The organism is Pseudomonas sp. Xaverov 259, assembly GCF_019352915.1.
Taxonomy (GTDB): domain Bacteria; phylum Pseudomonadota; class Gammaproteobacteria; order Pseudomonadales; family Pseudomonadaceae; genus Aquipseudomonas.
Window position 1 is genome coordinate 63,306 of sequence record NZ_JAAAFV010000040.1, and the last position, 57,671, is coordinate 120,976.

General features: G+C 52.5%; 45 protein-coding genes and 3 pseudogenes (1 of these 48 only partly in view). 37 read left to right on the top strand and 11 right to left on the bottom strand.

Annotated elements, in window-relative coordinates:
- Nucleotides 1–222 precede the first annotated feature (222 nt).
- The 3 genes from K0H48_RS17380 (at nucleotide 223) to K0H48_RS17390 (ending at nucleotide 2,947) form a co-directional block, all read left to right on the top strand.
- Entirely contained in the window at nucleotides 223–1,938 is a 1,716-nt protein-coding gene (locus tag K0H48_RS17380; RefSeq protein WP_219268419.1) for an integrase arm-type DNA-binding domain-containing protein, read from the top strand.
- Between the two features lie 119 nt (nucleotides 1,939–2,057).
- A complete protein-coding gene (locus K0H48_RS17385) occupies nucleotides 2,058–2,504 on the top strand; it encodes an antitoxin Xre/MbcA/ParS toxin-binding domain-containing protein (RefSeq protein WP_219268420.1) in 447 nt (148 codons plus the stop codon).
- Entirely contained in the window at nucleotides 2,504–2,947 is a 444-nt protein-coding gene (locus K0H48_RS17390) for an RES family NAD+ phosphorylase (RefSeq protein ID WP_219268421.1), read from the top strand. Before K0H48_RS17385 ends, K0H48_RS17390 begins: the two co-directional genes overlap by 1 nt.
- 272 nt (nucleotides 2,948–3,219) lie before the next feature.
- Here the strand turns inward: K0H48_RS17390 and K0H48_RS17395 are convergent, their stop codons facing one another.
- Nucleotides 3,220–4,086: an AraC family transcriptional regulator gene (locus tag K0H48_RS17395; protein ID WP_219268422.1), complete on the bottom strand. Its 867-nt coding sequence runs from the start codon at nucleotides 4,084–4,086 to the stop codon at nucleotides 3,220–3,222.
- 161 nt (nucleotides 4,087–4,247) lie between these two features.
- Between K0H48_RS17395 and K0H48_RS17400 the strand changes: the two genes are divergently transcribed.
- Nucleotides 4,248–4,718: a nuclear transport factor 2 family protein gene (locus K0H48_RS17400; protein WP_219268423.1), complete on the top strand. Its 471-nt coding sequence runs from the start codon at nucleotides 4,248–4,250 to the stop codon at nucleotides 4,716–4,718.
- A gap of 124 nt (nucleotides 4,719–4,842) precedes the next feature.
- Here K0H48_RS17400 and K0H48_RS17405 read toward each other — a convergent pair whose 3' ends face one another.
- Nucleotides 4,843–5,271 (bottom strand): LysR substrate-binding domain-containing protein, encoded by a 429-nt coding sequence (locus K0H48_RS17405; RefSeq protein ID WP_368862164.1) that lies wholly within the window; start codon nucleotides 5,269–5,271, stop codon nucleotides 4,843–4,845.
- A gap of 6 nt (nucleotides 5,272–5,277) precedes the next feature.
- Nucleotides 5,278–5,898: a tyrosine-type recombinase/integrase gene (locus tag K0H48_RS17410; RefSeq protein ID WP_177000253.1), complete on the bottom strand. Its 621-nt coding sequence runs from the start codon at nucleotides 5,896–5,898 to the stop codon at nucleotides 5,278–5,280.
- Nucleotides 5,899–6,016: 118 nt separating this feature from the next.
- Here K0H48_RS17410 and K0H48_RS17415 point away from each other — a divergent pair, with 118 nt between their 5' ends.
- The gene (locus tag K0H48_RS17415) at nucleotides 6,017–7,855 is read left to right on the top strand and encodes a DUF262 domain-containing protein (RefSeq protein ID WP_219268425.1); all 1,839 of its coding nucleotides are present in this window, start codon (nucleotides 6,017–6,019) and stop codon (nucleotides 7,853–7,855) included.
- A 96-nt stretch (nucleotides 7,856–7,951) separates the two neighbouring features.
- The gene (locus K0H48_RS17420) at nucleotides 7,952–8,587 is read left to right on the top strand and encodes a hypothetical protein (protein ID WP_219268426.1); all 636 of its coding nucleotides are present in this window, start codon (nucleotides 7,952–7,954) and stop codon (nucleotides 8,585–8,587) included.
- 181 nt (nucleotides 8,588–8,768) lie between these two features.
- On the opposite strand, the gene K0H48_RS17425 is transcribed toward K0H48_RS17420, so the two are convergent.
- Together K0H48_RS17425 and K0H48_RS17430 are read right to left on the bottom strand one after the other, a co-directional pair.
- Nucleotides 8,769–9,842, bottom strand: a complete 1,074-nt coding sequence (locus tag K0H48_RS17425) for a hypothetical protein (RefSeq protein ID WP_219268427.1) — start codon at nucleotides 9,840–9,842, stop codon at nucleotides 8,769–8,771.
- A 134-nt stretch (nucleotides 9,843–9,976) separates the two neighbouring features.
- Complete coding sequence (locus K0H48_RS17430) at nucleotides 9,977–10,867, bottom strand: hypothetical protein (protein ID WP_219268428.1); 891 nt, start codon at nucleotides 10,865–10,867, stop codon at nucleotides 9,977–9,979.
- Between the two features lie 857 nt (nucleotides 10,868–11,724).
- On the opposite strand from K0H48_RS17430, the gene K0H48_RS17435 reads away from it, so the two are divergent.
- On the top strand, nucleotides 11,725–12,309 hold the full coding sequence (locus K0H48_RS17435) for a hypothetical protein (protein WP_219268429.1): 585 nt from the start codon (nucleotides 11,725–11,727) through the stop codon (nucleotides 12,307–12,309).
- 398 nt (nucleotides 12,310–12,707) lie between these two features.
- Nucleotides 12,708–13,031: a low molecular weight protein tyrosine phosphatase family protein gene (locus K0H48_RS17440; protein ID WP_219268430.1), complete on the top strand. Its 324-nt coding sequence runs from the start codon at nucleotides 12,708–12,710 to the stop codon at nucleotides 13,029–13,031.
- Nucleotides 13,032–13,166: 135 nt separating this feature from the next.
- Here K0H48_RS17440 and umuC read toward each other — a convergent pair whose 3' ends face one another.
- Together umuC and K0H48_RS17450 are read right to left on the bottom strand one after the other, a co-directional pair.
- Complete coding sequence (gene umuC / locus K0H48_RS17445; protein WP_219268431.1) at nucleotides 13,167–14,444, bottom strand: translesion error-prone DNA polymerase V subunit UmuC; 1,278 nt, start codon at nucleotides 14,442–14,444, stop codon at nucleotides 13,167–13,169.
- Nucleotides 14,437–14,862: a LexA family transcriptional regulator gene (locus K0H48_RS17450; RefSeq protein WP_219268432.1), complete on the bottom strand. Its 426-nt coding sequence runs from the start codon at nucleotides 14,860–14,862 to the stop codon at nucleotides 14,437–14,439. Before K0H48_RS17450 ends, umuC begins: the two co-directional genes overlap by 8 nt.
- Nucleotides 14,863–15,332: 470 nt before the next feature.
- Between K0H48_RS17450 and K0H48_RS17455 the strand changes: the two genes are divergently transcribed.
- Nucleotides 15,333–15,665 carry a hypothetical protein gene (locus K0H48_RS17455; protein WP_219268433.1) on the top strand — a complete coding sequence of 111 codons (333 nt, stop codon included), beginning with the start codon at nucleotides 15,333–15,335 and terminating at the stop codon, nucleotides 15,663–15,665.
- A 135-nt stretch (nucleotides 15,666–15,800) separates the two neighbouring features.
- Nucleotides 15,801–16,712 (top strand): ADP-ribosylglycohydrolase family protein, encoded by a 912-nt coding sequence (locus K0H48_RS17460; RefSeq protein ID WP_219268434.1) that lies wholly within the window; start codon nucleotides 15,801–15,803, stop codon nucleotides 16,710–16,712.
- 22 nt (nucleotides 16,713–16,734) lie between these two features.
- Here K0H48_RS17460 and K0H48_RS17465 read toward each other — a convergent pair whose 3' ends face one another.
- From K0H48_RS17465 to K0H48_RS17475, 3 genes and pseudogenes are all read right to left on the bottom strand, one after another.
- A complete protein-coding gene (locus K0H48_RS17465; protein WP_219268435.1) occupies nucleotides 16,735–17,931 on the bottom strand; it encodes a hypothetical protein in 1,197 nt (398 codons plus the stop codon).
- Between the two features lie 13 nt (nucleotides 17,932–17,944).
- The gene (locus K0H48_RS17470; protein ID WP_368862158.1) at nucleotides 17,945–18,718 is read right to left on the bottom strand and encodes a nitrilase family protein; all 774 of its coding nucleotides are present in this window, start codon (nucleotides 18,716–18,718) and stop codon (nucleotides 17,945–17,947) included.
- Nucleotides 18,719–18,927: 209 nt separating this feature from the next.
- A pseudogene (locus K0H48_RS17475) lies at nucleotides 18,928–19,131 on the bottom strand (amine oxidase); the annotation flags it as partial.
- Nucleotides 19,132–20,067: 936 nt separating this feature from the next.
- On the opposite strand from K0H48_RS17475, the pseudogene K0H48_RS17480 reads away from it, so the two are divergent.
- The 23 genes and pseudogenes from K0H48_RS17480 to K0H48_RS17590 form a co-directional block, all read left to right on the top strand.
- Nucleotides 20,068–20,387, top strand: a pseudogene (locus tag K0H48_RS17480) (transposase); the annotation flags it as partial.
- Between the two features lie 243 nt (nucleotides 20,388–20,630).
- Nucleotides 20,631–20,939: pseudogene (locus K0H48_RS17485) on the top strand (serine/threonine protein kinase); the annotation flags it as partial.
- 541 nt (nucleotides 20,940–21,480) lie between these two features.
- Complete coding sequence (locus K0H48_RS17490; protein WP_219268436.1) at nucleotides 21,481–22,425, top strand: ISNCY family transposase; 945 nt, start codon at nucleotides 21,481–21,483, stop codon at nucleotides 22,423–22,425.
- Between the two features lie 424 nt (nucleotides 22,426–22,849).
- Entirely contained in the window at nucleotides 22,850–24,280 is a 1,431-nt protein-coding gene (locus K0H48_RS17495) for a serralysin family metalloprotease (RefSeq protein ID WP_219268437.1), read from the top strand.
- A gap of 187 nt (nucleotides 24,281–24,467) precedes the next feature.
- Nucleotides 24,468–26,237, top strand: a complete 1,770-nt coding sequence (locus K0H48_RS17500; RefSeq protein ID WP_219268575.1) for a type I secretion system permease/ATPase — start codon at nucleotides 24,468–24,470, stop codon at nucleotides 26,235–26,237.
- On the top strand, nucleotides 26,234–27,568 hold the full coding sequence (locus K0H48_RS17505) for an HlyD family type I secretion periplasmic adaptor subunit (RefSeq protein ID WP_219268438.1): 1,335 nt from the start codon (nucleotides 26,234–26,236) through the stop codon (nucleotides 27,566–27,568). Before K0H48_RS17500 ends, K0H48_RS17505 begins: the two co-directional genes overlap by 4 nt.
- 2 nt (nucleotides 27,569–27,570) lie before the next feature.
- On the top strand, nucleotides 27,571–28,920 hold the full coding sequence (locus K0H48_RS17510) for a TolC family outer membrane protein (RefSeq protein ID WP_219268439.1): 1,350 nt from the start codon (nucleotides 27,571–27,573) through the stop codon (nucleotides 28,918–28,920).
- An 809-nt stretch (nucleotides 28,921–29,729) separates the two neighbouring features.
- Nucleotides 29,730–31,412: a ShlB/FhaC/HecB family hemolysin secretion/activation protein gene (locus K0H48_RS17515; protein WP_219268440.1), complete on the top strand. Its 1,683-nt coding sequence runs from the start codon at nucleotides 29,730–29,732 to the stop codon at nucleotides 31,410–31,412.
- Between the two features lie 85 nt (nucleotides 31,413–31,497).
- Nucleotides 31,498–34,263: a filamentous hemagglutinin N-terminal domain-containing protein gene (locus K0H48_RS17520; protein ID WP_219268441.1), complete on the top strand. Its 2,766-nt coding sequence runs from the start codon at nucleotides 31,498–31,500 to the stop codon at nucleotides 34,261–34,263.
- 542 nt (nucleotides 34,264–34,805) lie between these two features.
- Entirely contained in the window at nucleotides 34,806–35,408 is a 603-nt protein-coding gene (locus tag K0H48_RS17525; protein ID WP_219268442.1) for a histidine phosphatase family protein, read from the top strand.
- A 285-nt stretch (nucleotides 35,409–35,693) separates the two neighbouring features.
- Nucleotides 35,694–36,239: a type 1 fimbrial major subunit FimA gene (gene fimA, locus K0H48_RS17530; RefSeq protein WP_219268443.1), complete on the top strand. Its 546-nt coding sequence runs from the start codon at nucleotides 35,694–35,696 to the stop codon at nucleotides 36,237–36,239.
- Nucleotides 36,240–36,405: 166 nt separating this feature from the next.
- Nucleotides 36,406–37,095: a fimbria/pilus periplasmic chaperone gene (locus K0H48_RS17535; protein ID WP_219268444.1), complete on the top strand. Its 690-nt coding sequence runs from the start codon at nucleotides 36,406–36,408 to the stop codon at nucleotides 37,093–37,095.
- A gap of 86 nt (nucleotides 37,096–37,181) precedes the next feature.
- Nucleotides 37,182–39,770, top strand: a complete 2,589-nt coding sequence (locus K0H48_RS17540) for a fimbrial biogenesis usher protein (RefSeq protein WP_219268445.1) — start codon at nucleotides 37,182–37,184, stop codon at nucleotides 39,768–39,770.
- A gap of 23 nt (nucleotides 39,771–39,793) precedes the next feature.
- Nucleotides 39,794–40,318, top strand: coding sequence for a fimbrial protein (locus tag K0H48_RS17545; RefSeq protein ID WP_219268446.1), 525 nt, complete (start codon nucleotides 39,794–39,796; stop codon nucleotides 40,316–40,318).
- A gap of 12 nt (nucleotides 40,319–40,330) precedes the next feature.
- Complete coding sequence (locus tag K0H48_RS17550) at nucleotides 40,331–40,834, top strand: fimbrial protein (protein WP_219268447.1); 504 nt, start codon at nucleotides 40,331–40,333, stop codon at nucleotides 40,832–40,834.
- Nucleotides 40,835–40,847: 13 nt separating this feature from the next.
- Entirely contained in the window at nucleotides 40,848–41,747 is a 900-nt protein-coding gene (locus K0H48_RS17555; RefSeq protein WP_219268448.1) for a fimbrial protein, read from the top strand.
- 311 nt (nucleotides 41,748–42,058) lie between these two features.
- Entirely contained in the window at nucleotides 42,059–42,529 is a 471-nt protein-coding gene (locus tag K0H48_RS17560; RefSeq protein ID WP_219268449.1) for a (2Fe-2S)-binding protein, read from the top strand.
- A complete protein-coding gene (locus tag K0H48_RS17565) occupies nucleotides 42,526–44,850 on the top strand; it encodes a xanthine dehydrogenase family protein molybdopterin-binding subunit (protein ID WP_219268450.1) in 2,325 nt (774 codons plus the stop codon). The genes K0H48_RS17560 and K0H48_RS17565 overlap by 4 nt, the downstream gene beginning before the upstream one ends.
- Nucleotides 44,851–44,914: 64 nt before the next feature.
- Nucleotides 44,915–46,087 carry an efflux RND transporter periplasmic adaptor subunit gene (locus K0H48_RS17570; RefSeq protein WP_257627008.1) on the top strand — a complete coding sequence of 391 codons (1,173 nt, stop codon included), beginning with the start codon at nucleotides 44,915–44,917 and terminating at the stop codon, nucleotides 46,085–46,087.
- Nucleotides 46,084–49,182, top strand: a complete 3,099-nt coding sequence (locus K0H48_RS17575; RefSeq protein ID WP_219268451.1) for an efflux RND transporter permease subunit — start codon at nucleotides 46,084–46,086, stop codon at nucleotides 49,180–49,182. Before K0H48_RS17570 ends, K0H48_RS17575 begins: the two co-directional genes overlap by 4 nt.
- Before the next feature lie 273 nt (nucleotides 49,183–49,455).
- Nucleotides 49,456–49,989 (top strand): fimbrial protein, encoded by a 534-nt coding sequence (locus K0H48_RS17580; RefSeq protein WP_219268452.1) that lies wholly within the window; start codon nucleotides 49,456–49,458, stop codon nucleotides 49,987–49,989.
- 139 nt (nucleotides 49,990–50,128) lie between these two features.
- Nucleotides 50,129–50,713 carry a fimbrial protein gene (locus tag K0H48_RS17585; RefSeq protein ID WP_368862159.1) on the top strand — a complete coding sequence of 195 codons (585 nt, stop codon included), beginning with the start codon at nucleotides 50,129–50,131 and terminating at the stop codon, nucleotides 50,711–50,713.
- A gap of 62 nt (nucleotides 50,714–50,775) precedes the next feature.
- The gene (locus K0H48_RS17590) at nucleotides 50,776–51,519 is read left to right on the top strand and encodes a molecular chaperone (protein ID WP_219268453.1); all 744 of its coding nucleotides are present in this window, start codon (nucleotides 50,776–50,778) and stop codon (nucleotides 51,517–51,519) included.
- A gap of 16 nt (nucleotides 51,520–51,535) precedes the next feature.
- On the opposite strand, the gene K0H48_RS30820 is transcribed toward K0H48_RS17590, so the two are convergent.
- Nucleotides 51,536–51,664, bottom strand: a complete 129-nt coding sequence (locus K0H48_RS30820; protein ID WP_257627009.1) for a hypothetical protein — start codon at nucleotides 51,662–51,664, stop codon at nucleotides 51,536–51,538.
- On the opposite strand from K0H48_RS30820, the gene K0H48_RS17595 reads away from it, so the two are divergent.
- The 4 genes from K0H48_RS17595 to K0H48_RS17610 form a co-directional block, all read left to right on the top strand.
- Complete coding sequence (locus K0H48_RS17595) at nucleotides 51,663–54,128, top strand: fimbria/pilus outer membrane usher protein (protein WP_257627010.1); 2,466 nt, start codon at nucleotides 51,663–51,665, stop codon at nucleotides 54,126–54,128. The genes K0H48_RS30820 and K0H48_RS17595 overlap by 2 nt on opposite strands.
- Nucleotides 54,129–54,388: 260 nt before the next feature.
- Nucleotides 54,389–55,540: a fimbrial protein gene (locus tag K0H48_RS17600; RefSeq protein ID WP_219268454.1), complete on the top strand. Its 1,152-nt coding sequence runs from the start codon at nucleotides 54,389–54,391 to the stop codon at nucleotides 55,538–55,540.
- A 187-nt stretch (nucleotides 55,541–55,727) separates the two neighbouring features.
- Entirely contained in the window at nucleotides 55,728–57,047 is a 1,320-nt protein-coding gene (locus K0H48_RS17605) for an EAL domain-containing protein (protein ID WP_219268455.1), read from the top strand.
- Between the two features lie 65 nt (nucleotides 57,048–57,112).
- Nucleotides 57,113–57,671, top strand: the 5' portion of a protein-coding gene (locus tag K0H48_RS17610; RefSeq protein WP_257627011.1) for a response regulator transcription factor. Its footprint extends 173 nt past the window's final position; 559 of the gene's 732 nt are visible here — the first part of the coding sequence; its start codon is at nucleotides 57,113–57,115; the stop codon falls past the right edge of the window.

Genomic DNA, 57,671 nt, shown 5'->3' on the forward strand with positions numbered 1-57,671 from the left:
AATTTGATCCGCAGATGTCCACTGGACGCTGGGATCCACGAAATAGACGCTTAGGCGTCTTTTTTCGTTTCTGCGGAAAACCACTGGAATCCAGGGTAATCCGGTACGTTTAAGTATCGTTTTAAGTACTGTCTAACGGACAGACTCGAATCCGCATTGTTGCTGGATTCCCCCAGGTCGCCAAACGAGCATCGGGTGCTGACTCTTTAACAGGAGCTCACCATGCCTCTCTCAGAATTCACCATTCGACACGCCCGTTCCACGGGTAAAAACTACATGCTTGGCGACTATGACGGTCTGTCACTGATGGTGACCGCTGTCGGCAACAAGCGGTGGTTGTTCCGCTACTATTGGGAAGGACGCCAGCAGCGCATGTCCTTCGGTACTTACCCCGAAGTCAGCCTCAAGCAAGCACGTGAACGCCGTGACAACGCGCGTAAGCTAATTGCTCAGGATATCAATCCCTGTCGGCACCGTAAGCAGAAGCGCCTTGAGGCAGAAGCCGAGGTAAAACAAACCTTCCAAGCGGTCTATAACGAGTGGATCGACTTCCGCCGCCTGAGCTTGAATGAAGGCCGCCAAAGCACACTGTCGCAAATCCTCAGGGTCTTCAAAAAGGACGTCCTGCCCACCCTGGCCGAGCGCCCCATCAAAAGCATCACTCGCCACGATTTGCTGGCCATCCTAAGCACCATCGAACAACGCAAAGCCTTCACCATGGCTGAAAAATGCCGCACCTGGTTCAATCAGTTATTTCGTTACGCCCTGGTAAAAGTCGAAGGTATGGAACTCAACCCTGCTTCAGACCTGGACGTTGTCGCGCTGCCCAAACCACCGGTAACCAACAACCCCTACCTGCTGATGGAACAGTTGCCCGAACTACTGACGACCATCCGAAAATACGGCGGTCACCTTCAAACCAAACTGGGTTTGCGCCTGCTCTTACTGACCGGTGTTCGCACCGGCGAGTTGCGCTACGCCACGCCCGATCAGTTCGACTTGGAGAAACAGCTCTGGGTCATTCCGCCGGAGGTCGTAAAACAGCTGCAACTCAAGATGCGCAAACGCGATACACCTGCTGGGGAAATCCCGCCGTACGTTGTTCCACTCTCAGTTCAGGCCCTTGAAATCGTGCGCTACCTGCTCGATCAAGTCGTGCCCGCACAGAAATTTTTACTCTCACATCGCAGCAACTTAAACCTGCGAATCAGCGAGAACACGCTGAACAATGCATTGCATCGGATGGGCTATGCCGACCAGCTCACTGGGCATGGCATGCGCGCGACAATCTCCACCGCGCTGCACGAGATTGGTTATCCAAAAAACTGGATTGATGCGCAGCTCTCCCATGCAGATCCGGATCAAGTCAGTGCCACCTACAACCACGCCAGATACATCGAACAGCGCCGCACCATGATGCAGGATTGGGCGAATCGGTTGGACCTGTGGGCACAGGGCAAACATGAGGCGGCGAGTTCGCCGTTAACGATTCGGTTGGAGGGGACAGCTTCGCTGCCGGAGGCAATGGGTTCGGCTAGCACTTCGTTGGTCTATGACGTGGCGGCTGCGCCGAAAAGGGTGTTGGCACCCTCTAATGCTGAGGCTGTTGCTGCTTGCCTGGGCACGTCGGAGGAGTGGGCGATAAAGGAGACTGAACCGGCGATTTCGGATATTCAGCGTGAGCGTCAGGCAATGCTGGCGGCGTATGAGGCTCCGACTAATTTGACAGTGCCAGAGTTTGCGCGATTGGCAGGTAAGTCGCGGGAACAGGTGAGTCGGGAAATCAAGGCGGGACTGTTGTTGGCGATAGGCTTGGGGAATCGTGGGTTGAGGGTGCCGGATTGGCAGCTGGATGCTGTGCGCCTGGTACAAACGCAGACGATTTTGACCACAGCCAAAAGCCCTTGGGAAGCCTTCTGGGCACTCTCCACGTTGTAACCAAACACTTGCTCGGGTAGCCTCAGACCGCTCGTCCTGCTGGAAGCGCTACCCGGGTTCCGCCCCTTGTACCTCATCCGTCATTTGGCGTATAAATTCGATCAAATGGAGGGGATTCTATGAGTACTGCACTGCAACCTAAAACCCCAGTGGACACAGTCTTCGGGCGAATGGCGCGTCTGCTGGATATCAAGCTCGCTTCAGAGTCCGATGCCGTGCGTATTGTGGTCAATGGTATTTCCACCCACAGCTACAAACGCGTCGCCAGCAAGTTAAAGTTATCGTCCTCACTGGTCGCGCCAGAAAGCACTATCCGACGCCGGCTGAGCAACAATGCCCGCTTCAGCGAAGCCGAGTCCGAGAGAGTGGTTCGCTTGACGCGGGTGTACGCCGAGGCGGTCGAACTGTTTGGTGGCGACGAAGGCGCCGCATTGTTGTGGCTGAATACGCCGGCCGATTACCTGCCCGGCCAACCCGCAATTTCGCCCATGCAGTTGTCGGTAATGGATTCAGGCGCACGCTTGATCGAGTCCCACATACGCCGCACCGCGCACGGCATCTTCTGATGCAGTTGTGGCGTATTTCGGCCTTTCCTGGATTGAACGGCCTAGGTGGTCACCACACTGATGGTCGCTGGCACACCTTGCCACGCTCGGTAATCTACGCGTCTGAACATCCGGCCTTGGCGATGCTGGAAGTTCTGGCGCACATGCGCCTGAGCCTGGCGAACATTCCTTCGACGTTGCAGTTAATCCGCATCGACGTTGCTCCGGGAGCGTCGATGGGGGCTTCACCAGCATTACCAGTTGGCTGGCAGGCTAATGAGCCGACGTCGCAGGTGGTGGGTAATCATTGGCTTGATGGAGGAGGGCAGTTGCTCTTGCCCGTGCCGTCTGCGTTGATTCCGCATGCGACCAATTACTTGATTAATGCGGCGCATCCACAGGTTCAGACGCATTTACTCGAGACGATTGAGCCGTTCTGGTTTGATAAGCGTTATTTGCGCTAAAGAAGAGTAGGGCTGTGCCGAGATGCCCGTGACTCTTCCTTCTGGAAGGCTGCTTTCGGCCAGAAGCGGTCGTACGACCGTCGCATCACATACACTAAGCCCCCCTTGGGTAGTACAAACAGCAACTACGCCGAAAGCCGGAAACCCGGCACTGCGCCTGACCTTCGTCGACATTCTAAAACCTTCACTTTAAAGCGCTTTAAGCTCTCCAGTCGCCTTACGCATAGAGGCTCACGCATAATTCGAGCCTGATCCGGTTGAAAAAGCTCAACTCAGCGGCGCAGTGATAAAGCGTCTCGGTTCGGCGTTACGCCGAAAACCTTCTTGTATTCTCGACTGAACTGAGAGGGGCTGGCGTATCCGGTCTCAAATGCGACACCTGTAACATTGGATGCTCCGGATGCGAGCAGCCGTCGGGCAGTTAGTAGCCTCAGTTGTCGCTGGTAAGCGAGCGGACTATGTGCAGTAACCGCCTTGAAATGTCGGTGGAACGAGGTGACGCTCATACCGACCTGAGCGGCAAGCCAATGCACACTCATTGGCTTATCGGCGTTCGCGCTGATCCAGTCTGCCGCGATTTTGATTTGTCCAAACCGGGTGTTGTGCGTTCCAATTTGGCGGAGCCTGGAGCCTAGCGGGCTTAACAATAGACGGTAGTAAAACTCGCGCTCGAACTGGGAGCCAAGCACTTTAAGCTCTGCTGGCGTATCAAGCAGACCGATGAAACGAACCAACGGCTCGACAAAACTGCTATCGGCTTGGGCTAACGAGATAGCGCCCGCCTGCGGAGCTGGTTGGGTCGACTCGCTCATATCGAGAAGCAAGCCAGCGACGATCCCTGCGTCGAGCATCAATTCGACACTGATATAGGGTTGTTCCGGGCTCGCCTCTACCACTTCACTCACGAACGGTAACCCGACCGCTGCCACTGCACAGGTGCCCGGATGGCAATCGAACGTACTATCGGCAATGTTCATCCGCTTGGCGCCTTGCAGTAGCAGATAAAACTTCGGCGCGAACAGAGCCGGGGTCGGAGGAACCGGAGCGTCTGTGGATCTGATTGTCAGTTGGGGAAGAGCGTTTGATAGATCGGCGCAGCCGCGATGTCGGCTCGCGATTGCGAGGAGATGTTCCAACATGAGGGATGTCGATCCTAGTCGTGCTCGCTATAAGCCAGCGGTTTCTCAAGCTAAAGCAGTTGGTAGGATCAGGCAAGGCTTTAGCACTATGTAGGATGTGGTCAGGCCGGTTTTTTGTGAAAGTGGCGGCATCCAACGTAACTTGATTTAGAGGAACGACGATGTCAGACCAACACTCACGCTTGCAGCAATTTATGGACGAGGCGTCCATCCGAAACACCATTGCACGTTTCGCCGACAGCGCGACACGCGCAGACCCCGCAATGTTTCACTCGGTTTGGGCTGATGATGGCGAATTCATCATTGGTCAAACACCTCACGGCCAGTACTCTAAAGGCGCAGACAACAATGTGGCGCTGCTTCACAAACTGCGCTCAGGCAAGGAGTTCTTCGTTCAGTTCGCACTGCCGGGGGTGATTGTTATCGACGGTGATCAGGCAACTACTCGCACATTCGTGCATGAGTCTGCACGCGGCCCAGGCGAGAAGTACTACCGCAATCACTGCATTGCGTTCGATGTGCTACAACGCTCGGGAGACGATTGGGTTTTCAAAAGCAGATCCTTTCAGTACCTCTGGCTCGACACCGGAGCGTTCGGCGGAAACGGATTCCCGCTGTTCCCGGCGGCATAGTGCCTGGCCTGACTACCTGCCCCCCGTGACAGGGCTATTCATAGGTCGATACGCGGCTGGTTGGGGCCACAAAGGGCGAGATGTAGTCGCCCGCTTACCAACGATTTGGTCTAGGCAGAACAGCTCACATACGGGCTCTGAAACCGCTTGCGAGCTTCGCAAAAGCGTCAGAGGCAACGCTTTGATACCCGTTTTTTCGACGTAACAATGCCGCTGTGCGACTAGGCAATAAGTGGGTTGTCTGAAGCTCACGCAATCCAGCTTGCTCACGCACTATCGCGTCGGGAAGGATGGTTGCCATGCGACCTTGCTTGGCGACCTTGAGCAAGATGGCAATTGAGTTCGCTTCCAGCACGATGTTCGGCGTGAAACGTTGCTTCTGGCACCAGGCATCCACTGCCGTCCGGGTCGCAAACCCAGGTGCCAGCAATGCGAAACGGAGGGTTTTCAGGTCTGCGAGTGTGAGAGGCGCCTGCATCGCACCGGTTTTTCTAGACGTATCCACCGTCCGCATTTGGTCGGTTAGCGACGGCCTGACTTCGACCGTCGCTATGCATGATCAAACCTCAGTCTGTTCCGCCATCTCCAGTGCGTCATCGACCTCAATCCCCAGATATCGAACAGTGCTCTCCAGCTTCGTATGGCCGAGCAGCAACTGAACCGCCCGTAGGTTCTTCGTTCTGCGATAGATTAGTGATGCCTTCGTACGTCTCATTGTGTGAGTGCCATACATGGCTGGATCAAGGCCTACGGCTTTCACCCAGCCTTTGACGATACGAGCGTATTGACGAGTGGATAGATGGTCTGAGGTATGCAGCCGGCTAGGAAAAAGGCAGTCCTCGCTGCGTAGTTGTGCCTGATGTATCCAGGCCACGAGAGCTGACCGTGTTTGCTCAGTGATCTCAAACTGCACTGGCCGCTGCGTTTTCTGCTGCATCACCATGGCTCGTGATGATACGTGCTCGCCATGAGCGACATCGCGCACGCGGAGCTTGGTTAAGTCGCAGGCTCGAAGCTTACTGTCGATGGCCAGATCGAAGAGAGCCAGATCCCGGGTTCTTTCCGCAATTTGAAGCCTTACTCGGATGGCCCAGATATCTCTCAGTCGGAGTGGGGCTTTCTGCCCGACTAGTTTTCCTTTGTTCCAGGGCTGACGGCTGCAGGTAGCGATGATGTTCATGACAAGTCCTCCACGTGTGGAAAGACAAGGATGGCTAATCAGAGCGACGGTTGCTAACCGGCCATTAGCGGACGCTCACAAACGATCGCTACCGACCGTTCGGCGCAATGACCATCCCATGGAAGTGCAACTGGCCATGCGCGGCCAGTCCTTCACAGCCCCACATCAGAAAAATGCTGAGAAATTTCTTCATTACTTAGCCAATCGGATTGTATGGCATCAAGCCATCATGCCAGACTTGGTTTTTTCTTACGGACAAGATTCGATTAATATGAAAATTCAGTGCGTGGATAGCGATATTCGAAAAGTTCTGGAATCTGGCACCTATACAGTCCCTAGATTTCAGCGGCCGTACTCTTGGGATAAAGAGAACGTCGAAGACTTTTGGGAAGACACAACCTCCGACATAAAGGAAGATTATTTTATTGGTTCCATTGTTACTTATAACATGGGAAGTGCATCTTATGGCTTGGTTGACGGCCAACAGCGCTTAACCACTATCACCATCGCACTTTGTGCGGTGCGGGATAAATATAACGAGCTAGGACATACCGCTGCCGCCAATGGAATCCATCGCCTCATTGAGACGCGTGATCTAAATGACCAACTGCATTTCGTACTGCAAGCAGAATCATCCTATCCATACTTACAAGCAAAAATACAAAGCTTCGAAAAACATGATGAAAAGATAGATCTGGGAGAAGAGGAGCGTGCAATTGCTAACGCTTACGAAACAATTGCCAGGTTTATTACTATTTACACCAACTTGATCATACTGGAAAAAGGGTTTGATCTGGCTCAAGAAACGATAAAGGAATGGTTGGATCATATACGCAATAAGCTTCTCGCGCTGAAGGTAATCTGGATTACGCTGGAAACACAGGACGATGCATACTTAATATTTGAAACTCTTAATACGCGAGGAAAAGACCTCACTGCTGCCGATCTAGCAAAAAACCACATTCTTCGCCTGCTACCCGTTGAAAGAAATTCGCTGGATCGTCCCAAAGATCATTGGCAAGAAATGCAACTGCATTTGGAAAACGCTCGCAGCCCTATCCCAATGAAGACATTTCTACACCACTACTGGCTATCAAAATATCCATTCACTACGGAGAAGGATCTATTTAGATCAATCAAAGATCAAGTAACAAGGGAGAATGTCAAGGACGTAGTAACTGAGCTTCGCTCTGATACTGAGTTGTATCGCGGAATTAGCGAGCCAGCTAAATTAAATATTTGGCGTCGAGCATCTCAAGATATAAAAGATTCACTGTACTGCATTTCCAATGTCCTTAATATTCAAATTGCCAACCCGCTCCTGTTAACCGCTCTACGACTTTATAATGCCAAGTTGTTGAAGGATCGTCATCTTAGGGAGATATTTAGCCTAATAGAAAAATATCACTTTATGTACACGTCGATAAGTGGTCAGCCTTCTTCGGGAGGAGTAACTAAGATGTATGCGGTACATGCGCGCGAATTGGCAAATGCAGTTGACTCCAATGCTAGAGGTCAATGCATTGTGGAGTTTAAACGAAAAATTAAAGATAAAATTCCGGTAAAAACCGTTTTTGTCAGTAAGTTTAAATTGTTATCGTACAACACATCTCGGCAAAGAGAGTTAATTCGGTACACCTTGTGGAAGATCACTAGTTGCCGTAATCCAGCGCTTAGCTTGGATCGTGACCAGGGGTCAATTGAGCATTTACTTCCGCAGTCGACGGGTAGTTCGACAGTTCACTCACTCGGTAATTTATTGTTGGTTCCTGGAAAATTTAACGAGCGAACGCTAGAAAATAGAGGATTTGAGGAAAAGAGGAATTTACTGCTGCAGCATGGATTCCCGCTCGAAGATGAAATAAAAGACGCCCAAGCTTGGGGGAATGACGAAGTCGAGCGACGTTTAACAGCTCTCGCTGATTACGCCTATGATGTAGTCTGGGCGATTGATTGAGGCAAAAATGAATAAACTTCGTTACCGCTGATCGTTCGTTTTCGGCCACTTACTGCCAGTAGTGACCGGCAGTTGGTGGCCTGTAGGTGTGCCAATATGTGTACTTTTGTGAGGGTTGAAATGCATACTATATTATACAGGCTAGAACGAGAGCAAAAGAAAGTGCTTCTTTGTCTAGGCATCCTGTTCTTGCTTCTATCTGTTTTTTGGTTTTTCTCTGAGTTGTTCGATGTCGGTATTCCTATGGAACCAATAGTTGTTTTCGTTGGCGGCAGCGCAACACTTCTCGCTTCCTATTGGCCGTTCAAGGCTACAAATCGGAGCGCATGCCTAACTGGGAAAATTCCCTTTGATTACTCGACTAATAACGGGCTTGTAACTATAGGATCTGGTGAAAATCAATTCATCTTGGCATTTTCTTCTGCCAGTCACGATAAAATCCATATGTACAATGGAGTGCATAAAAAAAGCATAGTTAATACTGATCGCATCGCAACGGCTGGAGATGCTGGAAGTTTCAAAGATGTTAGGGATGTAACTGAATTTTATTATAATAGCGATGTAGTCAGTCCAAAAATAGGAGAAATCGTGGCGCTAAGATCAAAAGATACTGGGCGTTATGCTTTGGTCCAGATCCTTGACATAAAGTGTCAAGATAGGCAAGGCAGCGAAATTAATGAGGTCGTTTTCCGATTTGTCATTAATACAGACGATAGCACTTCATTCGCTTGACCCAATTCAAAGAAGTCGTCCATGAGCGTCCGCTTTTGGCCGTTTTATGCCTCTCGCCAGGGGCAGCAATCGGCCAGAAGCGGTCAGTCATGAACGGTTGTTATCGACCCATAGCAGACGCTCAGCGGTATCCAGGAAAGTCAGGGTGATTCAAACGATAACCTTTTGCGGGCTAGTACTTTTAATTGTTTATATACACATCTGTTAAAAAATCACCAATTTGTTTTCCCGCTTTCTCGGAATACCAAAAATCGAAGCTGTCGTCGATCACGCTAAATTCAATGGGAGGGGTGTCGGATTTTATAATTAATGATATAAGTTGGTTGCCCAGGAATTTGAAATTGTCGACAAATACAAAGCAGGCCCAGTTCAGTCTAGAATTGCGTGATGGGTTATGTGGTTCGGTAGCGCGATTAAGGAGCGGTGGAATTTCTATCATCTCATGGCGAGCAATCTTATCATCGTAGTCACCCTGTGGTGATACTGCTTGAAAGCGAAGTTCGTCTTTGGAGTAAGTCTGGCTTATTATTAGTCTTGGATTGCCAATTTTTAAGAACCCATTCAGTATGTTGACATTGTGGAAGACAAAATTTGACGTTATTTTTTGGAACTTTCCATCGTAAAAAGCTGCGATCTCATATCCGCCGCCAAAAAACTCAAATATACTTTCCGCACCGCTGCCTTTCCTAAATTCGGCATTCAACAAGTGTGCAACTTGAGTTAGGGCTAGTGAAGCGCCGCGCGCGCATATGTCATCTATTTTTGGTTCTTTTAACGCCATTTCCTTTACAATGCCAATATAGTCTTCAATGACAGAGGCGCCTGAGCCTGCGTAATGAACTTCGCCCAGAGTGGGGCATTCAAGCTTGTGGCAATCGAAACCAAAGGTCTGCATCTTTTCGTTTTCGTATATAGCTCCTACGATCGAAATTTCATCTGAGTCGCACTTGACGAAGATACGTTCAATTATTCTTTTTGTTATTTTTATTCTTTTTGATAGCTTGCTGATTCGCATAATGAATACACGAGCATGCAACTGGCTTCCTGCCCAGGCCAATGCGCAATAATCCGATACAATACAAACTTTCTGTGACGATTTGTGAATCCCCCAAGCGCCTCCAAAAAAGTCTTCCATGTTGCCTAGGGTAGGGAGACTGGTTCTTGGAGGTTTTTCCTCATTAACAGGACCGTTGATAAGAATATCTCCGATTACGATGCCACAACCGAAATGATTGTATGAGGCGATGACAGTCATCAGTAACTCCTGTTATTGCATGGTGTGAATGGATTTAAATTTCTGGTTTATATAAATTGAAAGTTGCGTAAAGAGGTTTGGTGTCGGTCGTTCCCTGTGCGCAACTTTCAAAGTGGAAATTGTTCCAAGAGTTGCTATATTATGTCTTGGTTGCTGATTCTTGGAGCGAGTTCTTCAAGAATTCTACTTTTGCAGTAAGGGATGAATTCCGTGTGTCGTGAGTAAAATAAGCCGGGGGTGTTGGCGTCCACTAGTAGGTGGGTCATCACTTCGCTTACGCACATAACCCCTAGAGATTTGCCTTGTCTTTCAGATGTAATCTGCTCAAGATTTGTTCTTATGAAATTATTTGATATTGCCCGATGTATGGCTGTCCCTTCTTTCATCGAGTTAGGTCTGAGTGTTGACGAACTAGGCAGAAGGTCGGATACGTTTATGGCTATAAGTCCGTATACTTTAGAGGAGGCATCAGTTTTCACTCTAGAATATATCTGCTTGCTCGCCTTTTTTATATTTGTGCCTATTTTTGCTTGGGATTTAATTCTCTTGCACTCAACGAATAGTTTTCCATCGCCAACTAAGTCTACCACTACATCGCATATGCCAGTTAGCGAGGTGCTAAAGCCTGCTTTCATGAATCTACTTGCAATTGAAAGCTCGAAAAGAAAATCTCTGGCTTGGTCATTTTCGCTATTGGCCCTGAATTCTTGACCTGAAGCCACCTTCCGGATTTGCTCTGTGAACTCTCCAGAGTCAATTTCTTTTAAGCGGTCGTATATTCTGATGAGCTGATTTACTTCAAGATAAGCGTTGTCAAATTTTTTCTTGAAACTCAGCAGGTCTTCATTTTCCAGGTTGTTGTGGTTGTTTGCGATTTCTGTAAATTTCTCGAAATGCTGCTTGTATACGCCATATCTGTTTTTGGAGTAGGCTATTCCAAGTTCACCAAGCCACTCACAAGCCTCGGCATATAGAGAAATCAAATTATCTAGCTGGTGTGAGTAATGTTTGTCGTCACTTTTCATTTTTTGTCTTAAGGGGTAGGTGGGTCAGTCTTAAGTTTCTGGTTTTGCTAGACTTTAAAGGGCAGGCTAAAACTGATTGTATTCTAGGCCCAAAACTCTTTCTGTTTGAGCAGCTTACCCCAGTGAGTATCCAGTAATCAACGGATTACGGTCTCAGTGCAACCAAGCTTTTGGCTGCGAAATTTCGTGCCGTGAAATAGGCTATTCCCAAGGGTTCTGCGCTAACACTTTAATATGCATGGTGTAATTCTGTTTGGCATTACCTGTATGCGTAAGTATGTATAACTCCTCGCGGCGAGAATACCGATGCTTAATTCAAATATCTGAGGCCTGATAAAAGTGGGGACTACCGTTCGCCACAATCCGCTTTCGATCCAAATTTGTCAGTCGACCGACCACTTCTGGCCGAAAGCAATCGGTCGCACAAATTAATATTGCCCATCGCTTCGCATGCCTGATACGACCGCAAACTCTGGGCGTAGCGGCGGGCTGATCAAGAGATGATTACTTAGAAATTGCTACGGGAGCCGGGGCACAGGGGCCTGAATGCAGAGCCTGCGAGAGTTTTAGGGCGGCCTACGTCCAATCCATTATCGAGCGGATCGTTCCTGTGGAGCTACGAGCGTCGGACGTTGGGGCAAAAATGGGGCAAACCGCACGCCAATCTATGCCCTTCAATGCTAATTATGCAGTTTTGCAACCGTCTGTATGCACGCATTAAAGCCAGCAACCACGGGCCTTTCCCCCCAAATCCCCCACATACCCCTACACAATCGGGGTGTGGCAAGGTATGACTGCGAAGCAGTCCGAGCTGGAAAAGGCTAGAGCTACATCGGCTCACAGAGCAGGAAAAGGAAATGATCCGAAAGCATTACCGAATCGACCAACAAAAATTGCCGGCCGGCTACCCTACGCACCGACACTCGAACGAATTTTGGGAGCAATTGGGTCGTACCGTTGCTACCTACGGATTCTTGGAGCAAGTATTGGGCCGCGCCATCTTCGCTCTTACCGCCACACGCAAGTATGCTCAGGATGAGCTGGAGGAGGCATACGGCAAATGGTTGGGGCAGCTTGAGAGGGCCTTGTCCGATTCTCTTGGCGGGCTCATCAATGCGTACGACAACGCATTGCGAAAGCACCATGAGTCGCCAGTCTATAATCTCGAACAGTTGATCGGGGACCTCCAATGTGCTGCCCAATTACGCAACGTGCTTTGCCACGGATCCTGGCAGGCACCGGATGGCGAAGGTAAGTCGTTTCCGCTGTTTGTCGATAAAAAGCAGAGAGTCTTTGCCACCGCTATTGATGCCTCCTACCTACAACAGGTTCGTGTCGACTTGACCGGCCTGATTTGTGCGGTCATCGATTCCATCAGCGGCCTGGGCTTGCAATTCCCAGGATCGGGTGGGCCGGGTGAGGTCATCTGGACTAACGGGTGATCGCTTGTTTCAAGTGCGCATTCAGCGTCGGCGAGATCCCTGACGAAGCTGCGAGTAAATACACAGCTTGCATAAAAATTGCTACATAGCGAGCTACAGCGAAATAGCTAGCCAAGCTGGGACCTGATGGGGCCCTACGTCCAATCCATCATCGGACGGATCGTTTAGCTAGCTTCCCTGCGGTCGTATGGGATCCTAAGGTGCCTTCCGCGAAGGGCAGCAGTCGGCCAATAGCTGCCTGTCGTAATCGACTGAAATCGACCCATAGCAGCCGCTCGCGAGGTGCTTCTCTCGATTGTCCAGGACGGACGCATTTCTATGGTTCCCACAAGCTAAGCTGTCAGTATGTGTCCGAACCTGAGTTTCGGATCGCCGGAAAAGTTTGGAGTTAAACCACTTTGAATGTGTTGTTCATCTGCGGCAAAAATCGCTTACGTAGTCCGACCGCCGAGCAACTTTTTGCTGATTGGTCGGGTGTTGACACAGCATCGGCTGGTGTTAATAACGATGCGGATGTGCCTGTAAGCCAGGAGCTGCTCGAGTGGGCCGATCTCATTTTTGTGATGGAGCCAAACCATCGAAAGAAACTCACTGCTCGTTTCACCTCGGAGTTGGCGAATAAACGTATCATCTGCCTGAATATTTCAGACGATTACGAATACATGGCAACAGAGTTGATCACGCTACTGGAAGCGAGAGTCGGGCGTTATTTATCTGCCTGATGTTATGTCCGCTTCTGTGCCGTCTCAACCTGATCAGTCGACTGACCGATATTGGCCGAAAGCGGCCAGCCAGCAATCAAAGTCAAATCCATATGCAGTATTTCAGATCACTCGCGAAAATGACCAATCAAAGACCTAACGACAAGATACCTGCCACAACTGATCCAACCGCGTCGTATAGCTCTGACTCATCATCTCCCGCCGCATTCCCCAAGCAGGATCCTCCGGCACACTTGCCGACCGCAACGTGCCTTTCCCCCAGCGCCCATTAATCTGATCCAGCACCGACATCACCCGCGTCGCCTCCACAGGCTGCGACACCGCAAACAGATCATCAGTATATTCCCCCGGCTGACAAAGCCCCAGCAACATCACCTCCGCCTTACTGTAGTTAAACCCCGCCCGAAATACCTGGTCCACCGCATCCACCGCGAGGCGAGTCAACAGCCGTACATCATCCGTCGGATACGGCAGCTCCACGACCACCCCATTAGCGTACTTCGCCTCATCCGGATTAAACATCCCCGTCCGAATCGACACCCTGATCTTCTTGCACAACGATTTCTGCGCCCTAAGCTTCTCCGACGCACGCATCATGTAGGTGGCCACCGCTTCCTTGATCGGCGCGATCTCCGTCAGCCGCTGGCCAAACATGCGACTGCAGCAAATCTCCTGCTTGGGCGGATCCGGCTCATCCAGCTCCAGGCATGGCGTGCCCGCTAGCTCACGCGCTGTCTTCTCAATCACCACGCTGAATTTCTTGCGCAATATCCAGGGATCCGCCTTGGCCAAGTCCATAGCCGACTTGATCCCCATCCCATCCAGGTGCAGTTTCATTTTGCGCCCTACACCCCATACCTCCGCCACGTCGGTATTGCGCAGTACCCAATCCCGTTTCTCCGGCGCGCAGATATCCACCACACCACCGGTTTGTCCCTGCAGTCGCTTGGCGGTGTGGTTAGCCAGTTTTGCCAAGGTTTTGGTATGGGCAATGCCGACGCCGACCGGAATGCCTGTGCAGCGCAGCACCTGGTTACGAATGCGGCGGCCCAGGGCGTCCAGGTCACTGATGCCGGTGAGGTCGGCAAAGGCTTCGTCGATGCTGTACACCTCGACCATCGGCACCATAGCTTCGATCAGGCTCATGACCCGTTCGCTCATATCGCCATACAGCGCGTAGTTGGATGAGAAGGGCACTATCCCGTGTTGCTTGAGTGTGTGTTTGATCTGGAAGTATGGCGCGCCCATTTTGACAAAGGGCTTGGCGTCGTAGCTGCGGGCGATGACGCAGCCGTCGTTGTTGCTCAGAACTACGATGGGGGTCTTGGCCAGGTCGGGGCGGAACACGCGTTCGCAACTGGCGTAGAAGCTGTTGCAGTCGATCAGGGCGAAGACGGGAGTCTGCTTAGACATGGCTGCGCACGGTGCTGGTGATGACGCCCCAGATAGATAGTTCGTCGCCCTCAAGGATGTAACGGGCAGGGTATTTAGGGTTGTCAGACAGCAGGATGATTTCCTTGCCGCGTTTGCACAGGCGTTTGCAGATGGGCTCGTTGTTGAGTACCGCAACGACGATGTGGCCGTGTGCGGGTTCGATTGAGCGATCGACAATGCCGATGTCACCCTCGAAGATGCCGGCGCCTTGCATGCTTTCGCCGGTGATGGTGATCAGGTAGACGTGGGGCGCGCGGATGTTGAGGACTTCATCCATCGAGATGTGCTGCTCGATATGATCGGCAGCCGGAGAGGGGAAGCCGGCGGGTAAATGGAATGAGTAAAAGGGCAAGGTTGCGCCGCCCTCTGCGATGGGGCCTCGGATGATGATGCTCATGGTATTGCCCTTTTACAAATGCTGTACGTATGTACAGTTAACTGTGTAGTCCATTTGCGGTCAATTTTTCTGTAGGTAATTTCGACAGACGGAGCGGGAGGACGTTGGCGTTGTCTATCCGTACCATTATGGAAATCAGGGCGTGAAGGGCGACTATAGAGGCGGTTTCAGGTCGCTCAATTGAGCTTGCGTTTGAGGTAAGCAGTCGAAGAGGGGAACGTATAATCTCTGCCGGTGCGTATACCAGGCCATTATTCGTTCTTTGGTTAACGTCGATGAAAATTTTAGAGAAGACTTTTAATGTTGGTCGGTCTACGAATTGCAGATCGCTGAAAGCTGTGGGCAAAGTTAACAGACCGCATACACAGGCCCTCAACTGCTGTATACCGCACAATTTCTAATAATTACCTCTACCGCGGCCATACTGGCGCGGACGTTCATACATCCCTATAGACCCTCTGAGAAACACTATGAAAACCGAACTAACTGAAGAAGAAATGCGGCAGGCGCTATTCGGCGTATCTGACCCCGTTGTACCAGCAGTTGTTGAAGACCAAACCGACTCGTCCCCGGAAGTCGTGATCCCGCCCAAGGTGTTGCCAAAAAAAGCACAAAAAACCTCAAAAGGCTTCACCCCCAGACTCCGGGTCACACTGCGAGTGGGTAATGAATTCGAAGGGCAGATGCACGAAATGATTCATGAGGCTGATACCCTCAGTTCCCTTGTCGCCGAGCAAGAAGCCACCAAGTCCGCCAGGAAAAAGTTTCGCTTTGTCGAGGTTGTCTCGGTCAAGTCAATGTAGTGGGCGATAGTCGTGTCCCTACCGTATTGCTGTGATTCTGTACGTCGCACGAATGAGTCAGTTGCGTCCTACAGACTAAGTAGGGTGGGAACTGGATAGTGCAGTGACCTAAATATCTCCATGAGCGAATCACAAATGCCTATTTCTTTGTCGGATCGTTTTGGTGGGTGCTTGCTAGGCCTGGCCTGTGGCGATGCCGTTGGCACCTCTGTTGAGTTTATGCCGCGTGGCTCGTTTACACCTGTCACAGACATGACCGGCGGCGGTCCTTTCAGTCTTCAGCCTGGCCAGTGGACCGACGACACATCCATGGCGCTGTGCTTGGCGGAGAGTTTGGTGCAGAAGGGCGGTTTTGATCCGGTCGATCAGATGCAGCGCTATCTGAGCTGGTGGACATCGGGCTACCTGAGCGCTACCGGGGAGTGTTTCGATATAGGCCTGACGGTGCGCCAGGCGTTGGCTGACTTTCAAAGCAACGGCGATCCCTACGCGGGCTCCACAGACCGTTACTCGGCCGGCAACGGTTCACTCATGCGGCTTGCTCCCGTCGTGCTGTTCTACTTTCCTGATACCCATCGAATCCACACCTTTTCGGCTGATAGCTCTCGCACAACACACGCCGCTCAAGAGGCAGTTGAATGCTGTTTGGTGCTAGCGACTGTGATTGCCAACGCGCTACGTGGTGAGTCAAAAGCGCAGGTGCTGGGAGTGGAAAGCTGCGATTTAACTGAACCCAAAGTGATTGCGATTGCTCAAGGAGCCTACCGGCAAAAGGTCTGCGCTGACATTGTGGGCTCAGGCTATGCCGTCGCTTCGCTGGAGGCTGCACTTTGGTGTTTCCACCAGACGGATAGCTTTGCCGAGGCTGTGCTAATGGCTGCGAATCTGGGGGATGACGCGGACACTACTGCGGCCATCGTTGGCCAGGTTGCCGGTGCCTATTATGGTGTGCAAGGTATTCCAGAGGATTGGCTAGGCAAGGTGTGGATGCGTGAGCACATCCAGGTCACTGCCGATGCATTGATGCAGATGGGCGAGCCTCACTAAGACACTCGCCCATCGCTCAGGATCAATCCGCGATCAGTAAGCCGATGGCAGGAACAATCAACAGCGTACTGATCGCCATCGACAGTACATTACCAATATACGGATGCAGGTAACTCGGCAACCGGCCAGCAATCGCGCACGCCAACGGCGGCGCAATCAGCGCGCCCAGAACCGCGCTGAGCACAATGACCGTCATGCTACCGCCATAGGTCAGCACCGCCGCCGGTACCACCGACACCAAGGGCACATAGGTCGGGTACCAACCTCGTTTTCGCCATTGCTGTCGCCACAGCAGAATGCCCAGCAGTGAGGTCAGCGCCTGGCCTGCCAGCAGGTGCAACACCCAGCCCGATCCATAGGCGGGGCTTAGGGGATTGAGCGAGTAAGCCAGTAACACTCCTGCGAGCAAACCCAGACTGGCCCACTCATTGCCGAAAAAAGGCGCTTCGGAAAAGTCTGCCAGCACACGACGTAATGTCCAGCGTAAGCCGTAATCGGGTGTCTTAGGAGGGGCGGTGGGAGGGACGCTGACCTTGGCTTCAGGCGCACGACTAACCAGCACAGGCACTGCGCGACACAGTAAAAACGCCACGACGCTACCTAGGGCCATGCCCAATACATTGCCAATCACCACCGGCAATCCTAACGGTATGCATAAGAAGTTGACCATCAACAAGCAGCTTGGCGTCACCAGCAGCGCGCCGAGCAGGGCACCATTCAGCGTGACCTTCCAGCCTCCGCCAAACAGCAGCACCATCGCGGCCGGCAGTGATACAAAGGCGGCGAACGTCGGTTGCCAAGCGTCGGCGGTCAGGGTCCAGCCCCAGAGTGCATTGCTCAGCAACAGCCCCAGCAATGAGCTGGTCACTAGCCAAGGCCAAAGCCCGGTGCCGTAGGCGATGCTGAAGCCTTGCCAGCCTTGGGCATAGCGACTGGTCCAGTAACCGAAAGCGCCACCGAGCAACAAGCCGATTGACGCGAACTCGTGTTTGTAAAACGCCACTTCACTGATATCGCCGACCACCCAGCGCAACCACGCGGTCGGCGCAGGCAGGCTGGCCATCATGTCGTTGTAGCTGGGCCAGAGCACCGACGCCGATGTGGAGTAAGCCACTGACAATCCTGTGAGCGACACGACCAGGGTGAGGAAGGCCAGGATCAGGATGACAAGGTGGCGAACCGATGAGTCAGACGACGTTTTTGTTGGTATGAAGTCCATATTCCCACCCTCATCAGCGTGGCAGGCACGGGTGATGACGATAGCCGAGCATGCCGTCATAGAGGTCCGCCCGGCGATCGCGCTGCAGGTCGTTCAGGCTGTTCCAGATCGGTGCGCTGCGGGCGCTGGAGAGGTCGATGTCCGCGTAAATAATCGCTTGCTCGTTGGGTGAGGCAACCTTGCCGATAGGCCAGCCATTGGTGCCGGCAATCAACGAGCAACCGAGGTAACGCGCGTCCTGTTCTTCGCCGATGCGGTTGGCGGCCGCAATAAACACGTTGTTGACGTGGGCGGCGGTCATGGTCAGGTACGAGGCCATGCATTTGCCGGCTTCGTCGAACAACGGCGGTGGCGTCCACACCCAGTTGTTCAGGCTGCAAATGATATCGGCACCTTGCTGGGTCAATATGCGCGGGACTTCGGGGAACCAGATGTCCCAGCAGATCAGCAAGCCAATGCGGCCGATGGGTGTTTCGAATACCGGAAAGCCCAGGTTGCCGGGAGTGAACCAAAGCTTTTCCTTATTCCAGAGATGGGCCTTGCGGTACTTGCCAATCAGGCCCTCTGGCCCCAACAGCACAGCCGTATCGAACAGTTGCATGCCGTCACGTTCAGCCAGACCGGCCACGAGATACACCTGGTGAAACTGGGCGAAATCCATCCAGGCGCGGATGCTGGGACCGTCTGGAACGGGTTCGGAATGGAGATAGGCATCCTGGCGATTGTTGAATAGATACCCGGTGTTGGCCAACTCGGGCAGCACAATCAAGTTGGCGCCATTGTTCACCGCTTATAGCGCAAGGCTGAGGCTGGTCTCCAGGTTGGCGGGGCGGTTTTGTGTGCCGACTTGCGGATCGAATTGCACAACGGCGACGCGGACGGGACTCATGGAGTCGTTCATGTTCTAGACCTCTTTTTATTGTTATGAGCCCACCTGTAGGGGTGGGCGTTTAATAGGAAGTCTTTTTTGCTTGTGCGTCAGTAGGTTGTTTCCGTTTAAAGCGTAGGCTGTTGCTGTATTGGCGATTGCCCCTGATAGCGTGGGTAATCGTCCAGGGTAAACCCTCCGTTGAAGGTGGCCTGGGTGGTGTGGCAGAGGTTGATCACCGCGTCGACAGCGCCGCGCAGGCAGGGCTCGGTCCAGCCGGCATCCACGGAAAAGGATTCGCCCGCCAGATACAGCCCGGAAACAGGACTGTAGCCGCGCTGAGTGCGCTCACTTAGCGGCTTCTCATCGCTGACCAGCCTTAACAGACGGTCACGCTCCGTGACGGTAGCAGTGTGTTGCTCCTGCATCGATTGGAGGCTGGTTTGCAATTCGTTGAGCTGTACGCGCAACGCGTCCCGCTCAGCTTGCAAAATGTGGAATGTTTCAGTGCTGATCGTCGTGTGAGTAGAGCGCTCAATCTCATCGAACAGGAACGGCGGTTTTTGATCGGGGTAATGCCGCACCATCCACGCCCTCAAGTCGGCGTGACGCACGGTCAAGAACTCAGGAGGGACGTGGATGCCAGCTTTCACCGCGACACCAAGCGACCCATAGGGCAGGTCATTGTTCATCACCGCATCAAACAGCTTTTCCAGGTTTAGGTGAAGGCATGGCCATTGAGGATAGGCAGACCTGAAAGTATGCGGGGCGTGCAAATAAGCATGCAGAATTTCCGCTTCGTGCTCCAGTAGACCGCACCATCTAATCACCGCTTCAGCCAAGTGATAGAACGGTTTATACGAAAGCTCACAGCTGCCCTCGTTGTACATGATCAGGTCCCTTTTTTATTTTTGGGCTAGGGCGAATGCCTGATGTGGGGCCAGTGTTTAGCGTGGCCTGTACAGAGTTGGATTAAGTTGAGTGGTTTTATCTCGTCATTGGGTTGCGAATGTATGTCGGCGTAAGTCCTAATATGAGGAAGGAGTAGGGGTTTTTATGTGTGAGGCAGGTTCGCTGAGTACAGTGCATGATTATACGTAGCGTTTAGTAAAGTAGTGTTAGGCTGAAAACAGAGTTGCGGCCAGGAGTGAGTGGTCTAATGAAACCGGACACCCATTTATGCGAGAATGCTCGCCAGATCGAGGTGTCAGATGACCAAACAACGCCGTTCATTTACCCCTGGATTTTAGCGCGAGGCCGCCGACCTCGTGCTCAAGCAAAACCACAGCTACATCGACGCCAGCGTTCACTCGGTATTGGCGAGTCAGCGTTGCGCCGCTGGGTTGACTAGGTTCAGAAAGAGTGCCAAGACGTCACTCCGCAGAGCCAGGCGTTGATCCCAGAGCAGCAGAAACCCAAGAACTGGAGGCCCGGATCGCTGATCTTGAGCGAGAGAAAACCATATTAAAAAGGCTACCGCGCTCTTGATGTCGGAAGAACACGAGCGTTCGCGCTGATTGACCAGTTGAGCGCACATGAGCCGGTTGATTGGCTGTGCAAGGTGTTTGACGTCACTCGCTCGTGTTACTAGGGCCAGCGCATGCGCCGCCGCACACCCCATGTTGAACGGCTTCTATTAGTTGACAACTACAGGCCACGTGTTCTGTGGGCGAAGCTAGGCAATCGAATCTATATCTAATTTGTAGGAAGTTCCTACAGTATGGCCTCCCGTAATGGTTGCTATCGCCCGCTCATCATCGTTTGCTGTCAGCGGGGCCATTGCCAACTGCTCCTGCCTTTTGTTCTCCGCGTGAGCTTTCCAACGAGACAATTCGCCGCCCCGGAGCTGCTTGATGGCCGGCCTCTGTCCACCAATGCCGACGTGTAAGCCGTAGCGTGTGTGATCTACGAGTTGGCGGGGGGCAAACATCCGTTTCGCCGCTTGCCTTCTATCCAAGCCCGCGAAGAGCACCTGGAGCGAGAACTGTACGCGCCGAAAAACCTGCCGAAGCGCTGTTGGCCAGCCCTAAGAACAGCACTGGCGTTTGACCCATCTGACCGCACGATCACTGCCAAACAACTGCGTGACGCTTTCGCCGTCACTTCGTTCTGGCTGCAATGCCTGCGACTTGGGGGCTAGGGCAGGTAGCCAAACTTTTCGTGGCAAATCCCTAATTAGCGCTTTCCATATCAAACTCGCGCAATGGCCCGCATACACTGCAGGCACGGCCGATGCATCGATGATTTTTGCCCTGAACTCACTGCTTCGGGACCATGCCAACCACCTAGCAGGCACTGTCTCGCACTCGGACGGCATGCTTCGTTCCTAGCGTTCGTTTTTAGGTGCAGTCCTAAAGACACTGACCCTGCATCGAATAGACACTGAAGCATCACCAATATGCATGGCTTTTTTGACCTGTCCGGCACGAAGGTGCTTGGTGGTCGAATACCTAAGGTTATCGTCGATTTCAGTACAGGTGTCTTGGTGCATTTTTTTCCTGAAAAAGGCATGAAGTGCTCAGCAATTCATTCTGGGCGTGAATCTTGATTATGTATCGGCCGGTGTTAATCGATAATGCTGGTTTTTCTTTTTTTATAGTAAATCCTTCTTGCTTTAATCAAAATTTACTTTGATGGCCATGGGGGCTTTTCAGTGTGAATATCTTGTCCAGAGGTCTATCTTGACGACCATTTCAGATAGAGAATCGAATCGAATTGCTATTGTTGGGGCGGTCTTCGAACAGCAATTGAGTTGCCGCGAGGCTGCGCTTAAGCTTAATGTGAGCGAACGTCAGATCTATCGCTTGCTAGTGCGCTTTCGGTTTTATGGTCCTGAAGGGCTTATCAGTTTAAAACGGGGCAGGCCAAGTAATCATCGAATAAAGGACGACGTGAAAGCACAAGTGCTTTCTCTGGTGCGGGAACGATATACAGACTTTGGGCCAACATTGGCCAACGAAAAAATATTAGCAAATCACGGATTGGTTGTGTCAACCGAAACATTGCGCAGTTGGATGATTGCTGAAGGTCTTTGGCATCCCCGAAAAAAACTAAGCATTGACAATAACCGTAGCCGTCGTCGCGGTGGCAGTCTGGGCGAATTGATAAGTATTGGCAACGCTTACGATGATTGGTTTGAAGGTCGAAGAGCCCCGTGCAGCTTGCTGGTTTTTGCGGATCAAGCCACAGGTCTGTTGATGAACTTGCGATTCTCTGAAACTGAATCGGTTGCTGATTACGGTGTGGCGACCCGAGAGTATTTGAACAAGCATGGCCGACCACTTGCATTTTCCAGTGACCGGCGCAGCATGGCCAGGGGCACCGCTTCTCAATGGATGACGATGTTCGCCGGGGCTTTGGGTAAGCTCAGTATCGACTTGGTTTTTACCCATGATCAGCAGTCGAAAGGACGTTTTGGTCGGCTCCACAAAATCCTTCGTGACAGGCTTGTTAAAGAGATGCGCATTCAAGGTATCAACACGATTGAAGCTGCTAATAGTCATATAGACTTGTTTGTCCTCGATTTCAACCGCCGCTTCTCTAAGCCCGAAAAGTTACTTGGCGATTTGCATCGACCGGTTTTAGAAAGCACCGAAGAGCTTGATCAGATTTTCCTGGGTCAATAGCCTCAGTACTTCAAAGGAGACAAGCTGCGTTTCGCGATTCAGTGCTAAAAAAATGTGCTGTTAACTCTCATAAAGTTAGCAAGTCGTATATGGCACTGGGAGGCTTGAGGCGAGACTGACATTTGTATATGGTTTCCTAAAAGCAATGTTAAAGTGTCAAATTTTGTGTTGCGTGTAATGTGGCTTTTGTGAAGATTCCAAATGAGAAAATACAAACATTTTTTCATATGAAACAGCCTGTTGGCTTTGCTGAGTGTTCGCCCTATTTAGAGTTGTCATTTTTGACGTCAGAAAATTGTTGACGATATATTGCGTCGCATGCCAGATTCATTTCGCCCCCATAAGGGGCACCAAACAAGCAGTCACTAACCAGTTTCTGCTATTCAGACGAAATGGTTGTACTTGTAAAACAAGGAAGCTTTTTATGTCCAAGATAAAAATCAAAACAACGGCAGCCGTCGCTGCACAATCCAGTGATGCATTTAATAAGGTAGAGAGTTTCAGCCATCAATACGATAGAGGCGGTAATGTATTGATCAATGGTAAGCCCTCTTACACGGCCGATCAGGCTGCTGATGCCATTTTGCGTGACGGCGGTGGGTGGAAGGATCTTAATGGTAATGGCACCGTTGAGCTGACTTATAAATTTCTGACAGCACCGACGGCTCAGTTTTCTTCGTTTGGAGTAGGTGGTTTCAGTCAGTTCACGGCAGCGCAAAAAGCACAAAGTAAGCTTTCCATGCAATCGTGGGCCGATGTCGCCAAGGTGACGTTTACTGAACAAGCCTCTGGAGGCGAGGGCCAAGTCACCTTTGGTAATTATGCTTATGGCTTGAACGGTGCTGGTGCGTTCGCGGTCATGCCAGGGCTCAATTACAGCGGCGAAGGCCAGTCCTACTACAACAGTGGGCAACCAGGCGCGCTGAATCCTATTGTGGGGAGCTATGCGCGGCAAACCCTTACCCATGAAATTGGGCATGCCATCGGCTTGCACCATCCCGGGGATTACAACGCGGGGACTGGCCCAACTCCGACTTACAACGACGTTACCTACGCCCAAGATACCCGTGGCTACAGCCTCATGAGCTATTGGACGGAAGCCAATACCGGTCAGAACTTCACCAAAGGAGGTGTGCAAGCGTACGCTTCCGGCCCGTTGATCGATGACATTGCCGCCATCCAACAACTCTACGGAGCCAATACCTCCACGCGAACCGGCGACTCCGTTTACGGCTTCAACTCCAACACCGGCCGTGATTTCCTCACAGCCACCAGCAATGCAGACAAGCTCGTATTCTCCGTGTGGGACGCGGGCGGTAATGACACGCTGGACTTCTCCGGCTTTACCCAGAATCAGAAGATCAATCTCAACGCGGGTTCGTTCTCTGATGTCGGGGGCTTGGTTGGTAACGTTTCTATCGCGCAGGGCGTAACGCTTGAAAACGCCACTGGGGGCTCGGGTCACGATTTGCTGATCGGCAACGCAGTGGCCAACACCCTGCGCGGCGGTGCCGGTAACGACATCCTGTTTGGTGGTGGCGGGGCCGACAAACTGTGGGGCGGTACGGGTGCAGATATTTTCGTATTCGGTGCCAGTTCCGACTCCAAGCCAGTAACGGCGGATAAGATCTTCGACTTCACCAGCGGTTCGGACAAAATCGATCTGACCGGCCTTACTCATGGCTCAGGCTTGCACTTTGTGAGTGCATTTACCGGTGCCATCGGTGACGCTGTGCTGACGTTCGCCTCGGCGACCAACCTAGGCACATTGGCGGTCGACTTCTCTGGTCAGGGCGTCGCTGACTTCCTTGTCACTACTGTTGGTCAGGCATATTCCACGGACATCGCCGCCTGATCTGACGAACAAAGGCAGCGGCGTGGTAACGCCGCTGCCCTCGCGTTTGAAACCTCTCTTATTTTGACGGCGGGATGCGCCTTGAATGTTGCATCCCGACGGATGTGGCTGCATGCCTGCCATTTGAGGCGCGCGCCTGACTCGCTTGTTTGAACTCGAACAATTGAAACCATCAGGGAAAAGACCAATGAAGATGGCGCAGACCACTCGTGCGGCTCCACTATTCAAGGCTCTTGGCGATTACAAACGTATTTTGATAAGTGTGGGGTGCTTCACGGCGCTGATCAATCTGCTGATGTTGGTGCCTTCGATATACATGCTCCAGGTCTATGACCGGGTGCTCTCTTCGCAGAACGAAACAACCCTGACAATGTTGTCGCTGATGGTGGTGGGTTTTTTCATCTTTATCGGCGCGCTGGAAGTGCTGCGCAGCTTCATTGTCATCCGTATCGGCAGTCAGTTAGAGCGGCGCTTTAACCTGCGGGTTTATCAAGCTGCATTTGAGCGCAACTTGTTTCAGGGCGAGGGTCACGCCGGGCAATCCCTGGGGGATTTGACCCACATCCGCCAGTTCGTTACGGGTCCGGCACTGTTTGCGTTCTTCGACGCGCCGTGGTTCCCGATCTACCTGGTTGTGATTTTCCTGTTCAACACTTGGCTTGGGGTGTTTGCGACCGTGGGAGCTGCGCTGCTGATTGCCTTGGCATTTGTCAACGAAGCCATGGTCAAGAAACCGCTGAATGAAGCGGGCGGTTTCTCGCAACAATCTACTCAGTTGGCCACCAGCCACCTGCACAATGCCGAAACCATCCAGGCCATGGGCATGCTCGGTGCCTTGCGCAAGCGTTGGTTCGCTGTGCATTCCCAGTTCCTCGCCCAGCAGAACAAAGCCAGTGACACCGGCGCGGTAATTGGCTCTCTTAGCAAGACGCTACGCCTGTGCCTGCAATCGTTGGTTCTCGGGCTGGGTGCCCTATTGGTAATCAAGGGGCAAATGACGGCCGGCATGATGATCGCCGGCACGATCCTGATGGGACGAGTATTGAGCCCCATCGACCAAGTCATCGCCGTATGGAAACAATGGAGTGTTGCCAAGCAGGCCTATCAACGTCTGGATTCGTTGTTGCAGGTGTTTTCCCCTGTCGACAGTGGCATGGCTTTGCCGGCACCCAAAGGGCAAGTGACGTTTGAACAGGTCAGTGCGGGGCCGCCGGGCAAACGTGCAGCGTCCTTGCATCAGATGAGTTTCAGCCTTCAAGCCGGTGAAGTGCTTGGCGTGCTGGGTGCTTCAGGTTCTGGAAAGTCCACGCTGGCCAGAGTCCTCGTGGGTGTCTGGCAACCCTTGGGCGGAACCGTGCGTTTGGACGGCGCCGATATCCATCGCTGGAACCGTGATGAGCTGGGGCCGTACATAGGTTACTTGCCGCAAGACATTGAATTGTTCAGCGGGAGCATCGCCGACAATATCGCGCGTTTTCGCGAAGCAGATCCGCAGCAAGTTGTCGAAGCGGCGCGGCAAGCAGGTGTGCATGAGTTGATCCTCGCGCTACCGCAAGGCTATGACACGGTACTGGGTGACGACGGCAGCGGATTGTCTGGCGGGCAAAAACAGCGGGTGGCGTTGGCACGTGCGCTTTACGGGCGGCCCACGCTGGTGGTACTCGATGAGCCTAACTCAAACCTCGACACCGTCGGCGAAAGTGCGCTGGCGCAGGCTATCGCGCAAATGAAAGCCCAGGGCACCACGGTAATCCTGGTGACCCATCGTTCATCCGCGCTGGCTCAGGCTGACAAATTGTTGGTGATGAATGAGGGGCGATTGCAGGCGTTTGGCCCCAGTCAGGAAGTACTCAAGGCACTCGCCGGACAGGCACCGCCGCCGCCCGAAACTTCACGCGCACAAGCGGGGGTGAGTCTCAGTCGTCACTTCGCAGTTACCAAGGGACCGAACGCATGAGCCAGGACAGCAGCCAACAAATCAATCAAGACTATGAGCGCAGTCACTTCGAGCGTGATGCCAAATTTTTCTCGCGTATGGGTTGGATATTGACGGTGGTTGGAGCCGGTGGATTTTTCCTGTGGGCCAGCCTTGCGCCTCTGGACCAGGGCATCCCCGTGCAAGGCACGGTGGTGGTGTCCGGCAAACGCAAAGCTGTGCAAACGCTGAGCCCGGGCGTGGTCAGCCAAATCCTGGTACGCGAGGGTGAGAGGGTTAAACAGGGGCAGCCATTGTTTCGCCTCGATCAAACGCAAAACCAGGCCGATGTTCACGCCTTGCACGCGCAATACCGCTTGGCGTGGGCCAGTGCTGCGCGCTGGCAAAGCGAACGCGACAATCTGCCGGGCATCGTATTTCCGTCGGCTTTGACTGCGCCTGCGGATCCTGATCAGGCGTTGGTGCTTGAAGGCCAGCGCCAATTGTTCAGCAGTCGTCGCGATGCCTTCGCCCGAGAGAAATCGGGTATTCGCGCCAGCATCGAAGGCGCCTCCGCGCAACTCGACGGCATGCGTCGCGCACGAGTGGATCTCATCGCACAAGCTCAGTCTCTGCGTGATCAATTGGCTAACCTGCAGCCCCTGGCAGATAGCGGTTACATCCCACGCAACCGCTTGATGGAATTCCAGCGACAGCTATCGCAAGTGCAACAGGACTTGGCGCAAAACACCGGTGAAAGCGGGCGGACGGAGCAGGGCATTCTTGAGTTGAAACTCAAGCTGCAACAGCACACCGAGGAGTATCAAAAAGAAGTACGCACCCAGCTTGCCGATGCTCAGCTTAAGACCCAGACCCTTGAGCAGCAATTGACGTCCGCCCGTTTTTCCTTGCAACACAGCGAAATCAACGCTCCTGCCGACGGCATCGCAGTGAACCTCGGTGTACATACCGAGGGCGCGGTGGTGCGTTCGGGCGAAACCCTGCTGGAAATCGTGCCCCAGGGCGAACGTCTGGAAGTGGAAGGGCGCTTGCCGGTGAACCTGATCGATAAAGTCGGCCCGCACTTGCCGGTAGACATCCTCTTCACCGCCTTCAACCAGAGCCGCACACCGCGGGTGCCGGGTGAAGTCAGCCTGATTTCCGCTGACCAGATGCTTGATGAAAAAACCGGCGTGCCTTACTACGTGCTGCGTACCTCCGTCAGCGACCAGACCCTGGATAAGTTGCATGGCCTGGTAATCAAACCTGGAATGCCGGCTGAGATGTTTGTGCGCACCGGTGAGCGCTCGCTGCTGAGTTACTTGTTCAAGCCGTTGCTTGATCGCGCCAATTCCGCGTTGACCGAGGAATAATCATGAGCAAACTCTCGTGCTTCGCTGCGGCGTTGCTACTGGTCTGTGGCCCGGCTTTGGCTATGGGGCCATTTGAGGTGTATGAGCAAGCGTTGCGTAATGATCCGGCGTTCCTTGGCGCGCTCAAGGAGCGCGATGCCGGCCTGGAGAATCGTGCCATCGGCCGCGCCGGTCTGTTGCCGCGCTTGAGCTACAACTACAACAAAGGCCGCAATAACTCCCAGGCGACATTGCCCGATGCTAGAGGCGGCAGTTACCAGGACGACCGCAACTACAACAGCTATGGATCCACATTCACTCTGCAGCAACCGCTGCTCGACTACGAGGCCTACGCCAACTATCGCAAAGGTGTGGCGCAGGCGTTGTTTGCCGATGAGACGTTTCGCAGTAAAAGTCAGGAGCTGCTGGTGCGGGTGTTGAACCATTACACCCAGGCATTGTTCGCTCAAGATGAGATTGAGATTGCACAATCAAAGAAGAAGGCCTTCCAGCAACAGTTTCAGCAAAACCAATCCATGTTCCAGCAGGGCGAAGGTACCCGCACCGAGATCCTTGAGGCACAGGCGCGTCATGAATTGGCCACCGCTGAAGAGATCGAGGCTCGCGATGAACAGGATGCGGCTTTGCGTGAACTGGGTGCACTCGTGGGCGTAGCGACCCTTAATATCGGCGACCTGATCCCACTGGCGCCCAACTTTGAAACCTTTGCCTTGTACCCAGCGAACTACGACAGTTGGCATGAGCTGGCCATAGCCAATAATCCGAACCTTGCTTCGCATAGACAAGCAGTGGAAGCGGCGCGTTTTGAAGTGGAACGCAACCGGGCAGGGCACTTGCCGAAAATCACCGCCTACGCCAGTTCACGTCAGCAGGAGTCAGACAGTGGCAACACCTACAACCAGCGTTACGACACCAACACCATCGGTATTGAAATCAGCGTGCCGTTGTATGCTGGCGGCGGCGTGTCGGCTTCTACCCGCCAGGCCAGCCGAAACAGGGAACAGGCGGAGTTCGAATTGGAAGGCAAGACCCGTGAAGTCCTGATTCAACTGCGACGTCAATTCAGTGCTTGTTTGTCGGGGGTGAGCAAGTTGCGCGCTTATCAGAAAGCCCTGGGTTCAGCGGAAGCGTTGGTGGTCTCGACCAAGCAAAGCGTGCTGGGTGGGGAGCGGGTCAGCCTCGATGTGCTTAACGCCGAACAACAGCTCTACACCACCCGACGTGACAGGGCGCAGGCGCGTTACGACTACCTGATGGCGTGGACTCAGTTGCGTTTTTACGCAGGGACGTTGCAGGCAGAAGATTTGGCAAAAGTGGATGAGGCTTTTGGTGTCGGCGCGCCGGTGAGGTGAAAGTGCTTTTTCGCAGCGCATGAGCAAAGCGTCTGGTCGGGGTAATGACTTAACCTGGATGGGGCGGCTAACCGTGGTGAAAGTTTCTGCCTGCTGATGGATTGGAGTGCCAGGCGTTGATGCAAGGAAATCGACATTGGTGGGACAAACAATCATGACTAGTCTGCAGACGGTACGCGATGGCGCTAAGCTCGTAGTGACCTATGCATTTTCTAATGCCTGCAGCTTCAAACCTGTCCTCATAACATTGAATTGACGAATAAATTGAATGCATTTTCAGAATGTGGGCAAGCCTGATTCAGCCGAATATCGGCGAGCTGTTTTTACCTAGGCATCAAGCCCATAAAACGCGATAGTTTGGTCGTGAGGGCGGTACAGCCTTGTTATCGAACTGCCTACTCCTCTACGAATACGCTGATAGCGTGCGGTCCTCTCTTGCTCCCCGCTCATTTTGCCTAGGTTAAAAGCATGTGGATCCTTTCCGATACGCTTATCGGTTGGCGCGCCCAGATTCTGCCAAATCAGCATTTCATTTTCAGACTAACCCTATATAAAACGTAAGAAACATTAGGTGAAAATGCCCTCCAGCTCGGGGGGGAATAACTTAAGCATCACTGTTTCTGTTTTGTTGAGTTTACGGGCAACTATGCCAGTGTCATGTTCAAGAAGAATTGTGGCGATAAGAGCCGGAGCACGCCTATACCCCACGAAGTATCTCAATCGCTGTGCGTCAAACGTTGAGCGGTCTCAACGCCCAGGTCCCGCGAAAAGTTGATGCTCACTTTGTTTTCCTCGCTAGGAATTGACATATGTTTAGTGGGAAAAATCGGCGTCTGTTAGTGGTGTCAAGTTTGTTTCTCTTCGGTGTAGCGACTGTCCAAGCAGAATCATCAATCCGTGCTGTTTCTGATGATATCAGAGGCCAGGAACAACAGTTGGATATGCTCCGGTCCAGGGTTGTCAAACGGCCGGATATCCTTTCAGTGACACGCGAGCAAGAAGCGGATAAACCGCGATTTCCAAACGAGTCTCCATGTTTTTTCATTCGCTCAGTCGAATGGCGCGGCGCTGATAGGTTTGCTTGGTTGGCGTCCACTTCGCATGTGGTTGGTGCGTGTGTCGGTGCACAAGGCTTGAAGTTATACCAACGGTGGTTGGCGGCGCAGTTGCTGGGACGAGGCTATGTCACGTCACAGATCGTGATTCCAGCCCAAAACCTGTCCCAGGGCCACCTGATTGTTGAGGTGATTCCTGGGCGCGTCGGTGTGATTCGAGAGGAAGGGCCTCCCATTGGGCTTTACCGTTCCCTATTTCCCGCAAATCAAAGAGACCTTCTGAATATAAGGTCTCTCGACCAGGCACTTGAGAGCATACGTCGTCTTCCAGGGCAATCGCTCACGACCCTTGAACTGGTTCCTGGGAACACTCTGGGCGAAAGCGACATCGTTATCCAGCACCCGGAGTCGTCCCGGCGGGTCGTGGGTCTTCTGTCCCTGGACAATGCCGGTGTGACTGACACTGGCCGCCATCAAATGGGCGCCGTTGTGGCAGTCGACTCACCCTTGGGGCTCTATGACCAACTTCTGTTGAGCTATAGCACCGATGTCGAGCCGAAGGATGACATCAAGGGTGGCAATGGGAAAGGCCTGGCCTGGAACGTACCGGTGGGTTACGCCACCGTATCGCTGGGTGCCAGTGAGTGGGTGAACAAGCGGGAATTGCTTAAAGACTCGGATGGTCAGAGTGTGCCAGTGATAGGCAAGACGCGTCGCTTCGATGCGGGGCTGAATTACGTGGCCTATCGGTCAAGTCACAGTAAGGGCTCTGTACAGGCTCGAATAGTGCGTCGCGAGGACCGCTCTTGGGTCAGTTCGATTGAACTAAAGCAGTTGTATCGGGATATCACCAGCTACGAACTCGGCTTCGCACACCACGAGAAACTCGCCAATGGGACGCTGGAGCTGGCGTTGGGCCTGCGAGGCGGCATCCCTGGATTAAGCCGGACGCCAGGTGCAGTTTATGAGCAGCAGGACTGGAAGGGTCGCTATCAAGTACTGACTACCAGAGCGCGTATAGAAACAGCGTTCTTGGCGAGTGGCAGGGCCTGGCGTTATCAAAGCTCGCTTCTGCTTCAGCACGCTTTGGACCCGGTGCCTTCTACCGAATATTTGCAGATCGGTGGGCGTTATACGGTACGAGGATTTGATGGTGACGACACGCTCAATGGACCTGATGGTTGGCTGTGGCGTAATGAGATCGCCACTACTGTCTTTTCAGGCAGCGAAAGTTATGCCGCGTTAGATGCTGGCAGTGTATCTACCGTCGGCCAGAACTTATCGGGCCGTGATCCATTAATCGGCGTCTCAATGGGTGTCCGAGGCCAGCGTTTCGGCCTGGGGTACGACATCGCTGTGGGGGTCCCGCTGAATAAACCCGAAAGTCTACAGAGCCGCATTCCCACGTTTGACTTCTCGCTCAGCCGTCGTTTTTAGCGGTACTCCACCACTGACACGCTTGGCCCAACTTCTGGAGGCACCTTATGTGAGCTGATTGTTCCTTCGACTGAAGGCGCGTGCATTGCGCTTTTCCATTATTGATATCGAGGTTTCTATGCTTACTTCTTCACGTTACAGATTCAACCGACGCTGTGCAGTTCTGCCGGTGCACAAGTTGGCTCTTGCCTTGGCGTTAGCCATGCCTGTATTTCACCAGACAGCGCTGGCTGCTTCAGGTCTGACTGTCGATTCGGGCGCCGGGCAACGCGCCGAGCTTGCGGTTGCTATAAATGGAACCCCGATCGTCAATATCGTTGCTCCCGATCGCAATGGTCTTTCACACAACACCTTCACTGACTTTAACGTGGGAACAGCCGGCCTGATTCTCAACAACAGCCGCGGTGGCAGCCATACCGTACTTGGTGGAGACATCGACGGTAATGCTCAATTGGGCGCCAAGTCGGCTCACCTCATTCTTAACGAGGTCACCGGCCGGGATGGCTCGCGCATTATGGGCGCGCTTGAAGTCGCCGGGCAAAACGCCCACGTAGTCATCGTCAACCCCAATGGGATCACTGCTGACGGTGCCAGATTTATCAATGTCAATCGAGTTTCGTTAGCTGCTGGGCAAGCGGTATTCGACGACAACAACACGCTGACCGCCTACAAGACTAGCCACGGGGAGATCCGGGTCGAAGGGGCCGGCCTGGATGCTTCCAAGGTAGAGCAGGTTGATCTAATCGCCCGCACTGTGAAGGTGAATGCTGCGTTGCAAGCCCAAAAAGCCGTATTGACTGCGGCAGAAGGTAATATTGCGTTCTCGCAAGAGGGATCTGACGTTATCAGCGGCGGGAGAGTAGGCGGTCAACCGCGCGTTATCCTTGATGCGGGCCAGCTGGGTAGTATCCACAACAACTCGATTTTTGTGTCTGGTTCATCGGCTGGCTTTGGAGTGAACACTGGGGGTAAGGCTGTTGGGGGCAATCTGCAGATCAGCAGTGCTGGCGATATCTTGTTGGGTGATCGGGGCGAACTCACTGCTCAGAAAAACCTATCGATAACCGGCAATATTGATAGCACTGGGGCAATTCGCAGTCAGGGCGACATTGCGTTGACTGGCGATCTAAAAAATGACCGGCAGATTCGTAGTCTCGGCAATATGACGGTAACCGGCAATGTTGAAAACAGAGCTGAGATGGTCAGTAATGGCAACATGGCAGTGACCGGTAAAGTTGAGAATGCAGGTTTGATTCGCAGTTTCGGCGACCTGGCAATGACTGGGAATGTAAATAATGCTCAGAATATACGCAGTAATGGCAACATGAGCCTCACTGGGGAGCTCGTTAATAACGGCGATATTGTCATCAGTGGCAATACATCATTGGCCGGACACAGTATCGTTAATAATAGCTTCATTGAGAGTGCTGGCGACCTCGCCATGGCCGGTGACAGTATCGTCAATAATGATCTTATGCATGTCGGTGGAAACGTGACGGTGGCCGGCACCAAGATTCACATTGGGGAGTACGGCACGATTACCAGTGCAAAAAAAATCACCACGACGGGTGACCTGCAAAATGACGGCGAGCTGATCCAAAATCATAAACAGTACAGCACCGAAACTTTTTTACCCGTACCACAGGGCATCCAGGGCAAGCCGGCAGTTGTTTCGCTCGAAAAGCCGCAAACGGCGCCCATTCCGCTGGTAACAGCACCAACATTCGTAATTGATACCATCAAACCGCAATCGCCGGGTACTCCAGTGGTGACAACGCCAGTTTTCGCCATCAAGCCCCACAAATCGCAAACGACGGCTATTCCGCTGGTGACAGCACCAACATTCACACTGGATACCATCAAACCGCAAACACCGGCTATTTCAGTGGCTACAACTCCGGTGTTCGTCATCAAGCCCCACAAACCGCAAGCAGCGGCTATCGCGCTGGTGACAGCACCAACATTCACACTGGATACCATCAAACCGCAAACACCGGCTATTTCAGTGGCTACAACTCCGGTGTTCGTCATCAAGCCCCACAAACCGCAAGCAGCGGCTATCCCGCTGGTGACAGAACCAACATTCACACTGGATACCATCAAGCCGCAAAAACCGGCTATTTCAGTGGCTACAACTCCGGTGTTCGCCATCAAGCCCCACAAACCGCAGACGGCGCCCGTTCCGCTGGTAACAGCACCAACATTCGCACTTGATACCATCAAACCGAAATCGCCGGGTACTCCAGTGGTGACAACGCCAGTTTTCGCCATCAAGCCCCACAAACCGCAAACAGCGCCTGTTCCGCTGGTAACAGCACCAACATTCGCAATTGATACCATCAAACGGCAAACACCGGCTAATCCGGTGGTGACCACGCCGGTGTTCGTCATCAAGCCCCACAAACCGCAAACGGCGCCCGTTCCGCTGGTAACAGCACCAACATTCGCAATTGATACCATCAAACGGCAAACACCGGCTATTGCGGTGGTGACCACGCCGGTGTTCGTCATCAAGCCCAACAAACCGCAAACGGCGGATATCCCGCTGGTGACAGCACCAACATTCGCAATTGATACCATCAAACCGCTAACACCGGCTATTCCGGTGGTGACAACGCCGGTGTTCGCCATCAAGCCCCACGAACCGCAAACGACGGTTATCCCGCTAGCGACACCGGTAAATGTCGTACTCTCTCCCGTCGAGCCAAAAACGCAGTCAGGTGATCTGTCGGTAGATATTGCGCTTCAATCACCATTTGAATTTCGCCGACCTATTGTGGATAACAGTAAGCGAATTCAAGAACGGATTGCCAAATTCAATGCATCGGTAGCGGCTCGGGCACTGAAGTAAAAGCGCTTAGGAAGGTCTGACGCAATCAGCTTTTTTTGAACCTCTGCTGGTTGGAGGTTCAAAAAGTGTTCGCCGGATTACATCAAGGTTTTTCTGAGCGTTAACGTTTCGAACCTATTTCAGACTGATCCCCTTTCGAGGGGATTTTTTGTATTGCACGCGCAATCCTCCCGTCTCCAGTAATCGTATTCGCGCTAACCAATGTTAGGCAAAAGTATTCACGTGGATGTGGTGCGGCGTTGTTCGCGTGATTGTAAACCCTGCCCATATGCGATCGCGCGCCTACTTAGCTGACGCAGCAGTACACTCAGTTAAGACAGGCGCACGACGTTGCGAGTCTGAATGTAATTGGTGCCTCTTCGGGCGCTCGGTGACCGTTCCTTCACAGATTTGATCGCTAGTAAAAATGTTGCTTCGTGATAACACTAAAACTGGTAGGTGTGCATCTCAAATTTAGTCCTGGTCCTATTTAATTTCCAATGGTGAAGAACCAATCTGTGGGCGCGATTTATCGCCCTATTTTTTTTCGGGTCGGAGTGAGTATGCATAGGCTGGCTGTTTCAAAAATAATGGCCGTAGTTGGGCTAGCCGGTTTGATGACCATATCATATGTTATTTTAGCAAAAGAACGCGTCAATGAACTTGGCACCGTGGGTGGATTGGAGTCACTGGAGCTAATACAGGCTTGGAAAAATGGCGACATGGCCGTTCTGATCCGTCACGAAGAGCGTTGTGATCAGTCCAGCAACCCTTGCTTCGGACCTTCCGACGGCATTACCGCGTACGGCAGTGAACGAGCAAAAAGAACCGGCGAAAAAATCAGCACGCACCTGGGGCTTGGTAACGTCGATGTTTTTACCAGCCCGAAAGTGAGAACCGTTCAAACTGCACACTTTATGTCCGTTGACGCCAAGCCGTTAGCCAGTAGGCATACCCTTTGTGGCAAAGATATTATTCGCCGGGTGGCTGAGCACAAAAGAGTCGGTAGAAGCTTGATGCTGGTAACTCACAGTACGTGTATCAATAACCTGATCAAGTCTGCTGGCTATCGAAAGGAAGGAAAGCCTGAGTACGGTAGCTTGCTCTTTGTTAAGTTTTTGCCGGGGGGCGAAATGAAGGTCGTTGGGAAGGTTAATATTCATTAGTTTGCGGGTGGAGAAGGGCGATTCAATAACATAGGACGTCATGCGATTTTTTTGGCGCAGGGTCTGTCCTTTTTTCTGCAATTGAATTGACTCGGCAGGAGTGATAACGAGTCACCGCCCAGGTTGTCTCATTGTGTGCAAGCAGAGTATTCGAGTTTCTAAAATGGTTGCACTTTGGTTTTTAGGAGGGCGCCTATATCCAGCCCTGGAGTGCTGAATTACATTTTGATTTCCCAAGCCTTGTAAACGGTTGGGATTCCAAAAAAATTTATGGAGTTCTGAATTATGCGTAAAATTAACTTGATGGGCGCTGTACTCGCAGCATCCTTGTTGTCCGTAGGCGTTGCGCATGCTGAAATAGTCACGGTCAATGGTGGTACTATTCACTTCAAGGGCGAAGTGGTTAATGCTGCCTGTGCAGTTGATACTGGTTCGCTAGACCAAACTGTTCAGTTGGGCCAGGTCAGGACAACGTCGTTGAGCGCGTCTGGTCAGACGAGTTCTGCTGTAGGGTTTAATCTTCAGTTGCGCGACTGTGATACCAGTGTAGCAAGTGCAGCGGCAATCGCCTTTTCCGGAGTTACCGCGCCAACCAATAGCCAGGCACTCGCTTTGGAAAGTTCTGCCGGTGGGTCGGCAACTAATGTGGGTGTCCAAATTCTGGATCGTCTAGGGGCACCTATGACTTTCGATGGCGCTACTTTCAGCGCTACTGCATCACTTAATAATGGTAACAATACCTTGCCTTTCCAGGCTCGCTATATTGCCACTGGTATTGCCACGGCGGGTACCGCCAACGCTAACGCTAACTTCAAAGTTCAATACGAATAATGCCAAGCTGACAAGGATGTAACGGGGCCAGGGAGGCCAACTTCCGCAACAATGCATCGCGCAGTGATGCACATTGAACCGCACAATTTGGAGGGGTGTTCATGTCCACTCTACCAAGTTACTAATCACGGTTTGTGCGTGGCCATGAGATTGAAGTGACAATATTATGATAATCGTAACAACAGTTAAAACCTTGCTGGCGTTGGTTGTGATTTTACTTGCCAATAGAGTGGAAGCGGGTGTGGCGTTGGGAGCAACGCGAGTTGTTTACCCTGCCGAGCAGAAGCAGATGTCTTTAGGTGTGAGTAATAGTAACCCAAAAGATACATTTCTTATCCAGTCGTGGGTTGAGAGAATCGATGGGGCGAAGGAAAATGGATTTATCATTACGCCACCTTTGTTTGTTATGCGTGGTAAAAAAGACAATACGTTGCGTATTGTCGATGCAACCAATGGTAAGTTAGAAAAAGACAGAGAAAGTTTGTTTTGGATAAATGTTAAAGCGATTCCGTCTTTGGATAAAGATCAGCAAAAAGAAAACACTTTGCAACTGGCGATTACGAGCCGGATCAAACTATTTTACCGACCGGGTAATCTCGCAATTGCTCCCGAAGAAGCACCCGCCAAGCTGACGTTCAAACGCAGCGGTGGTCAGTTGATTATTAGTAATCCGACGCCTTACTACTTGACTATTTCTGAGCTAAGCGCAGGCACACGCGCGCTGACGAATGCGATGGCACCGCCAATGGGAGTTGTAACGGTGGAGTTTGCAAGTGACCTGACCGGTCCAATCTCGTACCAGACGATCAATGACTACGGCGCCTTGACGGCAGTCATGAAAGCGACCCTGCAATAAAGGTGGTTCCGTTTATCAGAGCCAGCATGGAGGTATCTGTGTGGAAGAAGCGACGTCATGTCTGGCTATTGGAGCTGGGGTAACCAATGTTGAAAAACGGAATTAGAAACTCATCATTTGAAAATGTAATGCTGTCAACCTTGGTGTCAATTCTGGTTCTGCCGATATTGTCGGCACATGCGGACAACTATTTTAACCCCGGTTTTTTAGCGGATGATCCAGCATCGGTTGCGGATCTGACCAATTTTGAAAATGGCTTGGAGGCTCCTCCGGGAAACTACCGTGTCGACATTTATATGAATGAAGGTTACGTGGCAACACGGGACGTGGCCTTTGATAAAAGTAGTGACGGACACTCGTTGGAACCTTGCTTGACACGCTCTCAACTTTCATCATTTGGCATGAACACCTTATCTGTTCCTGAAATTGTTGCAATGAAGAGCGCCGATTGTGTTCCGTTTGCGCGGTTTGTCAGTGACGCTTCCAGCAAGTTTGATGTCGGCCTGCAGCGTCTCTATCTCAGTATTCCACAGGCGTTCATGGGTAACCAGGTACAGGGGTATATTGCACCGGAATTATGGGACGACGGCATTACGGCAGGCCTACTCAACTACAACTATACAGGTAGCAATATACGTAGCGAAGAGGGTGGGCCTTTCAGCTACTCGTATCTTAGCCTACAAAGTGGCATCAACGTGGGCGCTTGGCGTTTGAGGGGGACCACAACGTGGAGCTACAGCCAGGGAAGTGGTGTCGAGGAAAGCCGGTGGCAACATACCAATACTTATCTTGAGCGAGGTATTTCATCCTTGCACAGCAGACTAACGTTGGGTGACGGATATACCACCGGAGACGTTTTTGATGGCATCAACTACCGAGGCGCTCAAATGGCGTCCGACGATAATATGCTCCCTGATAGTTTACGAAGTTTCGCTCCTGTCGTGCGTGGTATCGCTCGAGGCACTGCCAAGGTTTCAGTCAAACAGAATGGTTATGAAATCTATCAAACCACCGTGCCACCGGGGGCTTTTACCATCAACGACATTTATGCGACGGGCACCAGTGGGGACCTGCAGGTCACGATAGTAGAGGTTAATGGTGCCACCCAAACTTTTAATGTGCCTTACTCGTCTGTACCGATGCTGGAGCGTGAAGGGCAGGCTAGATACTCTGTGACGGCGGGTCAGTATCGCAGTGGAAACAAACAGCAAAGCACTCCGGAGTTTATCGAGGGTACGGTATTTTGGGGGTTACCTCACGACTGGACCATTTACGGTGGTACACAATTGTCCAGCAATAATCGCACGTTCAATATTGGCGTGGGTAAAAACCTGGGCAGTCTTGGAGCTCTCTCAACGGACTTGACCCAAGCGTATGCGACCTTGGCTGACGGCAGTGAGCACCAAGGACAATCCCTGCGTTTTCTTTACAGTAAATCCATCAGTCAATGGGGAACAAATCTACAACTGTTGGGTTACCGATACTCAACGAAAAATTACTATACGTTGACCGATACTACCTGGAACAGCATGAGTGGTTTTACGGTGGCTGATTCAGATCATTCGGTTGAGATTAAGCCGGAAATCATTGACTATTACAATTTGAACTACAGCAAGAGAGGTCGTTTTCAGGCGACCTTGACACAGCAGCTCGGTACAACTTCCACGCTCTATTTGACCGGTAGCCAACAAAGCTATTGGGGTACACGACAGTCAGACGAACAACTTCAAGTGGGGTATAACAGTTCCATACGCGATATCAGTTGGGGTATGAGCTACAGCTTGTCAAAGAATGCCTGGTCAGAAAATAGGGATCAACTGCTTTCTGTGAGCATTAATATTCCGCTTAGTCATTGGATGCGCTCTAACAGTCATTCTACTTTTAGGGGAGCAAACGCCAGCTTCAATACATCTAGCGACTTGCAAGGTCGTGCTACTCAAACGACGGGTCTCTACGGTACCTTGCTAGATGACAACAACCTTAGCTACAGCGCACAGGCAGGAAGTTCCAGTGGTGGTGAGCGCTCTTCATCAATGGGCAACACGTCCCTGAGCTATCGGGGCCCTCATGGCAGTACGAACGTCGGGTATAGCGCCAGTGATGACCACAGCCAAGTCTATTACGGCGTCAGTGGAGGCGTTCTGGCCCACGCGGATGGAATCACATTCAGCCAACCGCTCAATAGCACCATGGTACTGATAAAAGTTCCGGGCGCTGATGATGTAGCCGTAGATAACCAGGCGGGTATACGCACCGACTGGCGGGGCTATGCAGTACTCCCGTTTGCGATGGATTACCGCGAAAATCGGATAGCGCTGAGTACGACGTCGCTGGCGAACAATATTGAGCTTGAAGATCCAATACTAAGCGTCGTTCCTACTCGGGGAGCTGTTGTACGGGCGGACTTTAACGCTCGCGTCGGGATGAAAGTTTTGATGACTTTGACTGCTCACGGCAAACCTGTTCCGTTTGGCTCAATAGCTACATACGGGGAAAACCAGCAGGTCAGTGTTGTTGCTGAGGAGGGGCAAGTTTATCTGACAGGTCTTTCGCCTAGCGGGCAAATACATGCGACGTGGGGTGAGGGTGTCAATGAGCGGTGTACGGCGACATACAGCCTGCCTGCAAGCGCCCAGAAACAGGCGTTAAGTCATGCAGCAGCACTATGTCAGTAAGCACGTAAAGGGATGACTACCGGATGAGACTATATTTTTCTGTTTCTTGTTTGATGCTATTTTTAATCAATATTTCTTATGCCGCAGATAGCACCATTTCTATCAGTGGCTATCTTAAAGACAATATGTGTTCAATATCAGTCGATTCCCAAAATTTCTCGGTGGACTTGATGAGCAATGCGAGCAGGCAGTTTAGTCGTGTGGGCGCAACGACGGCTCCTGTACCTTTTAGGGTCGTGTTTGATAAGTGCGGCGACTCAGTGGTAGCGTTAAAAATTGGATTCAGTGGAGTTTCAGACACTGACAATATAAAGCTAGTGAAGGTTAATCCAGGGGTAAGTACCGCTCGCGGTGTGGGTATACAAATACTGGACAGTAACCAAAATGCACTTTCCTTAAATTTGGGACGGCCGTCTCTTAATTGGATACGTCTTGTCGCGGGCCAACCCAATACGCTTAATTTTTACGCACGCCTCATGGCAACACGTGTCCCCGTGACGGCGGGAATTGTCAATGCGACGGCTGGCTTCACCCTAGAGTTTCAATAAAGGAGTCAGGGCATGAACAATGTTAATGCAATTATTCTCACGGGGCTGTTGCTTGTTGCCGGGCAGATGGGGGCTCATGCAACAGACGCAACCATTACGGTTAATGGTCGTGTTGTGGCGCGACCTTGTACCGTTTCAACGCCCGCAGTAAGTGTTGTGTTGGGAGATTTTTATACTTCTGACTATATACGACCAGGGTCAAGTTCTAGTTGGTACCCGTTTTCGCTTCGATTGATTAACTGCCCGACGGGTACTTCGTCGATCACTGCGACATTTACGGGCCCAGTGGACGATACCGGTTTTTACGAAAATCAGGGCGGTGCGCTCAACCTGCAGCTAGAATTGCAAGAGGCCAGTGGTAATAGTTTGAGCAATGGAAAATCAACTATTATTCCAGTGGTTACTATAAACCAGTCGGCAAGATTGTCGCTGAAAGTTCGGGCGCTTTCCGTCAAAGGAAATGCCAGGCAGGGCAGTATTCAAGCGCTGATAAACGTCACCTACACGTATTCTTGATCAAGGTATACAAATGAAGACAAAAGGCAGAGCTGCGTTATCGCTGCTCATTACGTTGGGTTTGTCAAACAGTGCCAATGCTTTTTATTGTACCTCACAGGGAAAAACTATTGTTCCCGATGCCACAGGTACTGCAATTTTTGTAAATCTTGCGCCATCAGTGCAAATAGGCGGGAATGTCGTCGTTGACCTCGGTAAAGATATATTATGTATGAATCTTGCTCCCGACCAGTATCTTGATCCCGTCCGGATTGTTGGTGGTCAATTCACAGGCCCATTAGATACTCTTCGAGGAAGTATCACATATTACGGAACCCCTTATAGTTTTCCCATTACCGCCCCTACAAAAACTGTCAACCATACCTGGGGTGCGCTCGTGCCTTGGCAGACTGTTCTTTATTTGACCGTTATTGGTAGCGGGGCGTCTGGGGTAGCCGTCAACGCCGGTCAGATGTTGGCGACCATTTCTATGGATAAGATTGAACTGGACGGCGAAGAAAGCTACATTTGGAATATCTACGCAAATAATTCCGTCGTAGTCCCCACCGGTGGCTGCGATGTATCATCGCGCAATGTCACTGTCACGCTTCCTGATTACCCTGGAACCGCAGCGATTCCGTTAAGTGTGCACTGCGCGCAAAGCCAGAACCTGGCCTATTTTCTTACTGGGCCAACTACCGGCGGTACGGACTCCATTTTTGGCAACACCGCTACTGCCTCGCCAGCAACAGGAATTGGTGTGCAGGTATCTAACCGTAATGGTGTCATTTCCACTAACCGCAATATATCGCTGGGTGCGGTCGGCGTCAGCCCGGTTGAGCTTGGAATGACCGCTTCCTATACGAGAACTGGTGGTCAGGTAGTGGCAGGAAATGTCCAGGCAATTATAGGTGTAACGTTCGTTTATCAGTAATGGGCAAATTCATTAGGTGTTTTCACTTGATGATGGGATTTGGTGTTCCAAGCGGCTGTTCATGCCGCTGCTATCGCAATAGAAATTGTCAGTTGCTTGATTTCGGGCGTTTTACGTCTGAAAAATAGGCATAGACCTATATCTCCCTTAAAAAGTTGAGCCTAAATTTGTCGGAACAGTTGTCACTTCAGTTGATGGACCGCGTCTTTCACGGCAGTGATTTGCTCCTTGCGCGATGACGCAAGCCGTTGGCGCTTTGTTCTCTCAGCAAGTGACGCAACCCTAATGTTCTTCGCTAAGCGGGCGTGTCCATGATTACCCTGAAACTCAACGGGCAAGACCATCAATTGGATGTCGTCGAGGATATGCCGCTGCTGTGGGCAATTCGCGACGTGGCCGGTTATAGCGGCACGAAATTCGGTTGCGGAATGGGACTGTGCGGCGCGTGTACCGTGCATATTGACGGCTCGCCTGCGCGTAGTTGCATTACGCCTGTGAGCGCAGTCCAGGGGCGACACATTGGGACTATCGAGAACCTGCACACCGATCCCGTCGGTCGACTGCTGCAGCAAGTCTGGCTCGACACCGCCGTCGCCCAGTGTGGTTACTGTCAGGGCGGGCAGATTATGTCCGCTACCGCGCTGCTGAAGGCGAACCCTGATCCCAGCGACGCACAGATAGAAGCAGCCATGCTCGGTAATATCTGCCGCTGCGGCACTTACAATCGAATCAAAATTGCAATCCGCCAGGCCGTCACAGCGTTGAAGGGGGCCAAGGTATGAGTCAGTTACCTGCTGATTTCGTCCTGAATAACCTCAGCCGTCGTGGTTTCCTCAAAGGCGTCAGCGTGACTGGCGCCTTGGTGGTTGCCGCCAGTTGGGGATTGCCCGACGCATTTGGTCGAGACGAGGAGAAGAAGTACGGTGGCGATGCCATGCCGCATGGGGTTGTTGATGATCCTAAGGTCTACATCAGCATCGCTTCTGACGGTTCGGTAACGGTTATCTGCAACCGTTCGGAAATGGGACAGGGTGTACGCACGAGTCTGGCCATGGTGGTGGCGGATGAACTCGATGCTGACTGGACGCAGGTCAAAGTTCAACAAGCGCCAGGTGACGAAGCACGATTCGGTAATCAGGATACAGACGGCTCGCGCAGCATGCGCCATTGGTATGAACCGATGCGCCGTTGTGGGGCCGCGGCTCGTTTGATGTTGGAGCAGGCAGCGGCTCAACAATGGAACGTTCCCGTAGGTGAATGCCGTGGGCATTTACACACTGTGGTCCACCACCCAAGCGGACGTGAACTCGGCTATGGTGCTTTGGCGGTCGCGGCTAGCGGGCTGCCGGTACCGGCCCGAGACACTCTGCGGCTCAAGTCACCCTCGGAGTTTCGTTATGTGGGCAAAGAAGGGATCAAATCCATCGACGGTGTAGACATGGTCTACGGCCGGGCGGTCTATGGCGCCGATGTGCATTTCGACGGGATGTTATTTGCCACCATTGCCAGGCCGAAAGTCTACGGTGGCAAGGTCAAAACCTTCGATGCCAGCGCAGCGCTGAAAGTCCCGGGTGTTCTCAAGGTAGTCGAAATCGAAGGTCGCCCCCTTCCTTCAGAATTTCATCCGCTGGGCGGTGTGGCAGTTGTTGCCAGTAACACCTGGGCAGCGATCAAGGGGCGTGAAGCGTTGATTATTGTCTGGGATGACGGTGTGAACGCCCGCTACAACTCCATCGATTACCGCAAAGAGTTGGAGGCGGCAACGCTCGATCCAGGTAAGGTGGTGCGTAATAACGGTGATATTTCCCAGGCGATGACAGACGCTTACGCGTCGCTTGATGCCTCGTATTACCTGCCGCATTTGTCCCAGTCACCTATGGAGCCCATGGTTGCCGTAGCCCATTACGACGAGGGCCAATGTGAAGTTTGGGCTCCAAGCCAGGCGCCTCAAGTGACTCGCGAGCGGATCGCCGAACGTTTGGGCGTGCCCTTGGATAAGGTTACGGTAAACGTCACGCTGTTAGGCGGTGGCTTTGGTCGCAAGTCCAAACCGGACTTCATCGTGGAGGCGGCACTACTGGCCAAAGAGCTTCCAGGCAAAGCGGTGCGGGTGCAGTGGACACGTGAGGATGACCTGCATCATGGTTACTACCACGCGGTTTCTGCTGAGTACCTCAAGGCAGGCTTGAACAAGAATGGAATGCCAACGGCCTGGCTCCACCGTACCGTGGCGCCAAGCATCACCGCATTGTTTGAACCGGGCATGAATCACGAAGCGCCGTTCGAACTGGGTATGGGCTTTATCAATATGCCCTATGCGATTGCCAACGTGCGCATGGAAAACCCTGCGGCGGTTGTACACACCCGAGTGGGCTGGTACCGCTCTGTGTTGAATATTCCCCATGCTTTTGCCGTTCAGAGTTTTGTTGATGAGCTGGCCCATAAAGCTGGGCAGGATCCACTCAAGTATCAAAAAAGCCTCATGGGGGCGGACCGTAGAATCAACCCCCGTGAGCTGGGCGACCTGGCCAACCATGGTGAGTCCCCGGAATTGTATCCCATCTATATCGAACGCCTGCGCAGGGTACTGGAAGTCGCCACCAAGGCCGCGGGTTGGGGGCGGGCTGTACCCAAAGGACATGGTCTTGGGCTTGCCGTGCATTACAGCTTTCTGACGTATGTGGCGGTGGTGTTTGAGGTTGAGGTCAACGAAAACGGTAGCGTGATTGTTCACAGGGCAGATATCGCCGTGGACTGCGGCCCTCAGATCAACCCGGAACGCATTCGCTCGCAATTCGAGGGCGCGTGTGTGATGGGCTTGGGCAATACAATGCTGGGCGAGATCAGCTTCAAGGACGGCAAGGTCGAACAGGACAATTTTCATACGTATGAAGTTGCGCGCATGTCGTTGGCGCCAAGGGACATCGCTGTGCACCTGGTCACGCCCAAGGGGGATGTACCGCTGGGGGGAGTTGGAGAGCCAGGAGTTCCGCCGATTGCGCCTGCGTTGTGCAATGCCATCTTTGCCGCTACCGGCAAGCGTATTCGTCACCTCCCGATTCGTGACCAACTGCAGGGTTGGTTGAAGGAGGCGAAGGACTGATCGACAGGGTTGATCTGAGGGTTTTACACACTGCTTTCTGCTCTTGCCATGGGACTTCACTTTTATGCGATATCAAAAAAAAAAGAGGGCCGTTTTTTTAGTATTTTCTGTTATGTCGCTAATTGCGGCGGTGTGGTATTTCGCATTGCCCTCCAACAAGGGGCCGGACTTGGTCGCCGCCGTTCCTGTGCGTGTCGTCAGTGTCCTTCAGCATGACGTCGCGCGTTTTACCAAAAGTATCGGCTCTGTTGTTTCGCTGCACAGTGTCGTGATACGTGCGCAGGTTGACGGCGTTCTCACTCAGTTATCAGTCGAAGAGGGGAGTTGGGTTAAACGCGGTGACTTGCTTGCCACCATTGACGATCGTTCGATTCGTGCCAGCGTTCACCAGGGACAAGCAGCACGCGCGGCCAGTCAGGCTCAGTTGGACGTGGCCATGATCAACCTGGCTCGGTACGCCGAACTCTTGCCGCATGACGGCATATCCAAGCAGCTTTATGACCAGCAGCATGCACTGGTTGTGCAGTTGAAGGCGCAGGTTCAGGGGGATCAAGCAGCAATTGAAGCGGCGCACGTTCTACTGTCTCACACGCAGGTGCGCTCTCCTGTGTCGGGGCGTGTCGGCATGCGGGCAGTGGATGTCGGCAACGTCCTGCGTACCAGCGACACTCTTGGGCTTTTCTCGGTCACGCAAGTGGACCCAATAGCCATCGAATTTTCTTTGCCACAGGCGATGCTTCCCACATTGCACCGCTTGGTGGGCGAGACAAGCGCCGCGCAGGTCAACGCTTTTGCAAGCGCTTCCACCGAGAAGGAGTCCGGTAAGTTGCTAAGTCAAGGAAAGCTGAGCCTTATCGATAATCAAATCCAGGGCAGTACGGGCACCATCCGGGTAAAAGCGATTTTTTCCAACTCCACTCAAGCACTTTGGCCCGGTCAACTGGTTACGGTAAGTCTTCAAACCGCACTCGACAAAGCCGTCCTAGTGGTTCCCCCAGGCGTGGTCCAGCGAGGGGTGGTCGGTCATTTCGTGTATCGAGTGGCGGGCGCGAAGGCGCAAGCCGTTGTGGTTCAGGTCATGCACCAAGACAGTGAGCGCGTCATTATCAAGGGGGTTCAATCCGGCGACATCCTCATCAGCAGCGGCCAGTCTCGGCTTAAACACGGCTCGCGCATTCGGGTCGTTACGGAGCCTCTACATAAAGCCCAGGACGTGGCACAAGAAGTCGGCTCATGAAGAGCATCAGCTCTGTTTCCGCCTGGTGCGTAGACCGACCGATCGCAACGTTGTTGTTGACCCTCGCGCTAATCGTGCTCGGCGCAATCTCGTTCTCGAAGCTGTCAGTCGCGCCCCTACCGGAAGTTGATTTCCCTACGATCCAAGTCACTGCGTTGCTGCCGGGGGCGAGTGCAAGCACAATGGCCTCGGCTATTGTGACGCCGTTGGAGGTACAGTTCAGTTCCATTGCAGGTGTAAGCCAAATGACATCCAGCAGTGGGGTTGGTACTGCGACGATCACATTGCAATTTGTCCTGGATAAACGTCTAGACACTGCGTCTCAGGAAGTACAGGCAGCGATAAACGTAGCGGCCGCCAAGCTGCCCGACGATATGCCATCCCTCCCTGTGTGGAAAAAAATCAACCCGGCAGATAGCCCAATTTTGGTATTGGGAGTTAGTTCCTCGCACTTACCCATTTCAGAACTCAGTGACTACGTCGAGACGCTGCTGGCTCGCCAGATCAGTCAGATCGATGGAGTAGGCCAAGTCAATATTATTGGGCTGCAGCGTCCGGCTATTCGGGTTCAGGCGTCCGCGGAGAAAATCGCTGCGGTCGGTATTACGTTGTCTGATATCCGCCAGACCCTGCAAAGTACCAGTCTGAATCTGGCGAAAGGTGTGCTTTATGGTCAGCACACTACGTCGACCCTGGCGACGAATGACCAACTCTTCCATGCTGACGATTATCAGCACCTGATCGTCGCATATCGCACGGGCGCTCCGATTTATCTGAAAGATGTGGCTACGGTGATTGACGGCGTGGAGAACGCCTACGTTCAGGCGTGGACTAATGAAGACCCCGGTATCAACCTAGTAATCACCCGTCAGCCGGGCGCAAACATTGTCGCCACCGTGGATCGAATTCAAGCCGCACTGCCGCAACTGAGTGTTTTGTTACCCGCGTCCGTAACGGTGATGGAGGTAAGTGACCGCACCCATACAATTCGTGCTTCGTTGCATGAGGTGGAAGTTACCCTGCTGATCAGCGTATTGCTGGTTATTTCAGTCATGGTCCTTTTCTTGAGGCAGTGGCCGGCGACGCTGATTGTCACCAGTGTTCTTGGTGTCTCCCTGATCGCCACGTTCGCTGCTATGTATGCGATGGGGTTGAGCCTCAACAACCTGACACTCGTCGCTATCATCGTGGCGGTGGGTTTTGTGGTGGATGATGCCATTGTCGTGGTGGAGAACATTCATCGGCATTTGGAGGCTGGGAGCACTCCTAGAGACGCCGCTATTCAGGGAGCAGGAGAAATCGGTTTCACCGTTGTATCCATCAGTTTTTCTCTGGTAGCGGCGTTCATACCCTTGCTGTTTATGGATGGCGTGCTGGGTCGACTTTTCCAGGAGTTTGCACTGACGGCGACTTCGGCCATTCTGATTTCTGTGGTGGTGTCGCTCACACTCGCCCCCACGCTCGGTGCTTTGTTCATGCGCTTGCCTGCGCCAGTAGAGCAGCGTCATCAGGACTTTAGCGACCGTCTGCTTACGCTGTATAAAACAGGACTGTATCTGGCCCTTGATCATCAGCGCCTGATGCTGGGCATTTTCAGCGTGACATTGCTCATTACCATTGCAGGCTATATCAGTATTCCCAAGGGACTATTCCCCATACAGGACACTGGCATTCTCCTGGGCTCTACCCAGGCGGCTGCCGATGTTTCATACACTGACATGGTGGCAATGCACCTTGCGCTGGCAAAGGTTCTGCTTGATGACCCGGCAGTCGAGGCTCTGTCCCATACAGTGGGTCTCACTGGAAGTATTCAGACAGTCGCCAGTGGGCGGTTTTCGGTCACGCTTAAAGACCGCAACTTACGGGACGTTACGGCCAGTGAATTTATTGATCGTATCCGCCCGAAACTCGCTGAGGTGCCAGGCATCGCCCTGTATCTGAGAGCGACCCAGGATATCAACCTGGATTCAAGCCCCAGCAATAGTCAGTACCGCTATGTACTCAAGAGCAATGACGTTGAGGCGCTAAACACCTGGACGCCACGCTTGACCGAACGGTTGCGCGAAAGCACAGCGTTTCGTGACGTTTCCCATGACCTGCAACTGGGCGGTAGTGTTACCCCCATAAATATCGATCGTAGTGCTGCCGCACGTTTCGGGCTGACTGCATCTGACATCAACAATGCACTGTACGATGCCTTCGGTCAGCGTCAGGTCAACGAGTTTCAAACAGATACCAACCAGTACACAGTTATTCTAGAGTTGGATGAGGCCCAGCGCGGCAGTGTAGAGAGTCTGAGCTATGTCCATCTGCGCTCACCCATCACGGGCGAAATGGTCCCGCTGTCGGCCGTGACACAGGTGGGTGCGCCAGTGAGTGGGCCGTTGTCGATCAGTCATAACGGTATGTTCCCGTCGGCCAACATGTCGTTTAACCTGGCGCCAAGTGTTGCACTGGGTGATGCCGTCAACCTTCTCGACCAGATCAAAGCAGATATCGGCCTGCCATCCACCGTCATGGGCAGTTTTCAGGGCGCGGCACAGGCTTTTCAGGCCTCCCTCGACAGTCAACCCTGGTTGATACTTGGGGCGATGCTAGCGGTGTACATTATTCTTGGTGTGCTCTACGAGAGCTTGATCCATCCGTTGACTATCCTCTCAACCCTACCTTCGGCGGGGCTTGGGGCCTTGTTGTTACTGTGGTTGTGCGGTCAGGACTTTTCGCTCATGGCCCTTATTGGTCTGGTGCTGTTGATCGGTATTGTCAAGAAGAACGGCATTCTGATGATCGACTTTGCGTTACAAGCCCAACGCGAGCGCGGGCTTTCTCCGCGAGAGGCAATTTGCCTGGCCTGTGTTGTGCGGTTTCGCCCGATCATGATGACAACTCTGGCAGCACTGTTTGGCGCTGTACCCCTGATGCTTGGCTTCGGCGCAGGGGCAGAGTTGCGTCAACCATTAGGGATCGCGATCGTGGGAGGGTTATTGCTTAGTCAGGCGATGACGTTGTTTACCACGCCCGTTATTTATCTTTGGCTTGAGCGACGCCTGAGTGCCAAGCAGCCGGCGAATACAATTGTGGAATTCGAGCGATAGGGACGGGGCGCTCGGTTATGGCAACGGGCATAATTCAGCGCGCCGTTGTTTTTCAGACCACTCCTAAATACGGCATTACCATTAAGTCGCTACAGTGGCTGGGAGATAAGCAAGCAGGGGGGGGCAATAACTAAAGTAGTAGCTGTGAATATCAAGTGTTTACGAATAGTGAATTTCGTCCGCTGTACAAATTTGAGCGTGACGTTGTATAGAATGGATTCGCGCCAATGGTTAGCCTGTCCTTGATCTACTATTTAAATAGTTGGGTGATTTATGAAGCACGGCTTTATTGCATTTGCGGTATTGGCATCGTCTGTGGGTGTATCCGCAGTACACGCCTCCGCGGGAAGTATCAACTATTCCGGCGAGGTGCAACAAGCAACCTGCGACGTGGCTGTTAACAATCATAATGTCTTCGGTAATAACGTGACCTTGCCAAAGGCAAGCAGTTCTAGCTTATCTAAAGTTGGCGAAACTACGGGGACCACTCCCATCTCTATCACATTGCTTCGTTGCAACAGAGGCGCCATGCCGGTAGTTTTCTTCGAGGCGGGTTCGGGTGTGGATGCTCTTACACAAAACGTCCTAAATGCGAGTGGCACCGCAACGGGTGTGCAGTTGCAGCTGCTTGACACTGCGAACGTTCCGATCAGGGTGGGTGATATGAGCCAGCTTGCTGCGCGTGGAGTTGGGACAGTCGGAAGTGGTAACGTTACTTCACAATATTCGGTTCGTTACATTGCTACTGGAGTTTCAACTGTTGGAACGGTACGGGGTTCAGTCACCTTCTCGTTAAAGTATGAATAAATTGAAGATGATTGCGTAGCGAGTTTTTTCAGAGCTCTGCTATACGTCTCTGGCAAGACGGTCAAGGTGACTGGTCTGTGTGGTTTTTCGGCGGCCCGAATGTACTCGTTTTATCGCTATGTTGAAGAAGGAGCAGGCCGTGGCGTTTGCTCATTATGTTTATTCTAAAATTGAGGTAATTCCAATGAAACGCTCCTTGCTCGCTTGTAGTCTACTTGCTGCTACGTTCGGTATGTCAGTGGCTCACGCTGCCGATGGTACTATAAACTTTACCGGCGAAATTTCTGGGCAAACTTGCACTACCACAGTGAATGGTTCTGCTACCCCGACAGTAATCCTCCCGAAAGTAAGTACTGCATCTTTGGCCGCTGTGGGGGCTACAGGTGGTGCAACTACTTTTAACATTGCTCTGAGCCGTTGTGTTGGCGCTATCGCTACTGCCGCCGCGTATTTCGAAGCTGGCCCGGGTGTCGACCCAGTTACCCGTAACATTCGAAACACTGCGACTGGGGCCAGTGCGGCAACCGGTGTGCAATTCCAACTGCTCGATGCTGCAGGGCAAGTGATTCGGGCGGGTGAAACAACTCAAACCAGCACTACTGAACGCACCGCTGTTACCGCAAGCGCTGCAACGATGCCCTATTCTGTACGTTACATAACTACCGCTGCTGCAACAGCCGGTACAGTAGTTGGTTCGGTCACCTACTCGATCAATTATCAGTAAATGCCGAGTTTTCAGCGCGCCCTGAATATAGGGTGCGCTGATGAAACAGAGGAGGGACGTGAATGTACACAAAAATGGCAGGGTGCCGATATGTCGTCCTGCTGGCGGCATTGTTTGGTTGTACTCAGGCGATGTCCTCGGTTGTAATAACGGGAACCCGTGTGATTTACCCCGCAGAAAAACGTGAAGTTACCGTAAAAATCAATAATGAAGGTATAAAACCTGTACTTGTTCAATCCTGGATTGACCAAGGTGATATGGCCTCAACGCCCAGCAACTCTTCAGCCCCATTTGTGATAACTCCACCTGTTTCGCGGATAGACCCCGGCAAAGGGCAGAGCATGCGCGTGATGTTTACGGGCGCTGCATTACCAGCGGACAAAGAGTCTGTATTTTGGCTCAACGTGTTGGAAATCCCCGCTAAAGTCGTCGGGAACGAAGACGATAATATTTTGCAAATGGCATTTCGCTCTCGGATAAAGGTGTTTTTCCGGCCTGCCAATTTGTCTGGTACCGCAGCAGAGGCGATTGAAAAATTGCAGTGGAAACTCATAACCAAAACTTCCGGTCAATTTGCACTTGAGGCACATAATCCCACTGCGTTTCATGTCTCTCAGAGTAATTTGGCATTAATTGCTGGCAGCAGTAGAGTTGCCAGTGAGGCAGGAATGATCGGGCCTGGAGCGACCCAACTATTTGGCTTGCCGGATTTGAAGTTGCTGCCAACAGGCGCCGTAGAAGTCGAGTTCAGCGCAATTAATGACTACGGTGCTCTTGTGCCTATTCGACTGCCACTTAAGCTTTAGTCAATCAACGCCTGCGTCACTTTTTATTTTCGATGCTCAGGTATTTTATGTTCCCGACTTTAAATTTGCGCACTTGCCGCAAGGTGTTGTCTTGCGCCGCCGCTACGTTTTCCAAGGTGTCGGGACGCCCACTCGCGTTGATCATGGGCGCACTCTTGCTGCCTAAAACGATGGCGGAAGAGGTGCAATTCAATGAAGCCTTTCTTCCGGTCGGTTCCAGTGGGATTGATCTCGCGTTGTATAGCAATGCTAATCCGATCATGTCGGGTGAGTACCGCGCAGACATTCTCGTGAATGGGAGCCCTGGGGGGCGTCAGACTATTCGCATCGTATCCGATGAGCTGGGCAAAAACGCCAGGGTGTGTGTCGATACCCGGTTGTTGGAGCTGATTGGCGTGGACGTGACAGCGCTCTCGTCTACTGCGCTATTGTTGTTGGCGCAGAAAGAACAGTGTCCTGTCATCGGCGAAGCGATTGACGGTGCAACCGCATTCTTTTCGACGGACACACAGCAACTGGATTTTAGTGTACCTCAAGTGGCCATGCGGCGTAGTGCGCGAGGTTATGTAAGTCCTGCGTTGTGGGACCGCGGTGTGAGTTCTGCAATGCTGGGCTACGACTTCAACGTCAACCGCAATAAAATCCGGTCAGTTAACCATGACTCTGCTTACCTGGGCCTGAACGCAGGCGTTAACTTGGGTGACTGGCGCCTGCGACACAATGGATCACTAAGTTGGCAAACCCTTACCGGTGGCGATTATCAGAAAATCAACACTTACGCCCAGCGTGACTTAACCGGTTGGAGAAGCCAACTGACGCTGGGTGAGGCGAATACGGGTGGCGAGCTCTTTGACACTGTGGCCTATCGTGGCGTCGAGATTGCGAGCGATGACCGAATGCTGCCGGATGCGTTGCGCGGTTACGCGCCCACGGTGCGCGGTATTGCGCGCACTAACGCCCGGGTGACGATCAGCCAAGGCGGCAACTTGCTTCTGCAAACGACGGTATCGCCGGGCGCCTTTGCAATTGATGATTTGTACGCAACCGGTTATGGCGGCGATCTGCAGGTATCGGTATTGGAGGCCGATGGTACAGAGCAGAACTTTATCGTGCCGTATGCCTCGGTTAACCAACTATTGCGGCCCGGTACATCGCGTTTCAGTGTCACGGCAGGCGAAACGCGCAACAACTTTGTCGTCGAGCAAGCCAAGCTTTTCCAAGGTACCTATCAATACGGGCTGGCCAATTCGCTCACAGTGTTCAACGGCGCACAGGCCAGCGATGATTACCTATCTGTCCTGGGTGGCATCGCTTTCGGAACACCGATTGGTGCTGTGGCAATGGACATAGCTCATGCCAGAACACAGCTGGATTCTGGCAGTGAGCAAGGTCAGAGTTTGCGGCTGTCCTACGCGAAAAGTATTCAAAGTACCGGCAGCAACTTTTCTTTGGCAGCTTATCGTTTTTCTACTCGCGGTTACCTCGACTTCAACAACGCGATGATGATCCGTGACGCTGAGCAGAACGGCGTTGATTCGCAGCTGTTTGGCCGGCCGCGCAGCCGCCTAACCCTGTCCATAGACCAGAGTCTGGACAATTGGGGGCATCTGTCGCTCAGTGGTTTTACCCAGAATTATTGGAGCAGGCCAGGGCAGGACGTCCAATACCAGATGGGCTACAGCAATCGTGTCGGTCGCATGAGTTATGGGTTAAACGTCAGTCGCAGCCGAGCAGGCTTAGGAGATATGGACAATACACTGTTGTTCACCGCCAGCATGCCACTTGAATTCAGCTCGCAGTACAACGTGCCGCAGTTATCGGCTCGGCTCGGGCGCGACAGCCAGGGCTTTTACAACCAGCAGGCGAGCGTTAGCGGAAGCGCTGGTGAGGATCGACGGTACGGTTACAGCTTGACGGGCAGTCGCGACGGAATGGACCGTGCCACCAGCACTTCAGCAAGTGCTCAATATCAAGGCGAAAAAATGCGAGTCAATGGTGCGCTCAATCAGGGGGACGGCTATATCAGTGCTTCGATGGGCGGTGGAGGCACAATCGTTGCGCATCCCTTCGGCGTGACCTTGACGCCTTACAGTGGTGAAACCATGGCAGTGATCCGAGCCCCTGGTGCTGCTGGTGCCGGGGTGGTGGGTTATCCAGGCTTGCGACTTGATGGTAAAGGAACGGCAGTGGTCAATTATCTGCAGCCTTATCAGTTGAACGAAATTGCAATCGACCCAGAGGGTTCGACCCAGGCCGTGGAGTTCAGCGAAACCAGCCGGCAAATTGCTCCTCGGGTTGGCGCAGTGGTAGCCGTGGAGTTCTCGACTATAGGCGGCGATGCTTTACTGCTCACTGTACGGCTGAAGAACCATAGCCCTCTACCGTTTGGCGCTACCGTGACAGATGATGCGGGGAACGCAGTGGGTAACGTGGGGCAGGGCGGTCAGCTATACGCCCGAGTCAAGGAAGGAACGCGGCGTTTGCGGGTCAGTTGGGGCCTAGGACCTGATCAAAGCTGTAACGTTGATCTGCCTGCTTCAAAAGGTCAAGTGAACCTCTTTAAGGGCAGTTTTGTGTGTCTTGCCAGCTCCGTATTGGAAAACATTTGAAAGGACGGTCTGCATAAAAATGGCGGGCCGCTCATCGCTTCGACGTGTGAAGACGTTGGTTGGAAATGCTCACCGAGCAAGCAGCCCAAAATTGAGGGTATTTGAATTGTCAAGGTCGGCTTCCATTAGTGTGTCCGGCCACTAGGGCGACTGCCTGTCGGCATAACCCCATTTTGTAGCGAATGGCATTCCTACTGTTGAGTAGAATTTTCCACCCCGCCAAGGAGCGCTACCTACGTATTTATTGAGGTCATAACGTCATGAAGGTCGGGTTTAGACTATCTTTACTCCTAGGGGGAGCCGCGTTGTGGGGGAGCGCGCAAATCGCGAGTGCGGCAGTTAATTGTAGCTATGGAACTGCAGCGCGAAATTTTACTGGCAGTATGGCACTCAATATAACAACCTTGACCGCAGCCAGAGATGCGCCCATTGGTACCTTGCTTTATGTTCAGGAGTTTCACCAGACGGGTCCCGGTGTTGTTTTTCAGTGCGATGTTGCAAATGCCACCATGCACAATATGTACAGCGTGTTGGGATTGGGCAGCAAGCTAAACTTCAATAGCGGGACTTACGCGGGTAAGGTTTACGCGACCGGGGTTCCAGGTATTGGCGTGTCTTGGTTCGGTGGTCAGCTAAACGTCGGAGCGGTGGGGGCCGAGGTTATATCGGTGCCTATTTCCGGTGGTTGTAGCAACGCCGTTAGTGGGAGCTCAGTGTCATGCACAACACGACCACTGAAGTTTTTTCCAACTACCGCAATGGTGTTGATAAAAACAGGGCCTATGGGTACTGGAACGATTAGGGGAAGTGAGCTGGGCAGAATGGTATTGAGTGCCAGTTTCGGAGACAGTGCTGCGTATCAGAGTGCCGAAGTAGGCATAAGGGGCGATATTAACGTCGTTGGTTTGACCTGCCGGGCCTCTGATGTCACGGTTCCCATGGGGAGGCATAAGACCTCGGTATTCACCGGTAAAGGTTCGACTACACCCTCGGTGAATTTTTTGATCCAGTTGACCGGATGTCCCGGCTTTCCGGGGTATTACGGCAATACGAATTCGGGTGCCATACCTGCTGCCTCTCAAACAGCGGTGACTAACGTCGGGATGTTGACACCCAACAACATAAGCATTCGAGTTGACCCCATCGGTGCCTCCATTGACGCTACCAACGGTATTTTTGCCTTAACGGCGGGTGAAGGTACAGCCACGGGGGTGGGCATACAATTGCAGCAGATTGACGGAGGAAATCCGGTGCCTCTTGCAGTCGATCAATTGGTAACTATCAACCCTCGACTGAGCGCCGGTAACGCATCGGTCACTATCGGGCGAAGTGCTCGGTTCATACAGACCGCAGATACAGTCACGCCGGGCAGGGCTAATAGCGTTTTGACCTATACCCTTATTTATCAGTAAACCGAGACGCTGCTAATTCGCTCCGCTTTTGGCTGAGACTACTATTTAGGAGGCTCCAGCTTTTTCAAGGCATGCCCTTCGATCAAACATGGTCAGCTGTCTAAACCACCTTTTTAGTCCCCGTCCTATATGGGGGGCATCAGCCTAATCATTAAGCTTTGCGTAGTGCCATCTCCTGGAATTTACCGTGAAACCACAACCTGTCTGCAGCCTGCTCGAGTTTCTGAACCTGCACGTGATGGTGTTGGAGTCCGACGATACCCACGCAACCGACCTGTCGGCCCGTTTTCTTGCGCTGGGTATGAAGGATGTGATTGTCGTTTCTTCATTGCGAGAAATGAGTACGCAGTTGAGCCAGACCCCTGTAGATGTGCTTGTCACAGACATTCGAGCAGACAGTAACGACGGTTTGATGCTTCCCTGTTTTTTGAAAACACTGTTTGGTGCTGCGATCTCTTTACAATCGCCTCGCCTTCTGTGGATGGCGCAGGAGGCGGAATCCGCGGGGCATGTATTGTTCCAGTCGGAGAGCTCGCCAAAAGGACGCGCCGGCATTTGTAAAAAGGCCTTGGATGCTCATGCGAAATTGGCGCGCGCCGAAGGTTTTATTGTCGCGACACTTTACTCAAAGAGCATGGCGTCTCTCTCAAGTACCCTGCTCGCACTTCTCGCGACAGCCAGAAAAACTGATCGGCCTGTGCCGGCAACGACCGATGTACCGACTGAGGACGATGTGATTGCCGCATTAGCAACGGGGGAGGGCCTGCGCGTCGTATTTCAGCCGCAGTATGACTTGCGCAGCATGAAGGTCGTCGGGGCAGAGGCATTGATTAGGTGGCGCCACCCCGAGCACGGTGATATTTCCCCGGCGGTTCTGATTCCCTTGGTCAATAAGCTCGGTCTGCATTTGCTGCTGTTCAGCTTTGTGAATGCCAAAGTGCTCGAAATGTTGCTGACGTTGAAGGGGCGGCAGTTGAATGTGCCTATTTCTGTAAATGCGTCGGTCGACACGCTGTGTACACTTGGCTTTGCTGATCGTCTGGCTGAGCGCATGACGCGCGCTAGGATACCGAGCCACCTGCTGAAAATCGAACTGACCGAAGACATTCCAGTCATGGACGAACTGACTCTGTCGGCGGCACTAAATGCGCTTAAAGCCCGCGGTTTTGGGGTGTCTCTTGATGACTTTGGCTCGGGCTCCGCAACATTGCGCCAAATTGCGCGCATGCCGTTTGATGAAGTGAAGATAGATGGTGCGCTCATTCGTGATCTGGACAGCAAGTCCCCCGCCCGGCGTATCGTTGCGTCTACACTGGCCCTTGCGCGTCGCTTGAACATGACGGTGGTCGCTGAAGGCATCGAAACGGAGTCTTGCCGCGTACTGCTTCGGCGTTTGGGTTGTCAAAATGGTCAAGGCTATGTGTTGTCGCGCCCTATGGAGGCGGATGAGCTTCTGGCACGGCTAGATAGGAACACCGCCGGGGAACACACGCTTCAATCTGCTTGAACGATCACATTTCCCAGGGAAGGGGCGTTTTGAATATTCAAATAGATAGGCGCGGAGCCGTAAATATGGCTAATCTCCACTCAGTCTCAATTTGGATATCTATGCAGTATTGCGAGGCTGACGATCCCCTTATGAAATGCATTCGTATTGCGCTTTTGGATGACCACGCAATCGTCCGTCATGGACTTGCCATTCATTTGAATAAAGAGGCCTCATTCGAACTGGTGGGCGTTTATGGCACGAGCCGGGAGCTGATCGCGGGCATGGGTAACTCTCCTGCGGATTTGCTGTTGCTTGATTACGCATTAGGGCCGGATGAGTTAGACGGCGTATCGCTGATTCGTGCGATACGGGTCAAATTCCCCGATTGCCGTATCTTGATCCTATCGTCCCACCACGATCCCTCAACGGTGGCACTCGCCTTGCGGGTGGGAGCCCGTGGTTTCGTTGGTAAGGCGGAAGATTTACCGGCACTGATCGGAGCCATTAACACGGTAGCCGCAGGCGCTGTCTACTTGAATGCCGAGATGTCCTACAGTGTCGCTGAGGCGACGACCCAGGCTCCCGTCCTGCCCATTACTGAGAAGGTCGACGCATTACAGGCAGCATCGCTTTCCGCGCGCG

What these genes read in the sequence shown, in the direction of transcription:
- K0H48_RS17435 (WP_219268429.1), top strand. Translation starts at nt 11,725, where the DNA reads ATGATCCGAAAGCATTACCGAATCGACCAACAAAAATTGCCGGCCGGC.
- K0H48_RS17595 (WP_257627010.1), top strand. Translation starts at nt 51,663, where the DNA reads ATGGGCGCACTCTTGCTGCCTAAAACGATGGCGGAAGAGGTGCAATTC.
- K0H48_RS17500 (WP_219268575.1), top strand. Translation starts at nt 24,468, where the DNA reads ATGAAGATGGCGCAGACCACTCGTGCGGCTCCACTATTCAAGGCTCTT.
- K0H48_RS17395 (WP_219268422.1), bottom strand. Translation starts at nt 4,086, where the DNA reads ATGTTGGAACATCTCCTCGCAATCGCGAGCCGACATCGCGGCTGCGCC.
- fimA (WP_219268443.1), top strand. Translation starts at nt 35,694, where the DNA reads ATGCGTAAAATTAACTTGATGGGCGCTGTACTCGCAGCATCCTTGTTG.
- K0H48_RS17540 (WP_219268445.1), top strand. Translation starts at nt 37,182, where the DNA reads ATGTTGAAAAACGGAATTAGAAACTCATCATTTGAAAATGTAATGCTG.
- K0H48_RS17415 (WP_219268425.1), top strand. Translation starts at nt 6,017, where the DNA reads ATGGAAGTGCAACTGGCCATGCGCGGCCAGTCCTTCACAGCCCCACAT.
- K0H48_RS17555 (WP_219268448.1), top strand. Translation starts at nt 40,848, where the DNA reads ATGAAGACAAAAGGCAGAGCTGCGTTATCGCTGCTCATTACGTTGGGT.
- K0H48_RS17425 (WP_219268427.1), bottom strand. Translation starts at nt 9,842, where the DNA reads ATGACTGTCATCGCCTCATACAATCATTTCGGTTGTGGCATCGTAATC.
- K0H48_RS17385 (WP_219268420.1), top strand. Translation starts at nt 2,058, where the DNA reads ATGAGTACTGCACTGCAACCTAAAACCCCAGTGGACACAGTCTTCGGG.
- K0H48_RS17545 (WP_219268446.1), top strand. Translation starts at nt 39,794, where the DNA reads ATGAGACTATATTTTTCTGTTTCTTGTTTGATGCTATTTTTAATCAAT.
- K0H48_RS17460 (WP_219268434.1), top strand. Translation starts at nt 15,801, where the DNA reads ATGCCTATTTCTTTGTCGGATCGTTTTGGTGGGTGCTTGCTAGGCCTG.
- K0H48_RS17430 (WP_219268428.1), bottom strand. Translation starts at nt 10,867, where the DNA reads ATGAAAAGTGACGACAAACATTACTCACACCAGCTAGATAATTTGATT.
- K0H48_RS17550 (WP_219268447.1), top strand. Translation starts at nt 40,331, where the DNA reads ATGAACAATGTTAATGCAATTATTCTCACGGGGCTGTTGCTTGTTGCC.
- K0H48_RS17510 (WP_219268439.1), top strand. Translation starts at nt 27,571, where the DNA reads ATGAGCAAACTCTCGTGCTTCGCTGCGGCGTTGCTACTGGTCTGTGGC.
- K0H48_RS17390 (WP_219268421.1), top strand. Translation starts at nt 2,504, where the DNA reads ATGCAGTTGTGGCGTATTTCGGCCTTTCCTGGATTGAACGGCCTAGGT.
- K0H48_RS17495 (WP_219268437.1), top strand. Translation starts at nt 22,850, where the DNA reads ATGTCCAAGATAAAAATCAAAACAACGGCAGCCGTCGCTGCACAATCC.
- K0H48_RS17590 (WP_219268453.1), top strand. Translation starts at nt 50,776, where the DNA reads ATGTACACAAAAATGGCAGGGTGCCGATATGTCGTCCTGCTGGCGGCA.
- K0H48_RS17580 (WP_219268452.1), top strand. Translation starts at nt 49,456, where the DNA reads ATGAAGCACGGCTTTATTGCATTTGCGGTATTGGCATCGTCTGTGGGT.
- K0H48_RS17505 (WP_219268438.1), top strand. Translation starts at nt 26,234, where the DNA reads ATGAGCCAGGACAGCAGCCAACAAATCAATCAAGACTATGAGCGCAGT.
- K0H48_RS17525 (WP_219268442.1), top strand. Translation starts at nt 34,806, where the DNA reads ATGCATAGGCTGGCTGTTTCAAAAATAATGGCCGTAGTTGGGCTAGCC.
- K0H48_RS17535 (WP_219268444.1), top strand. Translation starts at nt 36,406, where the DNA reads ATGATAATCGTAACAACAGTTAAAACCTTGCTGGCGTTGGTTGTGATT.
- K0H48_RS17560 (WP_219268449.1), top strand. Translation starts at nt 42,059, where the DNA reads ATGATTACCCTGAAACTCAACGGGCAAGACCATCAATTGGATGTCGTC.
- K0H48_RS17565 (WP_219268450.1), top strand. Translation starts at nt 42,526, where the DNA reads ATGAGTCAGTTACCTGCTGATTTCGTCCTGAATAACCTCAGCCGTCGT.
- K0H48_RS17465 (WP_219268435.1), bottom strand. Translation starts at nt 17,931, where the DNA reads ATGGACTTCATACCAACAAAAACGTCGTCTGACTCATCGGTTCGCCAC.
- K0H48_RS17380 (WP_219268419.1), top strand. Translation starts at nt 223, where the DNA reads ATGCCTCTCTCAGAATTCACCATTCGACACGCCCGTTCCACGGGTAAA.
- K0H48_RS17420 (WP_219268426.1), top strand. Translation starts at nt 7,952, where the DNA reads ATGTGTACTTTTGTGAGGGTTGAAATGCATACTATATTATACAGGCTA.
- K0H48_RS17455 (WP_219268433.1), top strand. Translation starts at nt 15,333, where the DNA reads ATGAAAACCGAACTAACTGAAGAAGAAATGCGGCAGGCGCTATTCGGC.
- K0H48_RS17570 (WP_257627008.1), top strand. Translation starts at nt 44,915, where the DNA reads ATGCGATATCAAAAAAAAAAGAGGGCCGTTTTTTTAGTATTTTCTGTT.
- K0H48_RS17575 (WP_219268451.1), top strand. Translation starts at nt 46,084, where the DNA reads ATGAAGAGCATCAGCTCTGTTTCCGCCTGGTGCGTAGACCGACCGATC.
- K0H48_RS17450 (WP_219268432.1), bottom strand. Translation starts at nt 14,862, where the DNA reads ATGAGCATCATCATCCGAGGCCCCATCGCAGAGGGCGGCGCAACCTTG.
- K0H48_RS30820 (WP_257627009.1), bottom strand. Translation starts at nt 51,664, where the DNA reads ATGATCAACGCGAGTGGGCGTCCCGACACCTTGGAAAACGTAGCGGCG.
- umuC (WP_219268431.1), bottom strand. Translation starts at nt 14,444, where the DNA reads ATGTCTAAGCAGACTCCCGTCTTCGCCCTGATCGACTGCAACAGCTTC.
- K0H48_RS17600 (WP_219268454.1), top strand. Translation starts at nt 54,389, where the DNA reads ATGAAGGTCGGGTTTAGACTATCTTTACTCCTAGGGGGAGCCGCGTTG.
- K0H48_RS17515 (WP_219268440.1), top strand. Translation starts at nt 29,730, where the DNA reads ATGTTTAGTGGGAAAAATCGGCGTCTGTTAGTGGTGTCAAGTTTGTTT.
- K0H48_RS17410 (WP_177000253.1), bottom strand. Translation starts at nt 5,898, where the DNA reads ATGAACATCATCGCTACCTGCAGCCGTCAGCCCTGGAACAAAGGAAAA.
- K0H48_RS17400 (WP_219268423.1), top strand. Translation starts at nt 4,248, where the DNA reads ATGTCAGACCAACACTCACGCTTGCAGCAATTTATGGACGAGGCGTCC.